Source organism: Serratia sp. LSHTC3, assembly GCF_057197125.1.
On the sequence record NZ_JBXUNP010000007.1, the window covers coordinates 54,929 to 112,599 of the forward strand.

Consider the following 57,671-nt stretch of genomic DNA (forward strand, 5'->3'; position numbering starts at 1 on the left):
GACGGGCGAGCAACGTCAGTGCCGCCAGCTCTTCACCCAGCATCGCCAGCCGCGCCTGCCGCTGCGCCTGTTGGTGACGCAACTGGCCGGCGACCAGGAACAGCGTCAGCAGCAGTGCCGTTAGCTGCAACAGCAGCACGCCCAACCAGAAATAGCCGCGTCGCCGCTCGCGGCGTTGTCGCCAGGGCAGAAAGTTGACCTGATACATCAGCGATCCTCCTCGCGCAGCGCCAGGCCACCGGCCAACGCGAACGCCGAAGGATGCGCAGGCAACGGCGGACGCAGCTGCGTGAAGGCGCTGAGCGGCGACCAGGCAAGGCAACCGGCGGGCAAGGCACCTGCCAGCACGCTGCCGGCATAGATCGGCCGATCGTCGCCCGCCGGCATCTGGGCTTGCAGCACCCGCAGCGCCTGCGCGTCATCGTCGCCCGGCGCCAGACCAAAGGCGAACGCGCCGTCGGCCGGCGCCACCCACAGCCATTCTCGTTCGAGACGGTGCATCAGCCCCGCAGCGGGCGGCACGCCTGCCGCCGTCGCCATCATCCGCAGCGCGCAGGGGGTGATATCGACCGCTTGCGGATGCAGGCCAGCCTGACGCAGACAATGCAGCCACTGCTGCAGCTCCTGCCGCCGCGCGGCGGTCAGCAACAGCGCCGCCTCATCCGCCGGCGCGGTGCGATAGTCGAGCGCCAGCGTCTGGCCGTCGAGCGGAAACTGCTTCACACCGTGGCCGCCGATATAGTCGCTGCGTTCCGGCTCGCGCAGCCGCGCGTCCGGCTGCGCCATGCGTTGCTGCAACACGCGCTGCGCCGGCAGGGCAATGCGTAAGGAAATATGTCGCGGCAGTTGGACGCGCCATTGCCGCAGCGCCCGGATAAGAAATTCGGAAGGTTCCAGACAGCCATCGCGTAAAACCGCCTGCGGCAGCGCCTGCTGCCACCAGTGGCGCAACTGCCAGCCGTTGCGGCGCCGTTGGGCCGCCACCGCCCGCACGCAGTCGATTTGTATATCCAGCCCCACCTGCCATGCTTGAGGGAACATGTTTCGCAAGCCTCCATAACATCAGATGATAAAAGAACATATCCATGTCGCAGGCTTGCCTTTATACTACCGCGCGGTTGTTTATAAACTGCCCAAATGACTTAGAAATGGGAAATCTCAGGTGAAGTTCGTAAAGTATTTACTAATCCTTGCAGTATGTTGCATCGTGCTGGGAGCAGCCTCGATTTTCGGCTTGTACAAATATGTCGAGCCGCAGCTGCCCGACGTCGCAACGCTGAAAGATGTGCGGCTGCAGATACCGATGCAGGTCTACAGCGCCGATGGCGAACTGATCGCCCAATACGGCGAGAAACGCCGCATTCCGCTGAAACTGGATCAAATTCCGCCGGTGATGGTGCACGCATTCATCGCCACCGAAGACAGCCGCTTCTATGATCACCATGGCGTCGATCCGGTCGGCATCTTCCGCGCCGCCTCCATCGCGTTGGTCTCCGGCCACGCTTCGCAGGGGGCCAGTACCATTACCCAACAGCTGGCGCGTAACTTCTTCTTAAGCCCGGAACGCACCCTGATGCGTAAAATCAAGGAAGCCTTCCTGGCGGTGCGCATCGAGCAGATGCTCACCAAGGATGAAATCCTTGAGCTGTATCTGAACAAGATCTATCTGGGTTACCGCGCCTACGGCGTGGGCGCCGCCGCGCAGGTCTATTTCGGCAAAGACGTCAGCCAGCTGACCCTGAGCGAAATGGCGACCATCGCCGGCCTGCCGAAAGCGCCATCCACCTTCAACCCGCTCTATTCGCACGATCGCGCCGTTGCCCGTCGCAACGTGGTGCTGTCGCGCATGCTGGACGAACACTACATCACGCAGGCGCAGTACGATCAGGCGCGCTCCGAAGACCTGGTCGCCAACTACCATGCGCCGGAAATCAGCTTCTCCGCCCCGTATCTCTCCGAGATGGTGCGTCAGGAGATGATCAAGCGCTACGGTGAAAACGCCTATACCGACGGTTATAAGGTTTACACCACCGTGACCAAGCGGCTGCAGCTGGCGGCGCAGGAATCGGTGCGCAATAACGTGTTGGCCTATGACATGCGCCACGGCTATCGCGGCCCGTCAAACGTGCTGTGGAAAGTCGGCGAAGCGGCCTGGGATCGCAAACAGATTGTCGACTCGCTGAAAAACCTGCCGAACTACGGCCCGCTGGCGCCGGCGGTGATCACCGCCGCCAACCCGCAGGAAGCGACGGCGATGCTGGCCGACGGCAGCAGCATTGCCCTGCCGATGGCGACCATGCGCTGGGCGCGCCCATACCGTTCGGACACTCAGCAGGGCCCAACGCCGAAACGCGTCACCGACGTAGTGCAGGCCGGCCAGCAAGTGTGGGTGCGTAAAGTGAACGAAGCCTGGTGGCTGTCGCAGGTGCCGGACGTCAACTCGGCGCTGGTCTCTATCAACCCGAACGACGGCGCGGTGAAAGCGCTGGTTGGCGGCTTCGATTTCAACCAGAGCAAGTTCAACCGCGTCACGCAGGCCCTGCGTCAGGTGGGCTCGAACATCAAACCGTTCCTGTACACCGCCGCGATGGATAAAGGCCTGACGCTGGCCACCATTCTGAATGACTTGCCGATTACCCGTTGGGATGCCGGCGCCGGCACCGACTGGCGGCCGAAGAACTCGCCGCCGACCTACGACGGCCCGATTCGCCTGCGACAGGGGCTGGGGCAATCGAAGAACGTGGTGATGGTGCGCGCGATGCGCGCGATGGGCGTCGATTACGCGGCGGAATATCTGCAGCGCTTCGGCTTCCCGGCGCAGAATATCGTGCATACCGAATCGCTGGCGCTGGGGTCCGCCTCCTTCACCCCGATGCAGCTGGTACGCGGCTACGCGGTGCTGGCGAACGGCGGTTACCTGGTCGATCCGTACTTCATCACCAAAATTGAAGACGATAACGGCAATACGGTGTTCGAAGCCAAACCGAAAGTGGTGTGCGGCAGCTGTAACCTGCCGGTGATCTACGGCGATACCCACCGTTCGGCGGTGCTGTCCGACGACAACATCGAAAACGTCGCCACCTCGCAGGAAGGCAACAACAGCACGGTGCCGATGCCTCAGCTGGAGCAAGTCACCCCGGCTCAGGTACAGCAGGACGGCGACCAACAGTATGCGCCGCACGTCATCAGCACACAGCTGGCCTTCCTGATCCACGACGCGCTGAACAGCAACATCTTCGGCGAACCGGGTTGGATGGGTACCGCCTGGCGCGCCGGCCGCGATCTGAAACGTCATGATATCGGCGGCAAAACCGGTACCACCAACAGTTCCAAGGACGCCTGGTTCTCCGGCTATGGCCCGGATACCGTGACCTCGGTGTGGATCGGTTTCGACGATCACCGCCGCGACCTGGGCCGTTCGACGGTGTCCGGCGCTATCCCGGATCAGATTTCCGGCGGTGAAGGCGGTGCCAAGAGCGCCCAGCCGGCATGGGACGACTTTATGAAAACCGCGCTGGAAGGCATCCCTGAGCAGAAAGTCACGCCGCCGCCGGGCATCATCAGCGTCACCATCGACAAGAGCAGCGGCAAGCTCTCAGGCGGTGGCGGCGGCAGCCGTTCCGAGTACTTCATCGAAGGAACGCAGCCGACGGACTACCCATCGCGCGATACCGGCACCACGTTGACCGATCCGGGCGGCGAAAGCCACGAGCTGTTCTGATCGAAAAGGGCCAGAGAAATCTGGCCCTTTTTTATTCGGCGTGAAGCGTATCAGCGCGACGCGCGCAAAAATGCCTCGGAAAGGAACAGCGCGCTGACGTTGCGCGCCTCGCGGAAATCCGGTTCCGCCAGCAGCGCCATCATGTTGGCGATCGGCCAGCGCACCTGCGGCAAGGGCTCCGGCTCATCCCCTTCCAGGCTCTGCGGATAGAGATCGTGCGCCAGCACGATATTCATTTTGCTGGAAAAGTAGGACGGCGCCATCGTCAGCTTACTGAGAAAATCAAAGCGTTTCGCGCCGTACCCCACCTCTTCCATCAGCTCGCGGTTGGCCGCCTCCAGCACCCCTTCACCGGGATCGATCAGCCCTTTCGGGAACCCCAGCTCATAGGATTCGGTGCCGACCGCATATTCGCGGATCAGCAGCAGGTCATCGCCAATCACCGGCACGATCATCACCGCTTCGCGATCCGAAGGCCGCATGCGCTCATACACCCGCCGAACACCGTTGCTGAATTCCAAATCGACCGACTCGACGTTAAACAAACGCGAACGCGCGACCGTTTCCACTTTCAGAATTTTAGGTTTTTGCAGGTGTTTATCCATGATTGCCTCAAAGAGGTTACCCAGGCGCGGACGGGGCAACCGAAAAAATGATTGGCGTAACGCACGGCTCGTTGGCGCTCAAACGCTGACCAAATTCGATCCTGATCACATTGTGCGTTAAGGGCAAGCTCCGCCGCAACGCGCATGAACAGTAATTTACTTTCTTTTAACAAGCGTAGCCAGCGGCCGGCGATTTTCCGTACTGATTCAGCAAACAGCGCGCAAGAAAATAGGATAATACCGATATCGACGACAGAGGCCGGTTGCTAGTATCACGCAGGCAAGAATCAGTGATAAAATGGCCTTGCGTCATGAAGGAATGAGATCCAGAGCGAGAATCTGTTTGTTCCCTCATTAGTTCTGGGTGCCTCCTGGCGGTTTACTCCGTATAATATTCAGCTTTTCATCAAGTTGGCGAAATTCACGGGTGTGAGATGGGGATTGCATGAGCACAATAGTGTTGATATTGGCCTTAGTGCTTGTCTGCCTGATTGCCGCCGGCCTGTACCTGTGGTTCAAGGCCCGCAACCCGTCGGCGCTGGCGCACGCATTGCCGTTTATCAAGCCTGCCCACCGCAAGCTGACCGACGAAGAGCGCGCCGCGGTCGAGTTCTATCTCAGTCAGCAAAACAAACTGAGCAACAAACTGTTGCCCGGCGGCGGCGCTACGCTGCCCGCGGCCAAGCTGGCGCTCACCCCGCAAAGCGATAACGTATATCCGGTCACGCACGCCATCACCCGCTACGGGCTGGCCAGCGACGATCCCAATAAATGGCGCTATTACCTCGACGCGGAAGAGGTGCATCTGCCGCCGTTTTGGGAACCCTATATCACCGCCGACAACCATGTGGAAGTGATCAGAACCCAGACGCTGCCGCTGGTGATTTCGCTCAACGGGCACTCGCTGAAAGATCACATTCACGACCGGCCGCAGCCGCCGGTGGTGGCCACCACGCCGACCAAAAACGCGTCCATCCGCAAGGAAGAGAGCGAGCATGTCGAGCTGGTCAATATTCGCAAGGAAACGCCGGAAGAGCATGCGCTGAACCGGCCGAACGGCATCCGCGAAGCCGTCATCATCTCCGCCGCACTGCTGCTGCTGTTCTTCAGCCTGATAAGCCCGGTGCTGGTTATCCCCTGGATGATTTTTGTGGCGGTGCTGATGATCGCCTGGGGATGCTGGAACCTGTTCCGCCGTCCGGCGTCGCGTGAGCTGAAAGAGATCCACTGCCTGCGCGGCACGCCGAAGCGCTGGGGCCTGTTCGGCGAGTCCGATCAGGGGCAGATCAGCAACATTTCGCTCGGCATCATCGATCTTATCTACCCACCGCATTGGCAGCCGTACCTGACTCAGGATCTGGGCAAGACCACCGATGTGGACGTCTACCTCAATCGGCAGGTAGTGCGCCAGGGGCGCTTCCTCTCGCTGCATGACGAAGTGAAGAATTTCCCGCTGCAGCAGTGGGGCCGCAACGCGGTGCTGGTCGCCAGCTCGGCGCTGGTACTGCTGTTGCTGTTGATCTATATCCCGCTCAACCTGCCGCTGACCCTCAGCATGGCCTGGCTGCAGGGTGCGCAAAAAGTGGAAGTGACCAGCGTGCAGGCCCTGGAAGCCACGCCGCTGCGCATCGGCGACACGCTGAAAGTGCGCGGCAGCGGCATGTGCTATGTGCCGCCGCCGGCCAACGGTGGCGGCACCGTCAATTTTGCGCCGTTCGACTGCTCCGGCATCTATTGGAACAACGCTGCCCCGCTCCCGCAGCCGGAATCGGAAGTCATAGACAAAGCGACGGCCCTGCTGGCCACGGTCAACAGCCAGCTGCATCCGAGCGGCGCCGATCAGAAGGTCAACCCGCAGCTGGCCAGCGCCATCGAGAAATCCGGCATGATCCTGTTGGATGACTTCTCTGATATCGTTTTGAAAACTCAGGATTTATGTCAGGCAGAAAACGACTGCGTGCGGTTAAAAAACGCCTTGGTCAACCTGGGCAACGCCAAAAACTGGAGCGGCCTGATGAAACGCGCCAGGTCCGGCGCGCTGCAAGGTGTCAACGTTCTGCTGCGCCCGGTGAGCGCCGAGTCGCTGGAAAGCCTGACCAAAGTGGCCACGTCATCGTTCATCTTCAATGAAACGCGCCTGGCCGCCGCGGCGCTCAACAGCCCGCCACCGGGCGGTTTCCTGATCCGCAGCGACGAAGGCCGCCAACTGGTCAGCCACCCGCAATCCTCGGTGCCGCAAAGCGAATACAACGCCCTCGACCAGTGGAATGAGCTGCAGCGCCTTTCCACTCTGCTGTTGCATACCCCGTTCCAGGCCCAGGGGGTGATCACCAGCCTCAGCGTCGATGCCAACGGCACCCGCCACGTGGCGCTGCACAGCGAACCGGACATGATCACCCTGTGGCGTTACCTCGGCACCAGCCTGCTGTTGCTGGCGGTGGTCGTCAGCCTGGGCTATAACGCCTGGCGGCTGGTGCAGCGTCGGCGCATAAATCAACACCGCGTCGCCGATATCCAGCGTTACTACGACAGCTGCTTCAACCCGCAGCTCAATCCGATGTCGATGCGGCCGATGCCCTGAACCTGACGCCGGGGCCTCCGCCCTGTCATCTGCTTATGCTACGCTAACGCTATTATTCTCATCTGCGGACCGCCCGTCGGTTCGCCCGTGGAGTTTTTATGGTTCCCGAGTTTGATTGGCCGCAGATCGATACCGTGCTGCTGGATATGGACGGCACCTTGCTGGATCTGGAATTCGACAGTCACTTTTGGCTCAGCCTGGTGCCGCAAGCGCTGAGCGAAAGGCGCGCCATTCCGTTTGACGAAGCCCGCAATATTATTGAGCGGGAATATCAGGCGGTGCAGCACACCATGAATTGGTATTGCTTCGATTACTGGAGCGAGCGGTTGGATCTGGATATCTACCGCATGACCAGCGAAGTGGGCAGCCGCGCCCGGCTGCGCGAGGACACCGAGCCATTTTTACGGGCGCTGCGCGGCGCCGGCCTGCAAACCATTTTGCTGACCAACGCCCATCCGCACAGCCTGGCGGTGAAAATCGAGCATACCGGTCTGGATCGGCACCTTGATTTATTGTTTTCCACCCACACATTTGGTTATCCGAAAGAAGATCAGCGTCTGTGGCAGGCGGTGCAACAGCACACCGGGTTCAACCCGCAGCGCACGCTGTTCGTCGACGACGGCGAGCCGATCCTCGACGCGGCGCGCACTTTCGGCATTCGTTACTGCCTGGGCGTGCAAAACCCGGACTCCAGCACGGCGGAGAAAAGCTTCCAGCGCCATCCGTCGATGCGCGACTATCGCCTGCTGATACCGGCGCTGGCCAAGGGGGAAGCATGAAGGAAAAAGCGACGCGCGACGACGCGGTCCGGCTGGATAAGTGGCTGTGGGCCGCACGCTTCTACAAGACCCGCGCGCTGGCGCGCGAAATGATCGACGGCGGCAAGGTGCATTACAACGGCCAGCGTGGCAAGCCGAGCAAGATTGTCGAACTTAACGCCGAGCTCAAGCTGCGGCAGGGCAACGAAGAACGTACGGTGATCGTGCTGGCGCTGACCAGCCAACGCCGCGGCGCCGGCGAGGCGCAGCAAATGTATCAGGAAACCGAAGCCAGCATCGCCAACCGCGAAAAAATGGCGCTGGCGCGCAAGATGAACGCGTTGACCATGCCGCATCCGGACCGTCGTCCGGACAAAAAGGAGCGGCGCGACCTGATGAAATTTAAATTTGGTGAGCCGGAATAACCCCTCACCGCAATGAGAGAAGATTATGTCCAACCATGACCAATTGCACCGTTACCTGTTTGAAAACTACGCGGTGCGCGGCGAGCTGGTTACCGTCAGCGAAACCTATCAGCAGATCCTGAATAACCACGACTACCCGGCGCCGGTGCAAAAACTGCTGGGCGAGCTGCTGGTCGCCACCAGTCTGCTGACCGCGACCCTGAAGTTCGACGGCGACATCACCGTTCAGCTGCAAGGCGACGGCCCGCTGAAGCTGGCGGTGATCAACGGCAACAACCGCCAGGAGATGCGCGGCGTTGCGCGCACCCAGGCGCCTATCGCCGACGACAGCACCTTGCATCAGATGATCGGCAACGGCGTCATGGTCATCACCATTTCCCCGACGGAAGGCGAGCGCTATCAGGGCGTCGTCGGCCTGGAAGGTGAAACCCTGGCCGAATGCCTGGAAGCCTACTTCCGCCAGTCCGAACAGCTGCCAACCCGCCTGTTCATCCGCACCGGCGAAGCGGAAGGCAACGCCGCGGCGGCCGGTATGCTGCTGCAGGTGCTGCCGGCGCAGGACGGCAACCTCGATGATTTCGATCATCTGGTGCAACTGACCAACACGGTCAAAAGCGAAGAGCTGTTCGGCCTGCCGGCCAACGAAGTGTTGTACCGCCTGTACCATCAGGAAGAGGTCACCTTGTACGAACCACAGGACGTGCAGTTCCGCTGCACCTGTTCTCGCCAGCGTTGCGCCGACGCGCTGCTGACCCTGCCGACCGACGAAGTGGCGGACATGCTGGAGCAGGACGGCAATATCGACATGCACTGCGACTACTGTGGCAGCCACTATGTCTTTGACCCGGTTGATGTTGCCGCGCTGTATGCGGGTAACACCGGCGAAAGCGACCAGTTGCACTAAGTTACACCCTTTCGGCGGGCGCGCCCGGCGCCCGCCAACGCCCGCCGTTTGCACGTTTGCTTTTTTCCGTGTGCTATCTCTCAGATCGTAACGAAATACCGCCTAAAACGTTAAATATTTGATACCCATCGCGGTTACGCACCGTTAGATCCCTACAATTGCCGCCAGAAATTCTGTGACCAAGGAGTAGTAACATGCGCGTTAAAGGTATAACCCCTCAGGATCTGGCCGCTTACGGCATTCACGACGTTAGCGAAATCGTTCACAACCCGAGCTATGAACTGCTGTTTAAGGAAGAAACAGACCCATCTCTGGAAGGTTTTGAGCGTGGGGTAGTCACCAAGCTGGGTGCCGTCTCCGTCGATACCGGCATCTTCACCGGCCGTTCGCCGAAAGACAAATACATCGTCCGCGACGACATCACCCGCGATACCGTGTGGTGGGCCGATCAGGGCAAAGGCAAGAACGACAACAAACCCCTCAGCCCGGAAGTGTGGGCCGATCTGAAACACCTGGTCACCGAGCAACTGTCCGGCAAGCGCCTGTTCGTGGTGGATACCTTCTGCGGCGCCAACGCCGACTCGCGCCTGAAAGTGCGCTTCATCACCGAGGTGGCCTGGCAGGCGCACTTCGTGAAAAACATGTTTATCCGCCCGAGCGACGAAGAGCTGGCTGACTTCGAACCGGACTTCGTGGTGATGAACGGCGCCAAATGCACCAACCCGAACTGGCAGCAGCAAGGCCTGAACTCGGAGAACTTCGTCGCCTTCAACCTGACCGAGCGCATGCAGCTGATCGGCGGCACCTGGTACGGCGGCGAAATGAAGAAAGGCATGTTCTCGATGATGAACTACCTGCTGCCGCTGAAAGGCATCGCCTCGATGCACTGCTCGGCCAACGTGGGCGAGAAAGGCGACGTGGCGGTGTTCTTCGGCCTGTCCGGCACCGGCAAGACCACCCTCTCCACCGATCCTAAGCGTCAGTTGATCGGCGATGACGAGCACGGCTGGGACGACGACGGCGTGTTCAACTTCGAAGGCGGCTGCTACGCCAAGACCATCAAGCTGTCTGAAGAAGCCGAGCCGGACATCTACCACGCCATCAAACGCGATGCGCTGCTGGAAAACGTTACCGTGCTGGCCGACGGCAGCATCGACTTCAACGACGGTTCGAAAACCGAAAACACCCGCGTTTCTTACCCGATCTATCATATCCAGAACATCGTCAAGCCGGTGTCCAAGGCGGGTCACGCCACCAAGGTGATCTTCCTGACCGCCGACGCTTTCGGCGTGCTGCCGCCGGTATCGCGTCTGACCGCCAACCAGACTCAGTACCACTTCCTGTCCGGCTTCACCGCCAAACTGGCCGGCACCGAGCGCGGCGTAACCGAACCGACGCCAACCTTCTCCGCCTGCTTCGGTGCCGCGTTCCTGTCGCTGCACCCGACGCAGTACGCCGAAGTGCTGGTGAAACGCATGCAGGCCGCCGGTGCCCAGGCTTACCTGGTCAACACCGGCTGGAACGGCACCGGCAAACGCATCTCGATCAAAGATACGCGCGGCATCATCGACGCCATCCTGAGCGGTGAGATCGACAAGGCGGAAACCGTCACTCTGCCGATCTTCGATCTGGCGATGCCGACCGCGCTGCCGGGCGTGAATCCGGAGATCCTCGATCCGCGCAATACCTACGCCAGCCTCGAGCAGTGGCAGGAAAAAGCGCAGGATCTGGCCGAGCGCTTCATCACCAACTTCGACAAATACACCGACACGCCTGCGGGCGCCGCGCTGGTCAGCGCTGGCCCGAAGCTGTAATTCGGTAGCATTACCTCTTCAGCTAAGGCGCGGATCCCGCGCCTTTTTTTATTTTTTCGTGATTGCTTTTTGACCAGTGAGACGAGAAAATAAGTCAATGCAATCATTGATAGCAAAGGAGGTTTAAATGGCGACTATCACCGTCAGAAATCTGGACGACGAAATCAAAGAACTGCTGCGTATTTCAGCGGCGAAAAACGGCCACTCCATGGAAGAGGAAGCGCGCATGATCCTGAAGCAGGCGCTGGTGAAAAAGCCGCCGCGCTATGGGTTAGGAACACGCATGCATCAGTACTTCGCCGAATTCGGCGGCGTTGAGTTGGAGATCCCCCCACGTGATGAGGCCCCTCATCGTATCGTCAACTTTGATGAAGATGATGAAAAATGATTGTGTTGGATACCAACGTCGTTTCGGAATTGCTGCGGCCGGCGCCTCACTACAATGTATTGCGCTGGTTAGATGAGCAGGATACGTATCGGTTCTATTTGAGCGCCATCGTGGTTGCGGAGTTGTATACGGGCATCGCCTGCATGCCTCACGGCAAGAAACAGCTCGAACTGCAAACTAACCTCGGCGACATGCTGCAGGAAGAGTTTTCAGACAGAATCTTACCCTTTGACGTCGGCTGTGCGATGCAGCATGCGGAATTAATGGGCGCCAATCGCCGCCGAGGCATTGGCGTCAGCATGCCCGATACCCAAATCGCCGCCACCTGCCTGCATTATGGCGCCACCCTGGCCACCCGCAATACCAAAGACTTCCTCCACTGCGGCATCGAGTTAATCGATCCGTGGCAGGCGCCGACCGGCCGTCGGTTGCATGAAGATGCGGCGGAATACTACGTGATGAGCAGAAAGTCCTGACGGGGCCGCAGCGGCGCGGCCCACACCAGAGGTCAGGCGTTTTCCCTGGCCGTTTGATGGCCGTTGGTCGACTCTTTTTTCTCCATCGGCAACGGAATATACGCGCGGATCAACAGCCCGCCGCGCTCGCTGGTGCCGATATCCAGTTCGCCGTCATGCGCGTCGATAATGCGCTGCACGATCGCCAGCCCCAGACCGGTGCCGCTGGTGCTGCGCGCGCTGTCACCGCGTACGAACGGCTGCAACAGGTGCTTCAACTCGTCCGGCTTGATGCCCGGACCGTCATCTTCCACCTGGAACCAACCGCGCTGCAGCTCACGGCCGCTGCTGACCTTGATCCAGCCGTTGCCGTAACGCGCCGCGTTCACCACCATATTCACCGCCGCCCGCTTAATCGACAGCGGATGCACATTCATCATCAGCTCGCCCGGCGACAGCGCGGTTTCAATCACCCGCTCATAGCCGCTCTCGGCCGCGACCACTTCGCCTAAAATGGCGTTCAGATCGCTGCTTTCGGTCGGCATTTCCTGCCCGGTGCGCAGATAATCGATGAACTGCTCGATGATGGCGTTGCACTCTTCGATGTCTTTATTGATCGACTCGGCCAGATAGCCGTCTTCGGCGCTCATCATCTCCGTCGCCAGCCGAATGCGCGTCAACGGCGTGCGCAGGTCGTGGCTGACCCCGGCCATCAGCAACGTGCGGTCATCCGCCAGCTGCTTGACGCCCGACGCCATCTGATTGAATGCGCGAGTCACCGACCGCACTTCGGAAGCGCCATACTCGCGCAGCGGCGGCGGAATAATGCCCTTGCCCACCTGCAGCGCCGCATGTTCCAGCTCCACCAGCGGGCGGTTTTGAATACGAATAAACAGCCAGGCGCCGCCGATCGCCAGCAGCATGATCGCCAGCGTATAGCGGAACAGCGGTGAGAAGTCGCCTTGGTGGATTTCCGTCAGCGGCACGCGCACCCAGATATCGGGCTGCAGCCAGGTTTTCAGCCACACCACCGGGGAGTTCTTGTTCACCTCCACCCGCACATCGGTCGGCCCGCCGAGCTGCTGCGCCATCTGCTGGCTGAGGAACTGGTAGTGCTGCGCCCAGCGCAGGCCGCTCTCCTCCGCCGCCGAGTTGGTGTAGAGAGAGATGCCCAGTTCGCGGTAGATCTCACGGCGGAACGCCGGCGGCACTTCCAGCAACGTGCCGTCTTCCAGCTGCAGCCGATCGGTCATCAGCATACGCACTTCGTAGGCCAATACTTTGTTGAACTGCTGCAGGCTGGGCAGGATGGCGAAGTTCAGCACCACCAGATAGGTCGTCACCAGGCTGACGAACAGCAAGGTGACGATCAACAACAGGGTTCGGGCAAACGAGCTACGCGGTGAAAAGCGCAATCGCCTCATGCCTTACTGCCGTCCGGGACGAAGACGTAGCCGAGACCCCACACGGTCTGGATATAACGCGGATGCGCCGGATCTTCTTCAACCATGCGGCGCAGGCGAGAGATCTGCACGTCGATGGAACGCTCCATGGCGCTGTATTCGCGGCCACGCGCCAGGTTCATCAGCTTATCGCGCGACAGCGGTTCACGCGGGTGGCTGACCAGCGCCTTCAGTACCGCGAACTCGCCGCTGGTCAACGGCATCGGTTCGTCTTCGCGGAACATCTCGCGGGTGCCGAGGTTCAGTTTGAATTTGCCGAACGCGATCACCGCTTCTTCCTGCGAAGGCGCGCCCGGCAGTTCGTTCGCCTGACGGCGCAGCACCGCACGGATACGAGCCAACAGCTCACGCGGGTTGAACGGTTTAGGAATGTAGTCGTCGGCGCCGATTTCCAGCCCCACGATGCGATCGACCTCTTCGCCTTTGGCGGTGACCATAATGATTGGCATCGGGTTGCTCTGGCTGCGCAGGCGGCGGCAGATGGACAGGCCGTCTTCGCCCGGCAACATCAGATCGAGCACCATCAAATGGAAGGATTCACGAGTCAGCAAGCGATCCATTTGCTCAGCGTTGGCAACGCTGCGAACCTGGAAGCCCTGCTCGGTTAAATAACGTTCTAAAAGCGCGCGCAGGCGCATGTCATCATCGACAACCAGGATCTTATGATTCTCTTGCATGGTATTACTCCCAAAGGCTTTATTGCCTGACTCGAATATTGTTAGAAAACCTTGCCATTTGAGACAGCGTTTAATGGTATGTATTCTAGACGAAATTGTTACAAAGCTTATTCTTTTCCCCATTTATCAACAATTTTCAGTGAATGTCGACGGGGGTTCGTTAAAATTTCGCCCTTTATCGGCGCAATGTGGGGTGACGGCCCAATTTTGCACAATTTCGCCACCGGCGAACCGACCGGTGGCGTTCAGCTGTCGGGTCAGGAAGTCTGCAGGAAACGCGCCAGCTGCCGGCGCAGCTGCCGGTTCTCTTGCTGTAGGGCGTCAACCCGGTCGAGCAGCGTCAGCGCCATGGCGATCCCCGGCCAGTCCAGATCCAGCTCGGCACGCAGCCTGCGCGCGCGCTGCAGATGGCTCAGCGCCGGATAATCAAACTCCCAGCGCGGCTGCGCCGGCTCCAGCGGCACGATAACGCCCAGGCCGACGATCTCGACCAGCTCGTCCTCTGAAATCTCCACCCTCTGACACAATTCCACCACGGTGAATGTGATCTCTTTTTTCATCATCTGCTTTACTCCCATTCCGCGCGCGGGTTGAACGCCGCCTGTTCAGCCAGTTCCCGCCACAGGGCGCTGGCCTTCTCGTTCGGCTTCGGCGGCATCACCACCTTGAGAATAACGTACAGGTCACCGGGCTCTTTCTTGCCCGCCAACCCTTTGCCTTTGACCCGCAGCCGTTTGCCGCTCTGGCTGCCGGCCGGCACGGTCAGCGCGATTTTGCCGGTCAGCGTCGGCACCTCAATGCTGGCGCCGAGCGCCGCTTCCCACGGAGCGAGCGGCGCCACGATGCTCAGGTTGTGGCCGTCGATCTCGAACAGCGGATGCGGCGCAAGGCGGATGACCAGATACAGGTCGCCGTTCTGGCCGCCGCCCACGCCGGCAACGCCCTGCCCCTTGAGGCGAATGCGCTCGCCGTCGCCCACGCCGGCCGGAATTTTCACGTTCAGCGTCTTGCTGGCTTCGCTTACCTGCCGCCCCAGTTCGTCGTACACCGGCAACTTGTAGGAAATCTCGCGGCTTTGGCCATGCAGCGTTTCCTCGAGGAACAGCGGCACCTCCATCTCCAGATCCTGGCCGCGGAAGCCATGCCCGCCGTGCGAGTGCGAAGCAGAGCGATGCCCGCCCGCCGCCCGCCCGCCGAACATGCTTTCGAAGAAATCGGAGAAGTCTTGCGCGTCGGCGCCGCCGCCGTGCCATGAAGCGCTCTGCTGATAGCCGCCGCGATCGCCGCGCGCCTGGCGGCCAAAGTTCGGATCGTTGCGGTGCAGCCGGATCTGATCGTACTCGGCGCGGCGCTCCTCGTCCTTCAGCACCTCATAGGCTTCGGCCACTTCCTTGAACTTGCTTTCGGCATCGTCTTCAGTGCTCACGTCAGGGTGATATTTACGCGCCAGCCGACGGTAGGCCGTTTTGATGGTTTTCAGATCGGCGTTGGGCTCAACGCCCATCGTGGCGTAGTAATCTTTAAATTCCATGCGGTAATACCTTCAATGTGTTGGGTTGTGCGCCAAAATTCCTTGTCTCTCTCGCCAGATATCCTCCTTTCGTCACATTCCTTTTCCGCTACGCTAAGCATACTCCCGATCGTTAAAAGCTGCGCAAACTGAATAAAAACCGTGCGACAAGGCACAGGCCCGCGCGCCATTTCTAAAGCCCCCCGCATTCACGTACACTGTGGCGGTGGCCCCATAAAGATAAATCACGATGAGAACTCAACTGATAACCCGTGAAGGGTATGACAAGCTCAAACAAGAGCTGGATTACCTCTGGCGCGAAGAACGCCCCGAGGTGACCAAGAAAGTGACCTGGGCCGCCAGCCTGGGCGACAGAAGCGAAAACGCCGACTACCAATACAACAAGAAGCGGCTGCGCGAGATCGATCGCCGCGTCCGCTATCTGACCAAATGCCTGGAGCAGTTGAAGATCGTCGATTATTCACCGCAGCAGGAAGGCAAAGTGTTCTTCGGCGCCTGGGTAGAGGTGGAGAACGAAGACGGCGAAACCAAACGCTTTCGCATCGTCGGTTACGACGAGATTTTCGGCCGCAAGGATTACATCTCCATCGATGCGCCGATGGCGCGCGCCCTGCTGAAAAAAGAGGTCGGGGACGTCGCCACCGTCAATACCCCGCTGGGCGAGGCGCAGTGGTACGTGAACGAGATAAACTACCCGAAGTAAGCTTTCAGCTTTTTCCTAACCGCCGCCAACGCCGCCGTCTGCGCTGTTCTCCATGCCGCGGCCGCGCGGCGGCGGCCCGCTTCGCTGGCATTTTCCCCGATCAATCCGTATAACTGTCCCCTGTTTATTCACCGATCTCAATACAGATACCAGACCTATGAATGACCCACTGAGCCGCATTATTGCAACAGAACTGCAGGCCCGGCCGGAGCAAGTCGACTCCGCCATCCGTCTGCTGGATGAAGGTAATACCGTGCCCTTTATTGCACGCTATCGTAAGGAAGTCACCGGGGGCCTGGACGACACCCAACTGCGCCAGCTGGAAACCCGCCTGGGTTATCTGCGTGAACTGGAAGATCGTCGCCAGACCATCCTGAAGTCGATCGATGAACAGGGCAAACTGACTGAACAATTGGCGGGGGCGATCAACGCCACGCTGAGCAAGACCGAACTCGAAGACCTCTACCTGCCGTACAAACCGAAGCGCCGCACCCGTGGCCAGATCGCCACCGAAGCCGGCCTGGAACCGCTGGCGGATACGCTGTGGCAGGATCCGCAACAGCAGCCGGAACAACTGGCTGAACGCTACGTCGACGCCGACAAGGGCGTGGCGGACGTGAAAGCCGCCCTCGACGGCGCGCGCTATATCCTGATGGAGCGCTTCGCCGAAGACGCCGCGCTGCTGGCCAAGGTGCGCGACTACCTGTGGAAAAACGCCCATCTGGTGTCCAAAGTGGTCGAAGGCAAGGAAGAAGAAGGCGCCAAGTTCCGCGACTATTTTGATCACCACGAACCGATTTCTCAGGTGCCTTCACACCGCGCGCTGGCGATGTTCCGCGGCCGCAACGAAGGCGTGCTGCAGCTGGCGCTGAACGCCGATCCGCAGTTTGAGGAAGCCCCGCGCGAAAGCCAGGCGGAGCTGATCATCATCAATCACCTCAACCTGCGCCTGAACAACGCCCCGGCCGACGCCTGGCGCAAGGCGGTGGTTAACTGGACCTGGCGCATCAAGGTGTTGCTGCACCTGGAAACTGAGCTGATGGGCACGGTGCGCGAGCGCGCGGAAGATGAAGCAATCAACGTTTTCGCCCGCAACATGCATGATCTGCTGATGGCCGCGCCGGCCGGCATGCGCGCCACCATGGGCCTCGATCCGGGCCTGCGCACCGGGGTGAAAGTCGCCGTGGTCGACGCGACCGGCAAACTGGTCGCCACCGACACCGTCTACCCGCACACCGGGCAAGCGGCGAAAGCCGCCGCCATCGTCGCGGCGCTGTGCATCAAACACAACGTGGAGCTGGTGGCCATCGGCAACGGCACCGCTTCACGTGAAACCGAGCGCTTCTATCTCGACCTGCAAAAGCAGTTCGGCGAAGTCCGGGCGCAAAAAGTGATCGTCAGCGAAGCGGGCGCGTCGGTGTATTCCGCGTCTGAACTGGCGGCGCAGGAATTCCCGGATCTCGACGTATCGCTGCGCGGCGCGGTGTCCATCGCTCGCCGCCTGCAGGATCCGCTGGCGGAGCTGGTGAAGATCGACCCGAAATCCATCGGCGTCGGCCAGTATCAGCACGACGTCAGCCAGAGCCAGCTGGCGAAGAAACTGGACTCGGTGGTGGAAGACTGCGTAAACGCCGTCGGCGTCGATCTGAACACCGCGTCGGTGCCGTTGCTGACCCGCGTGGCCGGCCTGACGCGCATGATGGCGCAGAACATCGTCAACTGGCGCGACGAGAACGGCCGCTTCAGCAACCGTGAACAGCTGCTGAAGGTCAGCCGTCTGGGGCCGAAGGCCTTCGAACAGTGCGCCGGCTTCCTGCGTATCAACCACGGCGACAACCCGCTGGATGCTTCTACCGTTCACCCGGAAGCCTATCCGGTGGTGCAACGCATCCTGGCCGCCACCGAGCAGGCGCTGCAGGATCTGATGGGCAACGCCTCCGCAGTGCGCAGCCTGAAAGCGGTTGATTTCACCGACGACAAGTTCGGCGTGCCGACGGTCACCGACATTCTGAAAGAGCTGGAGAAGCCGGGCCGTGACCCGCGTCCGGAATTCAAAACCGCCACCTTCGCCGAAGGCGTGGAAACCCTCAACGATCTGCAGCCGGGCATGATCCTGGAAGGCTCGGTGACCAACGTCACCAACTTCGGCGCCTTCGTGGATATCGGCGTGCATCAGGACGGCCTGGTGCACATCTCCTCGCTGGCGGACAAATTCGTCGAAGATCCGCACACCGTGGTGAAAGCCGGCGACATCGTCAAAGTGAAGGTGATGGAAGTCGATCTGCAGCGTAAACGCATTGCGCTGAGCATGCGCCTGGATGAGCAACCGGGCGAGGGTTCACCGCGTCGCGGCGGCAACGCGCCTGCCCAGACGCGCGACAACGCCAACCGTTCGGCAGGCGGCAACAAGGCCAAACCGCGCAACGCGGCGCCGGCCGGCAACAGCGCCATGGGCGACGCGCTGGCGGCGGCATTCGGCAAGAAACGCTAAGTCGGAACCGACAGGGCGGAGCCTGCTCCGCCCTTTCCGAGAAAGAAAACTTGCGGCATTTTTTTGACCCGTCTCAATAAACCTTCATCTTTTTATTTCCCGTTGCTGCGTGACCGCCCTCCCATTGTTAAAGCGGCAAACATCCCTTCTGCAGCCGTTTATTAACAACGTCGTTAACACGCATTTTTCATTTTGCGAATTGTGAGCGAAACACAAATGGTTACCGCTCGCATTACGGCGGAATAATGTTATTGAATTGCCTTTCATCAGAAATAAATAAGGGAAAAACGCCATCAATATTTGCAAACGAGAAAACTCGGCTACAAATACGCAACTGATTTAACTCACCATTCTCATTTGTCGCCGAGTAAAAGCAGTGGTAAAACGGGGCTTATCAAGACGACACAACCAAAAACTGTCGACGCCATAATAATTGGTTACAATACCCCTACTTTTTGTATTGAACGCGATAATGATAATTACTATTATTTGCGCTCACTTTATTGCATGACCTTATGGATGAATACCGCCGACGGCGTGGCATTTTCGCCGGCAACGTCCAATTATCATCAGCCCGATGTTCATCGGCACCCGGAAGGTTAATCACATGCAGCTTCAACCTAAACACACATATAAGATTGTCGGCTTTTCCGGTGAAATTGCGCCGGCCTACCGCCAGAAACTGTTATCGCTCGGCATGCTGCCCGGCTCTTCGTTCGACGTGGTGCGCGTCGCGCCGCTGGGCGATCCGATAGAAATAAAAACCCGCCGCGTCAGCCTGGTGCTGCGCAGGAAGGATCTGGCGCTGCTGCAGCTCGACGGCCAGTCCTGAACCGGCGCACCTCCATTTGCCGACGCGTCCTTGCGCCGGCGCGGCTCTCCTTGAAGACGACACGCAGAACTATGAAAAAACTCACCATCGGCTTAATCGGTAACCCGAACTCCGGCAAAACCACGCTGTTCAACCAGCTGACCGGCGCACGCCAACGGGTCGGTAACTGGGCGGGCGTGACGGTCGAACGCAAAGAAGGCCATTTCACTACCCCGCAGTCCGACGTGCGGCTGGTCGATTTGCCCGGCACCTACTCCCTGACCACCATTTCAGAGCAAACCTCGCTCGATGAGCAGATCGCCTGCCACTACATTTTGAGCGGCGACGCCGATCTGCTGATCAACGTGGTCGACGCCTCCAACCTGGAGCGCAATCTCTACCTGACGCTGCAGCTGCTGGAGCTGGGCATTCCCTGCATCGTGGCGCTGAACATGCTCGACATCGCCAAAAGCCAGCATATCGATATCGACGTCGCCGCGCTGTCGGCACGCCTCGGCTGCCCGGTAGTGCCGATGATCTCCACCCGCGCCGACGGTATCGGCGTGCTGAAACAGATGATCGACAATCATCGCCTCAACGAACAGCAGGCGCTGGTGAACTACCCGCCGTTGCTGCTGAAAGCGGTCGCCACGCTGAGCGATGCCATGCCGCAAACGCTGCCGGCGGTGCAACGCCGCTGGCTGGCATTGCAGATGCTGGAAGGCGACATCTACAGCCACCGGCTGGCCGGTCCCGCCGTCGCGCTGCTGCCTGCGGCCATTCAGGCGTTGCAACAGCAACAGCAAGAAGACCCGGCGCTGGTGATCGCTGACGCGCGCTACCAGTCTATCGCCACCCTGAGCGACGCGGTCAGCAACTCGCAGCAGGCGATGCCCAACCGCCTGACCGACATGCTGGATAAAGTGATCCTCAACCGCTGGCTGGGCGTACCGATCTTCCTGTTGGTGATGTACCTGATGTTCCTGCTGGCGATCAACATCGGCGGCGCGCTGCAGCCGATCTTCGATATCGGCTCGGCGGCGATCTTCATTCAGGGCATTCAGTGGCTCGGCTACACCCTGCACTTCCCCGACTGGCTGACCGTTTTCCTGGCGCAGGGCGTCGGCGGCGGCATCAACACCGTGCTGCCGCTGGTGCCGCAGATCGGCATGATGTACCTGTTCCTGTCGTTCCTGGAAGACTCCGGCTACATGGCGCGTGCGGCGTTCGTGATGGATCGCCTGATGCAGGCGCTCGGGCTGCCGGGCAAATCCTTTGTGCCGCTGATCGTCGGTTTCGGCTGCAACGTGCCGTCCATCATGGGCGCCCGTACGCTGGACGCCCAACGCGAGCGCCTGATCACCATCATGATGGCGCCGTTCATGTCCTGCGGCGCCCGGCTGGCGATCTTCGCGGTGTTTGCCGCCGCCTTCTTTGGCCAGGACGGCGCAGGGGTGGTGTTCTCGCTGTACATGCTCGGCATCGCGGTGGCGATCCTCACCGGCCTGGTACTCAAATACACCCTCATGCGCGGCGAAGCCTCGCCGTTCGTGATGGAGCTGCCGGTTTACCACGTGCCGCACCTGAAAAGCCTGCTGCTGCAAACCTGGCAGCGGTTGAAAGGGTTCGTGTTGCGCGCCGGTAAGGTGATCGTGGTGGCCAGCATATTCATCGGCGGCCTTAACAGCTTCTCGTTCAGCGGCAAAACGGTCGACAACATCAACGACTCCGCGCTGGCCACGGTTTCCAAGGTGCTGACGCCGTTGCTGCAGCCGATGGGCGTCCACCGCGATAACTGGCAGGCCACCGTCGGCCTGGTGACCGGCGCGATGGCGAAAGAAGTGGTGGTCGGCACGCTGAATACGCTGTATACCGCCGAGCACATCAACAAAGAGGCGTTCGACGCCGCCAACTTCAACCTGCTCGATGAGCTGGGCGGCGCGCTGCAGGAAACCTGGGACGGCCTGAAAAACACCTTCAGCCTGAGCGTGCTGTCCAACCCGATCGAAGCCAGCAAGGGCGACGGCGAGATGGGCGTCGGCTCGATGGGCGTGATGAGCAGCAAATTCGGCTCCGGCATCTCCGCCTACAGCTATCTGATCTTCGTGCTGCTGTATGTGCCCTGCGTCTCGGTGATGGGCGCCATCGCCCGCGAATCGAGCCGCGGCTGGATGACATTCTCCATCCTGTGGGGGCTGAACGTGGCCTACTCGCTGGCGACGCTGTTCTACCAAGCGGCGACCTTCAACCAACACCCGCAGTACAGCCTGACGGCGATCCTGGCGGTGCTGCTGGTGAATCTGCTGGTGCTGTTCGGCCTGCGCCGGGCGCGCAGCCGCGTCACGGTGCGCCTGGGCAACGCCACGCCGGCGGCCTGTTGTCAGGGCGCCAAAGGGAGCTGTCACTGATGGCCGGGCTGCTGCAGGTGCGCGATGCGCTGGCGCTGCGCGGCAGCGCCCAGGCGCAGCAGCTCAGCCAATCGCTGGCGACGCCGCTGCCGCTGGTGCAGGCGATGCTGGATCGTTTGACGGCGATGGGGAAAGTGGAGCGCATCGAACAGGATGACGGCGCCTGTTTGAGCGGCGGCTGCAAAAGCTGCCCGCAGGGCCAGGGGTGCAGCACGGTGTTCTACCGACTGAAAGCCTGAAGATAAGGGGCGCCAATGACGGGCGCCCCATTACCGTTCAAGGCTTATTGTTTGTCTTTGTAAACTTCGGCGATGGCGCTGAATTTACCGTGTTCGCGGCCTGCCAGGATCACGTAGTATTGACCGCCCTTTTCGTCAGCCAGTTTGGACAGCTCTTCCTTGGCGTCCATCGGTGACGTGGTTTCCGCCGTCGTGGTGACGGTGCCGATCTTCTCGTATTTACCCGGGTTCTTATCCAGATCTTCCTTGGTCAGCAGGGTTGCCGCCATGGAGCCGAAAGACACCGAACCCAGCACTGCCGCTGCAATAATCATCTTCAATGATTTCATGACACTAACCTCTCAATGGATAATTTATCTGTTATGAAAGCCGTCAAAAATCCATGCGTAGTACCGCAGGCTGCCGCGACATCCTCAGGCCTCGTTGCTTTCCCTGACGGGGCCCGTTTCCCAGAGACGAAACGCCAAAATGAAAATCGCCGCACGCGGTCTTTTCATTTTGCAGCCAACGCATTGACTCACTAAGTATTGAACAGCTTTGTCTTTTATCCACCCGGCAGCGTTTTTTTTCGCGCTCTATCGTGCGTTTTCCCGCTGCATTCAATGTGCTGCAATAAACGCTTCGATCATCGTCACAAATTCATCGGGATGAGAGATAAACGGCGCATGGGCGGCTTTGGCCACTATCTGCGACGTGGAGTTCGGCCAGGCGGCATCGAGCAGCTCGGCGACCTTGCGCGGCACTAACCCGTCCAGATAGCCGTAAATCCGCAGCAGCGGCAGATTCAACTCCGCCAGCGGCGCGCGCAGATCGGCGGTGCGCAGGATCTCCAGCCCACCGTTCAATACTTCGACGCTCGGCGTCGGCTGGTTGAGCACCACCGCTTTCAGCTGGCGCGCATCCTGACGCGCGCTCTCGGTGCCCAGCGTCTGCAGCGCCAGAAAACGCTCGACGGTGCGCTGGAAATCCAGGCTTAGCTGGTGCTGGAAACCGCTCAGCACGTCCGGACGGATCCCCGGCCACGCATCGCGGGCGGCAAAGCACGGCGAGGAGGCCACGGTGATAAGCCCGCTGACCCGCTGCGGCTGCATCAGCGCCGCCTGGCTGGCCACCAGCCCGCCGAGCGACCAGCCAAGCCACCAGGCCTGCGGCGGGGCGGCCGCCAGCACGATATCCGTCATCTGCTCCAGCGACAGGGCGCCGCCCCCCTGGCTGCGGCCGTATCCCGGCAGATCGACCAGGTGCAGGCGAAAATGCGGCGTCAGTCGCGCCTGGATGCAACTCCACACTTCGGCGTTCAATCCCCAGCCGTGCAGCAGCACAAGATCGCGTTCGCCTTCGCCTATTGTTTGCCAGTACAGCGCTGTCATTGGTTACTGTCCTTTCATGCTTATCCGTGTCGGAGGCCCTATGCTATCAATCCGCAGCCGCTGTTGGCTATGCCGACAGCCGTTGAGCCTGGTGCGTCATGGCATCTGCAGTTGCTGCCTGCGCCATCTGCCGGTCAACCCTCCGTGTTGCCCGCGCTGCGGATTGCCCGCCGGCGAGACGCAAATGCCCTGCGGCCGCTGCCTGCAACGGCCGCCGCCCTGGCAGCGGCTGGTGTTCGTCGGCGACTACGTTGCGCCGCTCAGCCAACTGGTAAAAAGATTCAAGTTCCACCGCGCGCCCGAGCTGGCGCCGACGCTGGCGCGCCTGATGCTGCTGCGGTGGCAGCAGGCGCGAAGAGAGCAGTATCTGAACAGACCCGACCTGATTTTAGCGGTACCCTTGCATGCATCACGCTGCTGGCGCCGTGGCTATAATCAGAGCGATCTGCTGGCCCGGCCGCTGGCGCGCTGGCTGGGCTGCGCCTATCGGCCCGCCGCCTTGCGCCGGGTGCGCAAAACCGCCCTGCAACAGCGGCTGAGCGCCTCTGCCCGCAGACGCAATCTGCAGCGCGCGTTCGCCTGTACCGTGCCGGTCGCCGGCCGGCATATCGCCCTGGTGGATGACGTGGTGACCACCGGCAGCACCGTCGCGGCGATCGCGGCGCTGCTGCGGCGGCAAGGCGCCGCTTCGGTGCAGATATGGTGCGTTTGCCGCACGTTGTAGTGCCACGGCAATGGGCGTATTATAACCGACTATAGAAGTCAACTATTGAGCTAATGCTATGATCCGTATAACAGATGCTGCACAGGAACACTTTGCCAAACTGCTGGCAAATCAAGAAGAAGGCACCCAAATCCGCGTATTCGTGATCAACCCGGGCACGCCGACGGCCGAATGCGGTGTCTCTTATTGCCCGCCGGACGCGGTAGAAGCGACGGATACCGAACTGAAGTTCGACAAACTGTCCGCCTATGTCGATGAGCTGAGCGCGCCGTATCTGGAAGACGCCGAAATCGACTTCGTGACCGACCAGCTGGGTTCTCAGCTGACGCTGAAGGCGCCGAACGCCAAGATGCGCAAGGTCGATGACGACGCACCGCTGATGGAACGCGTGGAATACGTGCTGCAGTCGCAGATCAACCCGCAGCTGGCGGGCCACGGCGGCCGCGTAACGCTGATGGAGATCACCGACGACAACATGGCTATTCTGCAGTTCGGCGGCGGTTGCAACGGCTGTTCGATGGTGGACGTCACGCTGAAAGAAGGCATCGAGAAAGAGCTGCTGCAGAAATTCCCGGAGCTGAAGGGCGTGCGTGACCTGACCGAGCACCAGCGCGGCGAGCACTCTTACTATTGATACCCGGCGTTCGCGCCACGGTAGATAACACAATGCCGGAAGGGGGAACCCGTTCCGGCATTGTCGTTTTCAGCCCACCGACACCTTGCGGCGCCGCTTGTCCAAATCCTTCAGTAAGCGGTTTATGTGCGGGTCGGCAAACATCTCCTCCAGCGTCTGGGTCAGCTTGCGCCGCCAGTTAGGGTACTGATCGCTGGTGCCGGGAATGTTGACCGGATCGGCCATATCCAGCCAGTCTTCCGGCTGCAGGCCGAGCAGAGCGCTGGCGCTGTCGGCGACATAGCGCTGCAGGCCGCGGTTGAGCAGCGGGCTCATGCCGAGCAGCGCCGCCTTCTTGCCCACCTTCTGCGGCACGCAGCCATAGCGATGCAATCCGTCCAGCAACCCCTGTTTGGCGCGTTCCCGATCGGCGAACAGCGCCTGCAGGATCTCCGCATCCGGGTAAAGGCCCAGCCGATTGCCGAGCGTCAGATCGTCGCTTTGCCAATAGCCGCGCAGCGTCGGCAGATCGTGGGTGGTGATGGTCGCCATCGCCTGCACCGGATAGGCCTGCGGCGCGCGGAAATGGTGCTCGCCGTCGCTTTCGAAATAGAGCACTTTGTAGGAGTAGACGCCGCTGTCGCGCAGCTTGCCGACGATCTCCACCGGCACCGTGCCGAGATCCTCGCCGATCACCATGCAACGGTGGCTCTGGCTTTCCAGCGCCAGCACCGCCAGCAGATCGTCCACCGGGTATTTGACATAGGCGCCGCGATCGGCGGTTTCGCCATACGGGATCCACCACAGCCGCAGCAGCGCCATGACGTGATCGATGCGCAGCGCGCCGCAGCTGGTCATGTTGGCGCGCAAAAGATCGATGAACGGCTGATACCCGCGCGCTGCCATCACGTGCGGATCCATCGGCGGCAGGCCCCAGTTTTGCCCCAGCGGCCCCAGAATATCCGGCGGTGCCCCGACCGACGCTCTCAGGCAGTACAGCTCACGGTCACACCAGGTTTCCGCCCCGCCTTCCGCCACCCCGACCGCCAGATCGCGATACAGGCCAATCGGCATCTGCTGCTGCCTGCTCTGGTCAAAACACTGTGCGAACTGCGTGGCCGCCAGCCATTGCAGCCACAGGTAAAAGCGGACCGCGTCCTGATGTTCGGCGCAGAACTGCCGCACCGCATCGCTCTGTCCCTGCCGATAGCGCTCGGGCCAGGCCGGCCAGCCCCACTGGCTGGCGTCTTTGGCCGCCAGATGGGCATGCAGCGCATCAAACGCCGCCTGCTGATACAGGCTGTCGCCCCCCTCAGCCACGAACTGCTCGAACGCCTGACGCTGCGCGTCGTTCGGCTGGCGCGCCTGAAACAGCGGGAACGCCAGCTTCAGCGCCGCCAGCTTCAGCTGCATCACGGCGGTGTAGTCCACCCACTCCGCGGCGCGCGCCTTGGCCAGCTGCTTCTGCGTCGCCGGCTTCTGCCACCAGCGCTGCGCCGCGTCGCTGCGCTGGAAATCCTCCACCGCATTGACGTCGATATACGCCAGATTCAGCCAGCGGCGCGACGAGGGGCTGTAGGGGCTGGCGCTCTCCGGGTTGGCCGGATACAGCGCATGGATCGGATTGAGGCCGACGAAGGCACCGCCGCGTTCCCCCACCTGCTCCACCATCAGGCGCAGATCGCCGAAATCGCCGATGCCCCAGTTGCGATCGGAACGCAGCGTATACAGCTGAACGCAGGCCCCCCACAGCTTCTTGCCGGTCAGCAAGGCGTCCGGCTCGAAGCAGCGTCTCGGCGCGACGATCACTCGGCATGACCACTGCTGCTCGCCCTGGCTCAGCGTCAATTGGTGGTACCCCATCGGCAGATCGCCGGGCAGCGTCAGGGTCTTGCGCGCGCCGACGCGCCCCTGCAGGCATTCGCCGTCTTCACGCTGCAGCGCCCACAGGTACTCGCCTTCACCCGCCGGGGTCAACGCCAGCGGCGCGCCCTGATAGAACACCTTGACCGCCGGTAACGGTGATGCCGCGCCTTCCTGCGCGCCATCGGCCCGATTCATGGCCGCCAACAGCTTGCGCTTGGTCTCCGGTTCAATCGCCTGCCGCTTGCCGTGGGCATTGATAAAATCGGCAGCGATCCCCGCCTGCACTGCCGCCTGATCGATACGCTTGCGATCCATTCGCTCTCCTTAACGTTTGGCTTGCCAGATACGCTGCTGATAATCGCGGATCGAGCGATCCGAGCTGAACATGCCGACGCGCGCGGTGTTAAGGATAGTCCGCCGCGTCCATTCGTCCCGATCGCGATACAGCTCGTCGACCCGGCGCTGCGCCTGGCAGTACGAGGCAAAGTCCGCCAGCACCAGGTAGGGATCGCCGCCTTCCAGCAGGCTGTGCAGCATCATGTCGAACGCATGCTTGTCGCCGTGGCTGAAGGCACCGCTCGCCAGCTCGTCCAGAATCGCCTTCAGGTGCTTGTCTTTCTTGCGGTAGCTGAGCGGATCGTAACCCTTCGCCACTATCGCCTTCACCTGCTCCACGGTATTGCCGAAGATAAAGATATTGTCTTCGCCCACCTGCTCGGCGATTTCGACGTTGGCGCCGTCCAGCGTGCCGACCGTCAGCGCGCCGTTCAACGCCAGCTTCATGTTGCCGGTGCCGGAAGCCTCTTTGCCGGCGGTGGAGATCTGTTCGGAGATATCCGCCGCCGGGATCATCAATTCGGCTACCGACACACGGTAGTCAGGGATGAACGCCACTTTCAGGCGATCCTTCACCAGCGGATCGTTGTTGATCTTCTCGGCCGCCTGGTTAATGGCATAGATGATGTTCTTCGCCAGGTAGTAACCCGGCGCCGCCTTGGCGCCGAACAGGAACACGCGCGGCACGATGTCCAGGTTCGGGTTGTCGCGCAGCTGGCGATACAGCGACAGGATATGCAGCAGGTTCAGGTGCTGGCGTTTGTACTCGTGCAGGCGTTTGATCTGCACGTCGAAGATCGCGTCCGGGTCGAGCGTCAACCCCATCACGCCGTGCACGTACTGGGCCAGCGCCACCTTGTTGTCGCGTTTGATCTGCTGATAACGCTGGCGGAACGCCGCGTCGTCAGCGAATTTCTCCAGCCCGCGCAGCGCGTCGAGATCGTTCGCCCACTCCACCTTCAGCGTCTCATCGATCAGGCCCGACAGCGCCGGGTTGCACTGTTTCAGCCAGCGGCGCGGCGTGATGCCGTTGGTGACGTTATGGAATTTATTCGGCCATAGCTGGTGGTATTCCGGGAACAGATCTTTCACCACCAGATCCGAATGCAGCTGCGCCACGCCGTTGACCGCAAAGCCGCTGACCACGCACAGGTTGGCCATGCGCACCTGCTTGTCATGGTGTACAGCCAGCTTGGCCCACACCGCCTCGTCGCCCGGCCAGTGCTTATCCACCAGCTTTTTGAACCTGGCGTTGATCTGTTTGATGATGGAGAAATGGCGCGGCAGCAGGTTGCGCACCAATTTCTCATCCCAGCACTCCAACGCTTCCGGCATCAGGGTGTGGTTGGTATAGGCGAAGGTGTTGCTGGTGATCGCCCAGGCCGCCTCCCACTCCAACTGGTGCTCGTCCAGCAGAATGCGCAGCATTTCCGGAATGGCGATGGTCGGGTGGGTGTCGTTCAGCTGGATCACTTCATACTTCGGCAGTTCTTCAATCTTGCGGCCGGCCTGATGGTGCTTGCGTAAAATATCCGCCACCGAGCAGGCGCACTGGAAATACTGCTGCATCAGGCGCAGGCGTTTGCCGGCTTGATGGTTGTCGTTCGGGTAGAGCACCTTGGTCAGCTTGTCGGCTTCTACGCCCTGCTTCTCAGCCTGCAGGAACTTGCCGTCGTTGAAATCGCTCAGGTTGAACGGATGCTGATGAGTCGCCTGCCACAGACGCAGCGGCTGCGCCACGCCGTTGCGATACCCCAGAACCGGCAGATCCCAGGCTTCGCCGCGCAGGGTGAAGGCCGGGCGCCACAGTTCGCGGCCGTCGGCCTGCTTTTCCAGCTTGCCGCCGATGCCCACGTCCACCGCCAGCGCGGCGTTGTGGCGGAACCACGGGTAGCTCTCGCGCTGCCAGTTATCCGGCGCCTCTTGCTGCTGCCCATCGCGGAACGACTGGCGGAACAGCCCATACTGATAATTCAGCCCATAGCCGGTGGCCGGTTGTTCCACCGTCGCCATCGAGTCGAGGAAACAGGCCGCCAGCCGCCCCAACCCGCCGTTGCCCAGCGCCGGATCGGTTTCCTGTTCCAGCAGGTCCGCCAGCTTGATGTTCTGCTCGGCCAGCGCCTGCTCGACGGTGTCGTACCAGCCCAGGTTGATCAGGTTGTTCGCCGTCAGCCGACCGATCAGAAACTCCATCGAGATGTAGTTCACGTGACGCAGCGGTTTGGCGCTTTTGCGCGGCGCCGGCTGTGCGGCCAGTTGCTCGGCCAGCGCCGCACTGACGGCTTCCCACCATTGATGTTGCGTCATTTGCTGCGCGGAACTGAGGCCGAACCGTTGCCACTGACGGGCGAGCGCCGCCAGAAAAGCATCCTTCTTGAGCGTAGGCTGTGACATAAGGAAAACTCTCTATCCAGTAAGTGGGTCAAATTGCCGCTATCGTGCCGGTGAGAAAGCCTGACGGCATCATCCCGCCTGGGGATTAGCTGGGGAGGAGGATTGGGGCGTAGCTGGAATTGTGATCTCAGGCACTTTTTGACTCCCTTGCAACGATGCAAAAAAGCCCGCCAACGCGTGCGGCGAGCACTGAGAACGTTAACCCTGACGTTAGCACAAGTATTCGCGCTGCTGAAGTTTTGTCCATGGCCGGAAATGCGATCCGCCACCGTATCGCCGTACTCCGACGCCAAACGTAAAAAAGTGTGATCGATAGCAACTTAACTCCAAGCCGATGCGGAAGCTTGTTGCAATACGTTTAGGGTTGGCAGAAGTTAGGGGGAGCTATTAATTACGAACCATAAAATAATTAGCGCCACTCCAATCCCGGCGGGAACCGCGATTTATACCCTGGAATACTATGCTGATCCCATCAAAACTGAGCCGCCCGGTACGGCTGCAAAATACCGTGATCCGCGATCGCCTGCTGGCCAAACTGGCCAGCGCGGGCAACTATCGTCTGACACTGGTCAATTGCCCGGCGGGATACGGGAAAACCACGCTGATCGCCCAATGGGCGGCCGGCAAGGCCGATCTGGGCTGGTATTCCCTGGATGAGAGCGACAACCAGCCGGAGCGTTTCGCCAGCTACCTGATCGCGGCGCTGCAGCAGGCCAGCGGCGGCCGCTGCGTCAAGAGCGAGGCGCTGAGCCAGAAGCACCAGTACGCCAGCCTGTCTGCGCTGTTCGCCCAGCTGTTTATCGAGCTGGCCGACTGGCATCAACCGCTGTACCTGGTGATCGACGACTATCACCTGATCACCAACGACGCCATTCACGAAGCCATGCGCTTTTTCCTGCGCCATCAGCCGGAAAACCTGACGCTGATCCTGCTCTCGCGCACTCTGCCGCCGCTCGGCATCGCCAACCTGCGGGTGCGCGATCAGCTGCTGGAAATGGGCACGCAGCAGCTGGCGTTCACCCATCAGGAAGCCAAACAGTTCTTCGATTGCCGCCTGGCGGCGCCGATGGAACAGCAGGACAGCAGCCGCCTGTGCGACGAAGTCGAAGGCTGGGCCACCGCGCTGCAGCTGATCGCGCTGTCGGCCCGCCAATCCGCCTCATCGGCTCAGCTGTCGGCCAAGCGGCTGGCGGGGCTGAACGCCAGCCATCTGTCCGACTATCTGGTGGACGAAGTGCTGGATCACGTCGATGCCGATGCGCGCGCCTTCCTGCTGCGCTGTTCGGTGCTGCGCTCAATGAACGATGCGCTGATCGTGCGGCTGACCGGCGAAGACAACGGCCAGCAACGGCTGGAGGAGCTGGAGCGCCAGGGGCTGTTTATCCACCGCATGGACGACACCGGCGAATGGTTCAACTTCCACCCGCTGTTCGCCTCTTTCCTGCGCCAGCGTTGCCAGTGGGAACTGGCGCTGGAGCTGCCGGGGTTGCACCGCGCCGCCGCCGAAGGCTGGCTGGCGCTGGGGTATCCGGCGGAGGCCATTCACCACGCGCTGGCGGCCAGCGACGTCAGCATGCTACGCGATATCCTGCTGCAACACGCCTGGTCGCTGTTCCACCACAGCGAACTGGCCTTGCTGGAGGAGTGCCTCAACGCGCTGCCTTATGAGCGCCTGATCCAAAACCCCAAGCTGGCGTTGCTGCAGGCCTGGCTGGCGCAGAGCCAGCACCGCTACAGTGAGGTCAACACCCTGCTGGAGCGCGCCGAGCGCACCATGCGCGAGCAGAAAATCGAGATAGACCAAACGCTGCACGCCGAGTTTGACGCCTTGCGCGCCCAGGTGGCGATCAACGCCGGCAAACCGGAAGAAGCCGAGCGGCTGGCGAGCGAAGCGTTGAAATTCCTGCCGCTGTCGAGCTATTACAGTCGCATCGTCGCCACCTCGGTGACCGGCGAAGTGCACCACTGCAAGGGCGAACTGGCGCGCGCGCTGCCGATGATGCAGCAGACCGAGCAGATGGCGCGTCGTCATCAGGCCAACCATTACGCGCTCTGGGCGCTGCTGCAGCAGAGCGAAATCCTTATCGCCCAAGGCTTCCTGCAGGCCGCTTACGAAACCCAGGACAAGGCGTTCGAACTGATCCGCGAGCAGCACCTGGAACAGCTGCCGATGCACGAGTTCCTGCTGCGCATCCGCGCCCAGATCCTGTGGTCATGGTCGCGGCTGGACGAAGCGGAAGACGCGGCGCGCGCCGGGCTGAAAATCCTGGCTAACTACCAACCGCAGCAGCAGTTGCAGTGCATCGCCATGCTGGCCAAATGCTCGCTGGCGCGCGGCGATCTGGACAACGCCAACACCCACCTGCAGCGCTGCGAAACCCTGCTGCACGGCGCGCACTATCATCGCGACTGGCTGACCAACACCGACAAATCGCGGGTGATCCACTGGCAGATGACCGGCGACACCGCCGCCGCCGCCCAGTGGCTGCGCCACACCGAAAAACCCGGCATGGCGGACAACCACTTCACGCAGGGCCAATGGCGCAACATCGCGCGGGTGCAGCTCCTGCTCGGCCAGTATGAAGAGGCCGGCGTGGTGCTGGATGAACTGAACGAAAATGCCCGTCGCCTGCGGCTGGTGAGCGATCTCAACCGCAACCTGCTGCTCAGCAACCAGCTCTACTGGCTGCAAGAGCGCAAGGGCGAAGCGCAGCAGGCGCTGATCGAAGCGCTGTCGCTGGCCAACCGCACCGGCTTTATCAGCCACTTCGTCATCGAAGGCGAAGCGATGGCGCAGCAGCTGCGCCAGCTGATCCAGCTCAACACGCTGCCGGAGCTGGAACAGCATCGCGCCCAGCGCATCCTGCGCGACATCAACCAGCATCATCGGCACAAGTTCGCGCATTTCGACGAGAACTTCGTCGATAAGCTGCTGACCCATCCGCAGGTGCCGGAACTGATCCGCACCAGCCCGCTGACCCAACGCGAATGGCAGGTGCTGGGGCTGATCTATTCCGGTTACAGCAACGACCAGATCGCCGGTGAGTTGGATGTGGCGGCCACCACCATCAAGACGCACATCCGCAACCTGTATCAGAAACTGGGCGTGGCTCATCGCCAGGAGGCGGTGCAGCAGGCGCAGCAACTGCTGAAAATGATGGGGTACGGCGCGTAAAAACCCTGATATCCCTCTGGTCTTAAACGCCGCAGAGTTGGTTACAATAGCGGCGTCCCCCTATTACGAGGCAGTCAGCAGTATGGAACAGTTCGAAGCGATCAACGTTGAGCAGGCGTACACCCGCTGGAAAGAGGGCAGCGCCGCCCTGGTCGACATCCGCGATCCGCAAAGTTTTGAAGCCGGGCATACGCCGGGCGCTTTTCACCTCACCAACGCCACCCTGTCGGCCTTTATGCAGCAAAACGACTTCGAGCGGCCGGTGATGGTGATGTGCTACCACGGCAACAGCAGCCGCAGCGCGGCGCAGTACCTGCTGCACCAGGGGTTCGACGCGGTCTACAGCATCGACGGCGGCTTCGAAGCCTGGGCCCGCCAGTATCCGCAAGACGTGGAAACCTCTGCCTGATCCCCGCCGCCCGCCGTGCGTCGGCGGGCTTCCCCTTGGTTTTTGTGCGCGTTTTCGCGGGTTTTTCGCAGATCCGTTTGCCAGCGCTCAGGATTTCGACGTTATAATCGGCCGTCAGGGTCGCCGGCGAGCAAGCCGCGGCCAAAATCATTCACTTACGACGGAAGAGCAATGGTTAGAGTAATCGCCATATCCAACCCGCGCCTGGCGCTGGCCTTTGTCGACTATATGGCGACCCAGGGCATCCGACTTGAGCTGCGCAACAGCGGCGAGGCGGCGGAAATCTGGCTGGCCGACGACGGTCACCTCGAGCAGGTGCAACACGAGCTGCAGCAGTTTCTGGCCGATCCGCTCAACCGCCGTTATCAGGCCGCCAGCTGGCAGACCGGCCATACCGACGCCGGCCTGCATTATCAGAGCGAATCCTACCTGCACACCCTGCGCAGCAAGGCCGGGCCGCTGACGCTCGGCGTGATGGTGCTGTGCATCGCGGTCTATATTCTGATGCAGGCGCTGGGCGACGATACCGTGATGTACTGGCTCTCCTGGCCGCAGGACAGCAGCCAATACACCCAGCTGTGGCGCTGGGTCAGCCATGCGTTCCTGCATTTCTCCCTGCTGCATATCCTGTTTAACCTGATGTGGTGGTGGTATCTCGGCGGCCAGATGGAAAAACGCCTCGGCGCCGGCAAGCTGTTCGTGCTGGCGGTGGTGTCGGCCTTCTTCAGCGGCTGGGCGCAATCGTTGTTCAGCGGCGCGCTGTTCGGCGGGCTGTCGGGCGTGGTTTATGCGCTGATGGGCTATGTGTGGCTGTCGGGCGAACGGGCGCCGGAGCGCGGCCTGATGCTGCCGCGCGGCCTGATGGTGTTCTCGGTGCTGTGGCTGGTGGCCGGATATTTCGATATTTTAGGAATGTCGATCGCCAACGCGGCACACATAGCCGGTTTAGTGTTAGGGTTATTGATGGCATTTTGGGATACGCGTCATCGCGCACACAACGAACAATAACAGCCGGGAGCTATGCCCCAATGGGCATAGCGGGCGTTTTAGGGGATTATCGTGAAGCAAACACAGCGTCATGACGCAATTATCGAGCTGGTGCGCCTGCAGGGTTACGTCAGCACGGAAGAGCTGGTCGAACATTTTGACGTCAGCCCGCAAACGATTCGCCGCGATTTGAATGACCTGGCAGACCAGAACAAGATCCAGCGTCACCACGGCGGCGCGGCGCTGCCTTCCAGCTCGGTCAACGCTGCCTATAACGATCGCAAGGTGATGTGGTCGGAAGAGAAGGCCCGCATCGCGCAGCGCGTCGCCAGCCAGATCCCGGACGGCGCCACGCTGTTCATCGATATCGGCACCACGCCGGAGGCGGTGGCCCATGCGCTGATGAACCACAAGAACCTGCGCGTGGTCACCAACAACCTTAACGTCGCCACCCTGCTGACCGCCAAGGAAGACTTCCGCCTGATCCTGGCCGGCGGCGAAGTGCGTACCCGCGACGGCGGCATCATGGGCGAAGCCACGCTGGACTTCATCTCCCAATTCCGTCTCGATTACGGCATTCTCGGCATCAGCGGCATCGATATGGACGGCTCGCTGCTCGAATTCGACTATCACGAAGTGCGCACCAAACGCGCGATTATCGAAAATTCCCGCTGCGTGATGCTGGTGACCGACCATTCCAAATTCGGCCGCAACGCCATGGTCAACCTGGGCAACATGAACCTGATCGACTACCTGTTTACCGACCAACTGCCGCCGCCGAGCGTGATGAAAATCATCGAACAGTACGACGTGCAGCTGGAGTTGTGCTGATCCGGCCTTAACCTGCGGGGCGCGCCGCCGCCCCGTTTCATCCCTTCAGACTCCCCTCACCGACAGCCGTTTGCGCGCCCGCGCCATATCCATACTATTTATGTGACTATCATCACCAAACTGTTACCTCTATCACGCCTAAATGTTTTTGTTTGGTTAACTCTTGGCTTGCTTGTTGGTTTTTGATTACAATCATGAGCGAAAACGAACATGAAAGAGCTATTTCGAACATCTGGAGGAAGATGACGTGGAAACCAAAGACTTGATCGTTATCGGTGGCGGCATCAACGGTGCCGGCATCGCGGCGGATGCTGCCGGGCGCGGGCTGTCGGTACTGCTACTGGAAGCGCAAGACTTGGCCTGTGCTACGTCTTCCGCCAGTTCCAAACTGATCCACGGTGGCCTGCGCTACCTGGAACACTACGAATTCCGTCTGGTGAGCGAAGCGCTGGCCGAACGTGAAGTGCTGCTGAAACTGGCGCCACACATCGCGTTCCCGATGCGTTTCCGCCTGCCGCACCAGCCGCACCTGCGTCCGGCCTGGATGATCCGCATCGGCCTGTTCCTGTACGATCACCTGGGCAAACGCACCAGCCTGCCGGGCAGCAAGGGGTTGCGCTTTGGACCAGAGTCGGTGCTGAAGCCTGAACTGAAGCGCGGTTTCGAATATTCCGACTGCTGGGTCGACGATGCTCGCCTGGTGGTGCTGAACGCGCAGGAAGTGGAAAAACGCGGCGGCGAAGTGCGCACCCGCACCAAAGTGACCCGCGCATGGCGTGAAAACGGCCTGTGGATGGTGGAAGCGGTCGATATCGACAGCGGCAAAACCTTCACCTGGCGCGCCAAAGGCCTGGTGAACGCCACCGGCCCGTGGGTGAAAAACTTCTTCGACGACGGCCTGAAGCTGAAATCGCCTTACGGCATCCGCCTGATCAAAGGCAGCCACATCGTGGTGCCGCGCGTGCACGATCAGCCGCAGTCTTACATTCTGCAGAACGAAGACCACCGCATCGTGTTCGTGATCCCGTGGAATGACGAGTTCTCCATCATCGGCACCACCGACGTGGAGTACAAAGGCGATCCGAAAGACGTGAAGATCGACGAGAACGAAATCGCTTATCTGCTGAAAGTGTACAACGATCACTTCAAGAAGCAGCTGGGCCGCGACGACATCGTCTGGACTTACTCCGGCGTGCGTCCGCTGTGCGACGACGAATCCGATTCACCGCAGGCGATCACCCGCGATTACACGCTGGACGTGCACGATGAGCAGGGCAAAGCGCCGCTGCTGTCGGTGTTCGGCGGCAAGCTGACCACCTACCGCAAGCTGGCCGAACATGCGATGGAAAAACTGGCCCACTACTACCCAGGCTGCGGCCCGGCGTGGACCAAAAACGCCACGCTGCCGGGCGGTGACATCGACGGCGATCGCGACGGCTACGCGGCCAAACTGCGCCGAGCGCACGGCTGGCTGCCGGAAGCCCTGGCGCGCCGCTATGCCCGCACCTACGGCAGCCAGAGCGAGCTGATCCTGGCCGGCGCCAACGGCCTCGCCGATCTGGGCGAAGATTTCGGCCACGGTCTGTATGAAGCCGAGCTGCGCTACCTGACCGAGAAAGAGTGGGTCGTAGAGCTGGACGACGCCATCTGGCGCCGCACCAAGCTGGGCATGTGGCTGGACGAAGCGCAGCAGGCGCGAGTGAAAGCCTGGCTGGCGGAACACGCGAAAACGAAAGCGCTGTCTCTGGCTTCCTGAGCCGCAGCGTAACGAAAAAGGGCCGGTTATCCGGCCCTTTGCTTTTTTCCTCTCTCGCTTTACAGTTTCACCGGCTTAATGTGCCAAATTTCATCCGCGTATTCCTGAATGGTGCGATCGGATGAGAAGTAGCCCATATTGGCGATATTCAGCACCGCGCGCCGCGTCCACTCGTCCTGATTGAGATAGACCTCGTCCACCTTGTCCTGCGTGTCCACATAGCTGCGGTAATCCGCCAACAGCTGATAGTGATCGCCGAGGTTGACCAGCGAGTCGAACAAATTGCCATAGCGTTTCGGCTCTTCCGGGCTGAACACCCCGGTGGCGATCTGCGTCAGCGCCTGATGCAGCTCCGGATCCTGCTCATAGTACTGGCGCGGGTTGTAACCGTTGCGGCGCAGTTCCTCAACCTGCTCGGCGGTATTGCCGAAAATAAAGATATTCTCCTCCCCCACGTGCTCACGCATCTCGACGTTGGCGCCGTCCAGCGTGCCGATGGTCAGCGCGCCGTTCAGCGCGAACTTCATGTTGCTGGTGCCCGAGGCCTCGGTGCCCGCCAGCGAGATCTGTTCCGACAGATCCGCCGCCGGGATAATGATCTGCGCCAGGCTGACGCCGTAGTTCGGGATGAACACCACCTTCAGTTGGGTATGCACGCGCGGATCGTTGTTGATCACTTTGGCCACATCGTTGATCAGGCGGATGATCTGCTTGGCGGCATAGTAGGCTGAGGCCGCCTTGCCGGCGAAGATCACCACCCGCGGCACGCGCTCGATGTCAGGGTCAGCCAGCAAACGGTTATACAGCGTGATGACGTGCAGCACGTTGAGCAGCTGCCGTTTGTACTCGTGGATGCGCTTGATTTGCACATCGAACAACGCATCCGGGTTGACCACCACGTTGAGCGTTTTGGCAATGTACAGCGCCAGCCGCTCCTTGTTCTGCCGTTTGGCGCGCTGCACCGCCTGCAGGAAGCTCGGGTAATCGACGTTGGCCTTGATCTCGCTCAGTTGGCTGAGATCGGTGCGCCAGGTTTGACCGATGCAGTCGTCCAGCACCGCCGCCAGCGGCGGGTTGGCCAGCGCCAGCCAACGGCGCGGCGTCACCCCGTTGGTTTTGTTGCAGAAACGGGTCGGGAATAGCCGGGCGAAGTCGGCGAACAGCGACTGCACCATCAGTTCGGAATGCAGGGCGGAAACGCCGTTGACCTTGTGGCTGGCCACCACCGCCAGCCACGCCATGCGCACCCGACGGCCGTTGGTTTCGTCGATGATCGAGACCCGCGCCAGCAGATCGTTGTCGCCCGGCGCCACTTCCTGCACCATCTTGAGGAAGTGATCGTTGATTTCGAAAATCAGCTGCAGATGGCGCGGCAAGATGCGGCCGAGCATGTCCACCGGCCAGGTCTCCAGCGCCTCGCTCATCAGCGTGTGGTTAGTGTAGGAGAATACCTGCTCCACCACTTCCCAGGCGTCGAGCCACTTGAACTTGTGCTCGTCGATCAGCCGGTGCATCAGCTCCGGAATCGACAACACCGGGTGAGTGTCGTTGAGGTGAATGGCGATCTTGTCCGCCAGGTTGTCGAAGGTTTTGTGCATCAGCCAATGGCGATTGAGAATATCCTGCACCGTGGCCGACACCAGGAAATACTCCTGCCGCAGCCGCAGCTCGCGCCCGGACGAGGTCGAATCGTCCGGATAAAGCACGCGCGACACGTTCTCCGAATGGTTTTTATCTTCCACCGCCGCGAAGTAATCGCCCTGGTTGAACTTGCCGAGGTTGATCTCGTTACTGGCCTGCGCGCCCCACAACCGCAGCGTGTTGGTGGCGTCGGTGTCGAAACCGGGGATCACCTGATCGTAGGCGATGGCCACGATTTCTTCGGTCTCCAGCCAGCGGGCCTTGGCCCCCTCCTGCTGCACGCGGCCGCCGAAGCGCACCTTGTAGCGGGTGTTATGGCGCGGAAACTCCCACGGATTGCCGTACTCCAGCCAGTAGTCCGGCGATTCCATCTGTTGGCCGTTGACGATGTTCTGCTTGAACATGCCGTACTCATAGCGAATGCCGTAGCCGCGCCCCGGCAGCGCCAGCGTCGCCAGCGAGTCAAGGAAGCAGGCCGCCAGCCGGCCCAGGCCGCCGTTACCGAGCCCGGGGTCGTTTTCTTCCTCCAGCAGCTCCGCCAGGTTCAGCCCCATCTCGTTCAACGCGTTGTCGATATCCTGATAGATGCCCATCGACAGCAGCGCGTTTGACAGGGTGCGGCCGATCAGGAACTCCATCGACAGGTAATACACCTGCCGCACGTCTTGAGACAGCTGGGCGCGGTTGGAACGCAGCCAGCGCTCCACCATGCGATCGCGTACCGCGAACAGCACGGCGTTCAGCCAATCGTGCCGGTTGGCGATGGCCGGATCCTTGCCGACGATAAACATCAGCTTATAGGCGATGGAGTGTTTCAGCGCTTCCACACTGACCGTAGGTGAGGTGTAACTAAACGGTGAAGTCATGGCTTTTTAATCCCTTGTAGGGAGCCCCGCCATTCGCCGCGGAATAGCGGGCTCCGCTGAACATGGACGCGGCACGCCGCGCCCCGACAATCTACCCTTACGGCTGCCCGCCGCGCGCCAACCCGAAACGCGAAACGCGGGCTACAAACGTTGATAAAGCGATAAATACTCTTTCGCCGCCACCGGCCAGCCGAAGTCCACGCTCATGGCGTGGCGCTGAACGTGGCGCCAGTGTTTCGGCCGGCTCCACAGCACCATGGCGCGGCGGATGGCGTTGCCCAGCGCGACAGCGTCGCAATCGTCGAACACGAATCCGCTGGCGGTGCCGTCGGCCAGGTTCTCCAGCGCGCAGTCCACCACCGTGTCCGCCAGCCCGCCGGTACGGCGCACCAGCGGCAGCGTGCCGTATTTCAGGCCGTAGAGCTGGGTCAGGCCGCAGGGCTCGAAGCGGCTCGGCACCAAAATGACGTCGGCGCCGCCGATGATGCGGTGGGAGAAGGATTCGTGATAACCGATCTGCACGCCGACCTGTTCAGGGTAGTCGGCGGCGGCGGCCAGAAACGCCTGTTGCAGCACCGCATCGCCGGCGCCCAGCAGCGCCAGCTGCCCGCCCTGCGCCAGCAGTTCAGGCAACGCCTGCAGCACCAGATCGAGGCCTTTCTGGCTGGTCAATCGGCTCACTACCGCGAACACCGGCAGTGATTCGTCCACCTTCAGCCCCATGGCCTTTTGCAGATGCAGCTTGTTTTTGACCTTGCTTTTCAGATCGTCGGCGTCATAGCGGGCGCTCAGCCGCGGGTCGTGGGCCGGATCCCAAATCTTGTCGTCCACCCCGTTGAGGATGCCGCTCAGCCTGCCCTGCCGCTGCCGCTCCTGCAGCAGCCCCTCCATGCCGTAGCCGAACTCCGGCCGGGTGATCTCACGCGCATAGGTCGGGCTGACGGCGGTCACGTGGTCGGCATAAAACAGCCCGGCCTTGAGGAACGACATCTGGCCGTAGAACTCCAGGCCATAGACGTTGTAGAACGACGCCGGCAGCCACAGCTCGGTCACGTGATGGGCGGAGAACAGCCCTTGATAGGCCAGGTTATGCACCGTGAACACCGAACGCGCCGGGTGGCCGTTGGCGGCCAGATAGGCGCAGCTAAGACCGGCGTGCCAGTCGTGAGCATGCACCAGCTGCGGGCGCCAGTAGCGATCCAGCCCCTTGGCCAGCTCGCAGGCCATCCAGCCCAGCAGCGCAAAGCGGCGGTGGTTGTCGGGGTAGGCATACATGGACTGATCGTGGTACGGGCTGCCCGGCCGGTCATACAGCCAGGGCGCATCGATGAGATAGATGCCCACACCATGGTAGGTGCCGTAACGCAGGCCAACCCGGCCGGCGAACGAGTCGATTTCCGCCACCAGCACGGTGTCGGGTATGCCGTTGCGTACGTCAGGAAAAGCGGGCAATAGCACCCGAACATCGGCGCCTTCGGCGATTTGCGCCGCCGGCAGCGCGCCAACCACGTCTGCGAGTCCGCCCGTTTTCAGCAGGGGGAACATTTCAGAACATACGTGTAAGACCTGCATTATCACTCCTGAAAGTCGGCCGAAGGCCTCTGGATAAGAAATAAAGCAGGCTTGCCGCTGTTATGTGTGCCGCGTTGCGCAAGCCATCGAACCGTTCATCGGGCGGCAGGCTATCGTTCTGCCCCCCACGTTAACTCACAATTTTGACAACATTTCGCGCGTCACCAGCACGATGCCGCCTTCCGAGCGATAGAAACGCTTGCTGTCCTCATCGGCGTTTTCCCCGATCACCATGCCCTCCGGAATGTGGCAGGCGCGGTCGATGATGCAGCGCCGCAGGCGGCAGGAACGGCCGACGTTCACGTCCGGCAACAATACGGTAGAGTCGATGGTGCAGAACGAGTTCACTCGCACGCGCGGGAACAGCACCGAATGCACCACCACCGATCCGGACACGATGCAACCGCCGGACACCAGCGAGTTCATGGTCATACCGTGGCTGCCGGAGCGATCCTGCACAAACTTGGCCGGCGGCAGCGGCTCCATGTGGGTGCGGATCGGCCAGGCGCGGTCGTACATGTCCAGCTCCGGCGTCACCGACGCCAGATCGAGATTGGCGCGCCAATAGGCGTCCAGCGTGCCCACGTCGCGCCAGTACGGCGGCAGATCGGGGTTGGACGTCACGCAGGACAAGGTAAACGGATGCGCCCACGCCGCCTGCTGCGCGGTGATTTTCGGGATCAGATCCTTGCCGAAATCGTGGCTGGAGCCGGGGGTCGACATATCCTCTTCCAGCAGTTGGAACAGATAGGCGGCATTAAAAATATAGATGCCCATGCTGGCCAGCGACATATCCGGATTGCCCGGCATCGCCGGCGGATCGGCGGGCTTTTCCAGAAACTCGATGATACGGTCGCTTTCATCCACCTTCATCACGCCGAATTCGCCGGCTTCGCTGCGCGGCACCGGCAGGCAGGCCACGGTGCACTGAGCGCCTTTCTCGACGTGATCGATCAGCATGCGTGAGTAATCCATCTTGTAGATGTGATCGCCCGCCAGGATCACCACGTATTCGGCCTCGTAGCGGCGGATGATATCCAGGTTCTGGTACACCGCGTCGGCGGTGCCCTTGTACCAATGCTCGGTGCTGAGGCGCTGCTGGGCCGGCAGCAGATCGACGAACTCGTTCATCTCCTCGTTGAGGAACGACCAGCCGCGCTGAATGTGCTGCACCAGCGTGTGCGACTGGTATTGGGTGATCACGCCGATGCGGCGGATGCCGGAGTTCAGGCAGTTCGACAAGGCGAAATCGATGATGCGGAATTTGCCGCCAAAGTGGACGGCGGGCTTGGCGCGGGTGGAGGTCAAATCTTTCAAACGTGAGCCGCGGCCGCCGGCCAGGATCAGCGCTACGGATTTAATCGGCAACTGGCGCGCCAACATCAGGGGGTCTTTATTTTCAAACCTAACCATAGCGGACTCCTTTTATTATTTCCGTACCAGAACGCAAAGCGAGCGCGCGGCCTGGTGCCAGGCGGGCAATACCGCCCGTGAGTCTTCCTGAGTGAACGGGGCGACAACCTGCCAATCGCCTTCCGGCAATCTCATCTCCGTCGTTTGCGGCGTGGCGTTGACCAGCAACAGCCAGCGCTGCGACAGCAGGATCTGCATGAGCAGCTCGCCCCGCTCCCACTGCTGCGCGTCGAGCGGCTGGCCTTGCGCGTTCAGCCACTGCACGCTGCCGTCGTCCTGCTGCCACCAGCGGTCCTGCTGCAGCGCGGGGATCTGGCGGCGCAGCGCGATCAGCGCCGCGACGTAATCGGTCAGCGCGTCATCCGCCGTGGCCCAATCGAGCCAGGTGGTGGCGTTGTCCTGACAATAGGCATTGTTGTTCCCCTGCTGGCTGTGTCCCTGTTCATCGCCGGCCAGCAGCATCGGCGTGCCCTGGGACAGCAATAGCGTGGCGAGCATCGCCCGCTGGCTGGCCCTGCGGCGTTGCACAATGGCGTCGTCGGCGACCAGGCCTTCCACGCCGTGGTTGTTGCTGAAATTGCGATCGCTGCCGTCGCGGTTGCCCTCACCGTTCGGCTGATTGTGTTTCTCGTTGAAGCTGACCACGTCTTGCAGGGTAAAGCCGTCATGCGCGGTCAGCATGTTGACGGTGGCGTAAGGCGCCCGCCCGCGCTGGTTGTACAGATCGCTGGAAGCGGCAAAACGCCGGGCGAACTGGCCGAGCGACACGCCGCTCTGCAGCCAAAAACGGCGCATGTCGTCGCGGTAATGATCGTTCCATTCGGCGAAGCGGCCGGGAAATGCCCCCACCTGATAGCCGCCGGGGCCAACGTCCCAGGGTTCGGCGATCAGCTTGCAGCGCGACAGCAGATCGTCCGCCAGCATCGCCTGGAACAGCGGCGCATCGCGATCGAACCCCGGCGTGCGGCCCAGCACGCTGCCCAGATCGAAGCGGAAGCCGTCGACGTGGCACTCCCGCACCCAAAAATGCAGGCAATCCATCACCCAGGCTACGCCCTGCGGCTGATCGAGCCGCAGCGTGTTGCCGCAGCCGGTGTCGTTGACGTAGTCCCCTTCGGGCGTCAGCCAGTAGTAACTCAGATTATCGATGCCGCTCAGCGACAACATCGGCCCATCCCTGTCCAGCTCGGCGCTGTGGTTGAACACCACGTCAAGGATCACCTCAATGCCGGCTTGGTGCAGCGCCTTGACCGCATCGCGAAATTCGTTGAGCGGCGTGGCATCGGTGCTCAGGCTGGCGTAGCGGTTGTCCGGCGCATAGGGCGCCAGCACGTTATAGCCCCAGTAGTTGATCAGCCCCAGCCGCTGCAGGCGCGGCTCGGAGGTATGCTGTTGCACCGGCAGCAATTCCAGCGCGGTGATGCCGAGGCGTTTGAAGTGGGCGATCATCGCCGGGTGCCCCAGCGCGGCGAAACTGCCGCGCAGCGCCGGCGGGATCTGCGGGTGCAACAGCGTCAGGCCGCGCACGTGCGCTTCGTAAATCACCGTCTGCCCCCAGGGCGTGGCGGGCGGGCGATCGTCCTGCCAGTCATACTGTTCGTCCACCACCACGCACTTCGGCATCAGCTCGGCGCTGTCGTGCGGGTCCGGCTGCTCGTAACCGCCGTGCAGGTGCGGGTGGTCCGCCACCGGCCCTTCCACCGCGCGCGCGGCCGGATCGAGCGCCAGCTTGTTGGGGTTGAAGCGCTGCCCGTTCGCCGGATCAAACGGGCCGTAGACCCGGTAGCCGTAACGTTGCCCCGGCCTGCCGCCCGGCAAATAGCCATGCCAGATATCGCCGCTGCGCGCCGGCAGCGGCAGGCGCACTTCGCGCTGTTGGCCGTCGAACAGGCACAGCTCCACCCGCTCGGCATGCGCCGAATACAGGGTAAAATTGATGCCTTCGCCGTCGTAATGCGCGCCCAGCGGCGCGGCGAGGCCAGCCGTCAGCTCGGTCATGGCGCCTCCCGCAGCAGATAAATGGTCGACAATGGCGGCAACGTCACGCTGATAGAGAAATCGCGGCCATGGCTGCCGACCATTTCGGAAGAGACCCGCCCCTGATTGCCGGCGTTGCTGCCGTGATAGTGGTGCGAATCGGTATTGAGGATCTCGCGATAGTCACCGGCGCGGGAAATGCCGATGCGGTAGCGATAGCGCGGCACCGGGGTAAAGTTGCTGATGGCGATCAGCTCATTGCCCTGCGAGTCGTAGCGCGCAAAGGCGAACACCGAGTTGTCGTGATCGTCAACCACCAGCCACTCGAAGCCATCCGGGAAGTAGTCGCGCTCGTACAGCGGCGCCTGCTGCCGGTAGCAGTGGTTCAGATCGCGCACCAGCCGCTGCACGCCGTTATGCCAGTTATCCAGCCCTTCCAATAAATGCCAGTCGAGGCTGGTATCGAAATTCCACTCGCGCCCCTGCGCAAATTCGCAGCCCATAAACAGCAGTTTTTTGCCCGGATGCGCCCACATAAAGCCGTAATAGGCGCGCAGGTTGGCGAACTTTTGCCAGGCATCGCCCGGCATACGGTCTAGGATCGATTTTTTGCCGTGCACCACTTCATCGTGCGAGATAGGCAATACAAAGTTCTCGGTATAGGCGTACAGCATACCGAAGGTCATCTGGTTGTGGTGATACTTGCGGTGCACCGGATCGCACTTCATATAATTGAGCGTGTCGTGCATCCAGCCGAGGTTCCATTTGTAATGGAACCCCAGGCCGTTGGCGTCCGGCGGCAGGGTGACGCCGGGATAGTCGGTGGACTCCTCCGCCAGCGTCACCGCGCCCGGCTGCGCCTGGCCGATAGTCTGGTTGGTATAACGCAGGAAGGCGATGGCCTCCAGATTCTCGTTGCCGCCGTAGTAATTCGGCACCCACTCGCCGTCGGCGCGGCTGTAATCGCGATAGATCATCGACGCCACCGCATCGACCCGCAGCGCGTCGATGCCGAAACGCTCCAGCCAATACAGCGCGTTGCCCGCCAGGTAGTTGCGTACCTCGTGACGACCGTAGTTGTAGATCAGCGTATTCCAGTCCTGATGGTAGCCCTCGCGCGGATCGGCGTACTCGTACAGCGCAGTGCCGTCGAAATTCGCCAGGCCGTAGGCGTCGCTCGGGAAGTGCCCAGGCACCCAGTCGAGGATCACGTTGATGCCCGCCTCATGCGCCGCCGCCACAAACGCCCTGAAGTCGGCCGGCGTGCCGAAGCGCCGGGTCGGCGCATACAGCCCCAGCGGCTGATAGCCCCAGCTGCCGTCGAACGGGTGCTCGTTGATCGGCAGCAGCTCGATATGGGTGAATCCCATGTCCTTCACATAATCGATCAGCTGCACCGCCAGCTCGCCGTAGCTGAGCCAGAAGTGGTTGTCAGTGTGGCGGCGCCATGAGCCGAGATGCACCTCGTAGATGGCGATCGGCTGGTCAAAATCGTTGGCGCGGCGGCGCGCCGGCGTCGACGGCACCACCTCCGGCAGCGGCGCCACCAGCGAGGCGGTATCCGGGCGCATCTGCGCCTCGAAGGCGTAAGGATCGGCTTTCAACTGAGTATTGCCGTAGCAATCGACGATTTCATATTTGTACAGCTGGCCGGCCTGCACGCCGGGCAAGAACAGCTCCCAGATGCCGTTTTCACGCCGCAGACGCATCGGGTGGCGGCGGCCGTCCCAGAAGTTGAATTCCCCCACCACCGAAACACGCTGGGCGTTGGGCGCCCAGACCGCAAAGCTGACGCCGTCGATGCCATCCAGCGTGACGAGGTGGGCGCCCAGCCGTTCATAGGGGCGCAAATGCGTACCCTCAGCCAATAGCCAACTGTCGATATCCTGCAGCAGCGGGCCGAATCGATAAGGATCGTCGACGATCTGTTGATGATCGCGCCAGCTGACCTGCAGCTGATAGCGGAAAGGATTTTTGCGCCGCGGCACCACCGCGCTGAAGAAACCGCGCGGATCGTCGCAGTTCAGCTGCACCAGCCGCCGGCCGGTTTGCTGTTCCACCAGCCAGACTGCGCCGGCGTCCGGCAGCAGCGCGCGCACCTGCAGACCGTTATCGGTCGCATGCATGCCAAGCAGAGCGAAGGGATCGGCGTAATGGCCGGCGATGATCTGATCAATCACGTCACGATCGGGAAGTACAGGCATAGTCTTCTTCCTTAGATTAACAGCATGATCTAAGCACGGCTTGTTGATTATTCCTTGGCCGTTTTGGTCATCATGCAATGCATTCGGACTCTAAAGCGTGATTGCGGTCGGTTATTGACCAATCTTTACTCTGCCGACCTGAATTTCGCTCTTTATGCTTATTTTTTGAAATATTTCAGTCATGGTGAAAAATTGTCCACCCATGCGTTAAGCATAGCCAATGTCTGTTAAAAACTGCTCAGCATTGCTCAGGAAAATTATTCATTAAGAAAACTGCCAGCCTGGCGGCGTTTGCATGCGGCGGCTGACGAGGAGATAGGCGGGATCCCGCCCATTGAAACGAGGCTGGCGATGACGCTGCCCGACGCGGTGCGCGGCGAACAAAAAAGCGGAAAATAAGGCATTAGGGGGCTGAAAGCAGCCAGCCCCCTGGAAGTGCGGGTTTACAGCAGGATACGCAGCATGCGGCGCAGCGGCTCGGCCGCGCCCCACAGCAGTTGGTCGCCTACGGTGAACGCCGACAGGTACTCCGGCCCCATATTCAGCTTGCGCAGACGGCCGACCGGCGTATTCAGCGTACCGGTCACCGCCGCCGGCGTCAGTTCGCGCATGGTTAGTTCGCGGTCGTTCGGGATCACGCGCACCCAGTCGTTGTGCGTCGCCAGCATCTGCTCGATTTCCGGCAGCGACACGTCTTTTTTCAGCTTCAGAGTGAACGCCTGGCTGTGGCAGCGCAGCGCGCCGACGCGCACGCACAGACCGTCGACCGGGATCACGCTGCCGGTGTTGAGGATCTTGTTGGTCTCCGCCTGGCCTTTCCACTCTTCGCGGCTCTGGCCGTTGTCGAGCTGCTTGTCGATCCACGGGATCAGGCTGCCGGCCAGCGGCACGCCGAAGTTATCGGTCGGCAGTTTGCCGCTGCGGGTGGCCTCGGTCACCTTGCGTTCGATATCCAGAATGGCGGAGGCCGGGTTCTGCAGCTCTTTCGCCACGTCGGCGTGCAGCATGCCCATTTGGGTCAGCAGTTCGCGCATGTGGCGCGCGCCGCCGCCGGAGGCCGCCTGGTAGGTGGCGACCGACGCCCACTCCACCAGATCGTTGGCGAACAGGCCGCCGAGCGACATCAGCATCAGGCTGACGGTGCAGTTGCCGCCGACGAAGGTTTTGATGCCTTTGTCCAGGCCCTGCTGAATCACCGCGTGGTTGACCGGATCCAGGATGATGATGGCGTCGTCCTGCATGCGCAGCGACGAGGCCGCGTCGATCCAGTAACCCTGCCAACCGCTGGCGCGCAGCTTAGGATAGACTTCGTTGGTATAATCGCCGCCCTGACAGGTAATAATGATATCGAGCGCGCTCAGCGCGTCGATGTCATACGCATCCTGCAGCGTGCCCTGCTGGCCGCCAAAGGCCGGCGCGGCGGAACCGTGCTGCGAGGTGGAGAAAAAGACCGGGCGAATGGCGTCGAAATCGCGCTCTTCCGTCATGCGTTGCATGAGAACCGAGCCGACCATTCCGCGCCAACCGATGAAACCAACGTTTTTCATAATATCTGTGTCCCGCCCGGATAAGGGCTTATTAGGTGATAACGAGTTGTGTGCAATATCTCCTCACCTTACAAAATGTCGGCGCGGGCGCAAAGTGAATTTATTCGATGGCTGGGGATTTCTCAGCAATCCTTCTTATAGGCAAGGACGCGGCCGTAAAGGCCGAGGCGTTTTCCCGATCACGAGGTCACCATGACAGAGATGATTTCCGCTACGGTATTGCTGTTTTTAATTATGGATCCGCTGGGCAACCTGCCGATTTTCATGTCGGTGCTCAAGCATCTGGAGCCGCGCCGCCGCCGGGTGGTGCTGATCCGCGAACTGCTGATCGCCCTGCTGCTGATGCTGATCTTTCTGTTCGCCGGCGAGAAAATTCTGGCGTTCCTCAACCTGCGCACCGAAACCGTCTCCATTTCCGGCGGCATCATCCTGTTTCTGATCGCCATCAAGATGATTTTCCCCACGCAGGAGGGGAACAGCTCCGGGCTGTCCGCCGGCGAGGAGCCATTCCTGGTGCCGCTGGCGATCCCGCTGGTGGCCGGGCCATCAATTCTGGCGGCGCTGATGCTGCTGTCGCACCAATACCCGCATCAGCTGCCGCATTTGGTGGCGGCGCTGCTGATCGCCTGGGGCCTCTCTGCGGCCATTTTGCTGATGTCGAACCTGTTCCTGCGCCTGCTGGGCAGCAAAGGCGTCAGCGCGCTGGAGCGGTTGATGGGGCTGATTCTGGTGATGCTGTCGACCCAGATGTTCCTGGACGGCGTGCGGGCTTACATGAAGCTGTAGGCGCCTGGCGGCGCCGACAACGGTCCGCGCTCAGCGGGCGGTAACGCGGCGAATATAGGCGAGCGTATCGGCAACCACGCCGTCCAACGGCTGGTTGATGTCGATCGCTTGCACATCCGGCTCCTGCTCGCCCGGCTCTTCCAGCGTGGCGAACTGGGAAATCAACATCTGCGGCTTGAAGAAATGGCCCTTGCGTTGCTTCAGACGCTCCTCGATCACTGACTGGTCGCCTTTCAGATACAGGAAATGCAGGTTGAGATTGCCGTCGCGCAGGCGATCGCGATAGCTTTTCTTCAGCGCCGAGCACACCAGCAGCGACACGTCGTTGGTGCGCTGCATGGCGAAGATGGCGTCGTTCAGGGCCGCCAGCCACGGCGCGCGATCGTTGTCGTCCAACGCATGCCCGGAGGACATTTTGATGATGTTGGCGCGCGGGTGCAGGTAATCGCCGTCCAGCATGGCGGCGTTGGCCTGGTGAGCGACAGCGCTGGCCACGGCGGATTTGCCGCTGCCGGAAACGCCCATCAAAACAAATACGTGATTCTGCGGATTGCTCATTGTGTCATGCCCTTATGGGAACTGGCGCGAGCGCGCCAAATGCGTCCCGACTGATAAAGATACTTTGGAACGCCGACGCCCCGCAGGGCGCCGGATAAAGATTATACGACCGTCGCCAGCAGCAGACAGCCCACCAGGCCGCACACCGAGATAATGGTTTCCAGCACCGACCAGGATTTGATGGTTTCCATGATGCTCAGGTTGAAGTACTCCTTGAACAGCCAGAAGCCCGGATCGTTGACGTGCGAGAAGATGACGCTGCCGGAACCGACCGCAATCACCATCAGCTCAGGGCTGACGCCGGTGGTGGCGATCAGCGGTGCCACAATGCCGCCGGCGGTGATCGCCGCCACGGTGGCGGAACCCAGCGCCAGACGCAGCGCAGCGGCGATCGACCAGGCCATCAGGATCGGCGAAACGTTGCTGCCTTCCATCAGGCCGGCGATGTACTTCTCAACGCCGCTGTCCACCAGCACCTGCTTGAAGGCGCCGCCGCCGCCAATGATCAACAGCATCATGGCGATGATTTTAATCGAGTCGGTGATGGTGCCCATCACTTCATCCATGGTACGGCCACGGTTCAGGCCGAAGGTGAAGATGGCGATCAGCACGGCGATCAGGGTGGCCATCACCGGGTCGCCGAAGAACTCGGCGAAGCGCAGCAGGCTGTGGCCCTTCGGCAGCACCATTTCAGCGACCGCGCGCAGCGCCATCAGGATCACCGGCACCAGCGACGTGGCGACGCTGACGCCAAAGCTTGGCATCTCCGCGTCGGTAAAGGTTTTCGGGTTGTACAGGCCTTCCGGCACCGGCTTGTCGATGCCTTTCAGGAAGCGGGCATAGACCGGGCCGGCCAGGATCACCGTCGGGATCGCCAGCAGCGTGCCGTACAGCAGGGTTTTACCCATGTCGGCATGGAAGATGGTGGCGATGGCGGTCGGGCCTGGGTGCGGCGGCAGGAAGCCGTGGGTCACCGACAGCGCGGCGGCCATCGGCACGCCGACGTACAGCAGCGGGATACGCGCGGAGGCGGCGATGGTGAACACCAGCGGCAGCAGCAGCACGAAGCCCACTTCGTAGAACAGCGCGAAGCCGACGGTGAAGCCGGTCAGCACCACCGCCCATTGAATGTGTTTTCTGCCGAACTTGTCGATCAGCGTGGTGGCGATGCGCTGTGCGCCGCCGCAGTCCGCCAGCAGTTTGCCGAGCATGGCACCGAAGCCCATGATCAGCGCCAGGCTGCCCAACGTGCCGCCCACGCCGGCCTTGATGGAGCCGATGACCTTATCGACCGGCATACCCTGCGCGATCCCGACCGCCAAAGCAACCAGAACCAGAGAGATAAAGCCGTTCAGCTTGAAGCGGATCATCAGCAGCAGCAGCAGCGCTACGCCGCCTGCAACAATCACTAATGGCATAGTTTTTCTCCAACCTTTTATCGCGACTCTCTTTACAATAGGCGTAAAGCGGGCGGTTGTTTTATTTTTAGGCTCTTTCCCGGTGTTTAAGAAGAGCTGTAGGTGTTGTTGAGTCAGAGGTTCAGTCTTGCAGCAAGATGACCGCGCACTCGTTGTTACCGGTATCATGATACCGGTAACAACATAAGCGCCGGAACCGGGTAACCGGCTAAAATTCGCGTTCTGGGACAGAGATCAAACTTATGCCGGCAACGAGCGGCGGGCTTACAGGCGGGGTAACCAGCGCGCCTCAGGGCGCGCTGTAAAAAGAAAGAGTGTTAAAACAGAACGTTAAAATGGCTCAGATGCTGCCGCCGGGGATCACGGTGAAACCGACGTCCACCATGCGCGGGCACACCGTTTCGCCGCGCAGCCGGGCCAGCAAGCGCTCGGCGCCGATCTGGCCCATGCGTTCGCGCGGCGTCAGCACGCTGGCCAGCTTCGGCACCATCACCTGGCCGATGTCATGGCCGTGGAAGCCGGCGATCGCCATGTCCTGCGGGATCGACAGCCCCTGCCGCTGGCATTCGAAGGCCGCACCGATCGCCAGGTCATCGTTGGTGCAGAAGATACTGTCGATCTGCGGGTAGTCACGCTGCGCCTGGCGCAACAGCTCGCCGCCGGCGGAATAAGAGGAAGAACGCGCGGTCATGATGCTGTACGGCTCCAGGCCGGATTCACGCATCGCCTGCTCATACCCCTGCTGCTTGATGATGGTACGCTCATCCTGACGGGCGCCGAAATAGACCACGTGACGGTGGCCGTGCGCGATGATCTGCTGGGTCATCTGGCGCGCCGCCTCGAAGTTGTTGAAGCCCACCGCCAGATCGATGCACGGCGAGACGCAGTCCATCAGCTCCACCACCGGAATGCCCGCCACCTCGATCATCTTCAGGGTACGCGGCGTATGGTGGCGCTCAGACAGGATCAGACCGTCGATATTGTAAGACAGCAGCGAGGTCAGACGCTCTTCTTCACGTTCCGGCAGGTAGCCATAGTGCGCCAGCATGGTCTGGTAGTTGTGCGCGTCGGTCACGCTTTCGATGCCGCGCAGCACTTCGGCGAACACCTGGTTGGTCAGCGACGGCAACAGCACGCCAATCGCCCGGCTGGTGGCGTTGGAGAGGATATCCGGCGCGCGGTTGGGGATGTAGCCCAGCTCATCCAGCGCGACGGCAATTTTTTGCTGCAGGGCGGCGGAAACCTGGTCGGGATTGCGCAGATAACGGCTCACCGTCATCTTGGTCACGCCCACCTTGTCCGCCACATCCTGGAGTACCGGCCGTTTTTTCTTCATTATCAATGAACTGACTAACCGTGAATGGGCAGTCATTTTAGCAAAAAAAACGGCGGGCCGATATTGTCGGTTATGCGACAGCCAACGCAAAAAGGGCTCACACCGTGAGCCCTTCATACGCTGGCAAAGGGGGAAAAAGCGTGTTTTTTCCCCCTTTATGATGATTAGCCGAAAATCAATAAATTGATTTTCCTTGTTTTTATATGCTGGCGGCGTCAAGTCAGGCAACATCGTCAGACGTGTCATTAACCTCAAGGGCTCACACCGTGAGCCCTTGAAATTTACCGCTTAATCACACCGGCGGCAGATCGAACAGCAGGATTTCGCTCTCTTCGTCGGCCTGGATCGTCAGCGCCGATTCATCCCACACCGCGAACGCGTCGCTGATGCCGGCGGTCTGGCCGTTGACCGAGACCTTGCCGCGCACCACCTGGATCCAAACGCGACGGCCGGCGGCAATCGGGCATTCCCCCTGCTCGCCCTTATTCAGCGCCCAACGCGACAGCGTCATATCCTGGAACACCTTCAGCGAGCCGTCACGCGCATCCGGCGACAGCACCAGCTGACGGCCCTGCGGCGCGTCGAACATGCGCTGCTCATAGCGCGGCTCCAGCCCGACCTGATCCGGGATGATCCAAATCTGGTACAGGTGCAACGGACGATCCTGATTAGCGTTGTACTCAGAGTGACGCACCCCGGTGCCCGCACTCATGATCTGGAATTCACCGGCCTGGATCTGCTCCTTGTTGCCCATGCTGTCCTGATGTTCCACCGTACCGCTCAGCACGTAGGTCAGGATTTCCATGTCTTTATGCGGGTGAGTACCGAAACCCTGCCCTGCGTCGATCACATCTTCGTTGATCACTCGCAGCGCCGAGAACCCCATAAAGTTCGGATCGTAGTAATCGGCAAATGAGAAGGTGTGCCAGCTATCCAGCCAGCCATGATTGGCGTGGCCGCGGTCTTCCGCTTTACGTACATAAATCATTTTCAACTCTCCTCAATGTTTTTTTACAGTCTAGTCCTGCCAGCAGAATAAGAAAGCGTAAAAAACTCATGCCTCTGTTCAAAAATTTCGATGGAATGAAACAGCGGATGGGCAGCGGATTTGTTGAAAGCGGAACCGGCTGAAAAAGGGCAAAAAAAAAGCCAGCACCCGAGCTGGCTAAGTAAACACTGGAAGCAATGTGAGCAATGTCGTGCCTTCGCAGCGAGAGTATCAAGGATTGATGCCCTCCCCGGAACGCATCGCAATAATAATCATTATCATTCGCACCTGTAAAGCGTTTTTTTTGACCCGTTGAAATAATATTGACTCAAGGCAGTAAACGGATAAATTCAGAGGTTATTCAACCGGTAAGCAAAAGGAGCAGCGAGATGAGCGAGATCGTGATACGCCACGTGGAAACATCGGATGCTCAGGCTCTGCATCATCTTTATTCTCAGACGCCCGTCTACCGCGATACGCTGCAGCTCCCGCTACCGTCCGTCGAGTCCTGGCAGAAACGCCTCGCCAACCCCGAACCGGGCACGCATAACCTGGCAGCCTTCGTTGACGGGCAGCTTGTCGGTCAGTTAGCCGTGATGCTGAATCAGCGCGTTCGCCGCCGCCACGTGGCCACCTTCGGCATCGGCGTCGATCCGCGCTACCACGGTAAAGGCGTCGGCAGCCGCCTGATGCAAGCGATGATCGACCTGTGCGACAACTGGGCGGCCATCGAGCGCATCGAACTGACGGTGTTTACCGACAACCCGGCGGCCATCGCGCTGTATCGCAAGTTCGGTTTTGAGATTGAAGGCACCAGCCGCGCTTTCGCCATTCGCGACGGCGTGCTGGTCGATGCCTACCATATGGCGCGTTTTCGCTCCGGGCAGCCGCGCGGCGATGCGTGATCTCATCCCCCCGCAGGGGTCGCTGCGCCGGCCCCTGAATATCAACCGCCGAACCTTTTTACACGCGCTGGCCGGCCTGACCGCCGCCGGCATGTTCTCCCCCTTCACCCCATTAGGTGCCGCTATGCCAACTTCCGCCGCCGGGCGCCCTGGCGCCCGCAACCTGATTACCGATGTGCCCGGCCTGAAGGTCGGTGTGGCGCAGGACAGCCGGGTGCGCACCGGCGCGACGGTGATACTGCCGGACAGCCCGGCGATTGCCGCCGTGGACGTGCGCGGCGGCGGCCCCGCCACCCGGGAAACCGACGCGCTGGGTGAAGACAATTTGGTACAGACCGTCGATGCGTTGACGTTCAGCGGCGGTTCGGTATACGGCCTGGCGGCGGCGGACGGCGTCGCGGCCTGGCTCGGGCTACAAGGCAGAGGCTATGCGCTGCGGCCGGCTCCCGGCGTGCCGGTCTCACCTATCGTGCCCACCGCCTGCCTGTACGACCTTGCCAACGGCGGCGATAAAAACTGGCAGCTCACGCCGCCGTATCGCCAGCTGGGCATCGACGCGGTCGGCAAGGCTGGATTGGACTTTCCACTGGGCACCGTCGGCGCCGGCTACGGCGCCATGACCGGCATGGGCAAGCTGAAAGGCGGGCTCGGTTCGGCATCGATCGTTGCCGCCAGCGGCGCTACCGTCGGTGCACTGGTGGCGGTCAACAGCCTGGGAGCGGTGGTAGCGCCCGGCACCCGCGCCTTCTGGGCGACGCCCTATGAAATTGACGGTGAATTCGGCAACGGCGGCGCGGCGGCGCTGGCGCAACTGCGCGCGCAGGGCGAAGACTGGATGGTGCAAGAGCCGCAAGGCGGCAGAAAGAACACCACCCTGGCCTGCATCGCCACCGATCTGGCGCTGACGCGTGTGGAGTTGAAACGGGTGGCCATCATGGCGCAAGACGGCATGGCGCGCGCTATTCGCCCGCTGCACAGCCCGTTTGACGGCGACGTGGTGTTCGCCCTGTCCACCGGGCAGCGCGAGGTACAGGGCAGCCGCGAACTGGCGGTGCTGCAGATCGGCGCGCTGGCGGCGGACACCCTCGCTCGGGCGATCGCCCGGGGCGTATACGCCGCCACGCCGTGGCCGGGCAGCCAGGTCACAACCTGGCAAACGCTCGGCGGCTAACGCGCCGCCATCAAAAAAGGGGGCCGGTGGCGCCCCTCGATCTTTATTGCCCCCCACCGCCTAAATACCGGCGGTTTCCCGAATATAACGGCGCGCCTTCACCGCATACTCGAACGGGTTGGCCAGCGCCGGATCCTGCTCGGCCTCCACCACCATCCACCCTTTGTAACCGCGCTCGTCCAGCAGCTTGAACACCGGCCTGAAGTCGATCACGCCATCACCCGGCACGGTGAAGGTGCCCTTCTTCACGCCGTCGAGGAAGCTCAGCTTGTTGGCCTTCACTTCCGCCACCACCTCATCGCGCACGTCCTTCAGGTGGACATGGTTGATCCGCGGCAGATACTTCTCCAGGATCGCCATCATCGCCTGTTGGCTGCCTTCCGAATAGTAGGCGTGGCCGGTATCGAACAGCAGGTAAACGTCGTCGTTGACCATGCTCATGTAGCGATCGATTTCGGCCGTGGTCTGAATGCCGGTGCCCATGTGGTGGTGCAGGCACACCTGCATGCCTTTATCGGCGGCGATCTTCGCCAACTCGTTGTAACCGTCGGCCACGCGCTGCCACTCTTCATCGCTGAAGTACGGCTTCTCTTCGAACACGCCTTTGGTGGTGCCCTGAATGCTCTTGCTCTGCTCTGAGCAGCCAATCACCCTGGCGCCCATGGCATGCAGGAAATTCATGTGGTTGATAAATTCATCAATGGTTTTGTCTTTCTGGCCGTCAGCGAAAAAGGTGCTGAACCAGGCGTTGCAGATCTGGATGCCGCGAATATCCAGCATCGGTTTCAGCACCGCCGGATCGCGCGGGTATTTGCTGCCCACTTCGCTGCCGGTGAAACCGGCCAGCGCCATTTCACTGACGCATTGCTGGAAGGTGTTCTCCTTGCCCAGATCGGGCATGTCGTCGTTGGTCCAGCCGATCGGCGCAATGGCCAATTTCACGTTGTCTTTATTCATGGTTTGCCTCGGTCCTTGCAGGGCCGCCGGTACAAACGCCGCCGGCGAGCCGAATCAGATTATTTGCCCAACAGCTCTCTTTCGATGCGTTCTCTGGTCGCCACCGCCTGGCTCGGCATCTTTTCCGGGTAACCGAACAGCGAGGTGCAGATGATCGATTCGCCGCCGACCTTGAAGCTGCGGTTGGCAAATTCCATGTCGCGCAGCGTCTGGAACAGGGCGTCGAAATTCACCTCGCCTTCGCCGATGCCGACGTGCTGGTGCACCGCGGCGTCAACGCCCGGCGGGTTGACGATATAGCGGCAGTGCTTGGTGTGGTTCATGGTGTCGGCGATCAGCACGTGGGACAGATCGTCCCCGGCGTACTGCAGCATCCCGGCTACGTCACCCTGCCCCTTGTCGTAGTAGAAGGTGTGCGGCACGCTGTAGAGATATTTGACGTGGTCGCTGCGCAGCGACTTCACCAGATCGGCGGTTTCGTTGCTCAGCTCGCAGAAGTCCCACGGGTGCGACTGGATCTCCATACGAATACCCTCGCGCTCAACGATCGGCAGCAGCTCCTCCATCGAGCGATACCACAGCTCCTCGCAGATCTCCGGTTCGTTGGGATTGCCGGCCAGTTCGGTGTTGATCACCTGCACGCCCATTTCCACCGCAATTTCGATCATCCGCCGCCAGTTTTTGACCGCCGCCTGGCGGCGATCTTCCCCCGGACCGGACCAGCGATACACCACGATAAATGAGGAGATCTCCACGCCGGTCGCTTTTAGGGCGTTTTTATACTCCGCCATGATTTCGCGGCTGGCCTTCGGATGTTTGTAAAACGGGTTGATCTGCGGGTGCGGCGACTGCTCGATGTATTTGTAGCCCCAGTCCGCCACCTGCTGAACCATTTTGGTGACGCCCAAATCCCGGATAACGTCGACATCAAAAGCGATCTTCATGGTCACTCCTCTGCAATCGTGGTTACGCGCTGCGAGCGGTTATTTACCGTAAAACGCCGGGCGCGCCGGCAGGGTCACCGGCACGATCTCGCCGCTGAGCTGGGCCGCCACGCAGGCGTCGGCGGTTACCGCGGCGGCGTAGCCGTCCCAGGCGGAAGGCCCGGTCAACTTGCCCGCGGCTACGTCGTTGATGAAGCCCTGCAGCTCGACGTCATAGGCATCGATAAAGCGATCCTTCCAGTCGGTCAGGATTTCGGTCGACAGGCGGGCGCCGCTGCGCATCTGCACCGAGGACGGTTCCGGCAGTTTGGCGATGCCGGTTTCCCCCACCACTTCGCACTGAATGTCGTAGCCGTACTGGCAGTTGACGAAGATTTCGACGTCGATGCGCGTCCCTTTGGCGGTTTCAAACAGCACAATTTGCGGATCTTTCAGGTGCGGGAACGCCTTCGGGCTCTTGCGTGGGAACACCACCTGCACCGACACATAGTCGTCGTCGAGCAGCCAGCGCAGCACGTCGATTTCGTGGATCAGGGTGTCGGTGATCGCCATATCGGTGGTGTAGGCCTCGCCGACCGTCGGGTTGCGGTGCGCGCAGTGCAGCATCAGCGGCTCGCCGATCTGGCCGCTGGTCAGTACCTGTTTCAGCGCGCGATAGCCCTGATCATAGGGGCGCATGAAGCCGACCTGCACCAGCCGTTTGCCGTGCTTCGCTTCGGCGTCGACAATGTTTTTGCAACCCTGCGCGGTCACCGCCAGCGGCTTCTCGCAGAATACCGGTTTGCCGGCGGCGATGGCCGCCAGCACGAACTCTTCATGACTCGGCCCCCAGGAGGTGACCAGCACCGCCTGCACGTCGGCGGCTTTGATCAGATCGTGGCCGTTGTCATACACCCGCGCATCCAGCTGCAGATCGCTCACCACCTTGGCGGCGTTGTCGCGGTTGATGTCGT

47 protein-coding genes (2 of these 47 running past the window's edge) are annotated in these 57,671 nt (G+C 61.1%); 23 read left to right on the plus strand and 24 right to left on the minus strand.

Annotated features, from left to right (window positions below; genetic code table 11):
- Both AC2CGI_RS21620 and pilM read right to left on the minus strand, forming a co-directional pair.
- A protein-coding gene (locus AC2CGI_RS21620; protein WP_015379301.1) for a PilN domain-containing protein crosses the window boundary here: on the minus strand, positions 1-208 show its 5' portion. 332 nt of this gene lie to the left of the window's left edge; only the first 208 of its 540 coding nucleotides appear in the window; its start codon is at positions 206-208; the stop codon falls past the left edge of the window.
- Positions 208-1,041 (minus strand): pilus assembly protein PilM, encoded by an 834-nt coding sequence (pilM, locus tag AC2CGI_RS21625; protein WP_015379302.1) that lies wholly within the window; start codon positions 1,039-1,041, stop codon positions 208-210. Before pilM ends, AC2CGI_RS21620 begins: the two co-directional genes overlap by 1 nt.
- A 121-nt stretch (positions 1,042-1,162) precedes the next feature.
- On the opposite strand from pilM, the gene mrcA reads away from it, so the two are divergent.
- Positions 1,163-3,721, plus strand: coding sequence for a peptidoglycan glycosyltransferase/peptidoglycan DD-transpeptidase MrcA (gene mrcA, locus AC2CGI_RS21630; protein WP_031300057.1), 2,559 nt, complete (start codon positions 1,163-1,165; stop codon positions 3,719-3,721).
- A gap of 50 nt (positions 3,722-3,771) precedes the next feature.
- Here mrcA and nudE read toward each other — a convergent pair whose 3' ends face one another.
- Positions 3,772-4,326, minus strand: a complete 555-nt coding sequence (gene nudE, locus AC2CGI_RS21635) for an ADP compounds hydrolase NudE (protein WP_015379304.1) — start codon at positions 4,324-4,326, stop codon at positions 3,772-3,774.
- 445 nt (positions 4,327-4,771) lie between these two features.
- Here nudE and AC2CGI_RS21640 point away from each other — a divergent pair, with 445 nt between their 5' ends.
- The 7 genes from AC2CGI_RS21640 to AC2CGI_RS21670 all read left to right on the plus strand — a co-directional run bounded on the left by AC2CGI_RS21640 (position 4,772) and on the right by AC2CGI_RS21670 (position 11,672).
- A complete protein-coding gene (locus tag AC2CGI_RS21640; RefSeq protein ID WP_076741272.1) occupies positions 4,772-6,907 on the plus strand; it encodes an intracellular growth attenuator family protein in 2,136 nt (711 codons plus the stop codon).
- A 98-nt stretch (positions 6,908-7,005) separates the two neighbouring features.
- Complete coding sequence (gene yrfG, locus AC2CGI_RS21645; protein ID WP_004930298.1) at positions 7,006-7,686, plus strand: GMP/IMP nucleotidase; 681 nt, start codon at positions 7,006-7,008, stop codon at positions 7,684-7,686.
- A complete protein-coding gene (gene hslR / locus AC2CGI_RS21650; protein WP_015379306.1) occupies positions 7,683-8,090 on the plus strand; it encodes a ribosome-associated heat shock protein Hsp15 in 408 nt (135 codons plus the stop codon). Before yrfG ends, hslR begins: the two co-directional genes overlap by 4 nt.
- A gap of 25 nt (positions 8,091-8,115) precedes the next feature.
- Positions 8,116-8,994, plus strand: coding sequence for an Hsp33 family molecular chaperone HslO (gene hslO / locus AC2CGI_RS21655; RefSeq protein WP_015379307.1), 879 nt, complete (start codon positions 8,116-8,118; stop codon positions 8,992-8,994).
- A 194-nt stretch (positions 8,995-9,188) separates the two neighbouring features.
- A complete protein-coding gene (pckA, locus tag AC2CGI_RS21660) occupies positions 9,189-10,808 on the plus strand; it encodes a phosphoenolpyruvate carboxykinase (ATP) (protein ID WP_015379308.1) in 1,620 nt (539 codons plus the stop codon).
- Between the two features lie 127 nt (positions 10,809-10,935).
- The gene (locus AC2CGI_RS21665; RefSeq protein ID WP_015379309.1) at positions 10,936-11,196 is read left to right on the plus strand and encodes a FitA-like ribbon-helix-helix domain-containing protein; all 261 of its coding nucleotides are present in this window, start codon (positions 10,936-10,938) and stop codon (positions 11,194-11,196) included.
- Positions 11,193-11,672, plus strand: coding sequence for a type II toxin-antitoxin system VapC family toxin (locus tag AC2CGI_RS21670; RefSeq protein ID WP_076741273.1), 480 nt, complete (start codon positions 11,193-11,195; stop codon positions 11,670-11,672). The genes AC2CGI_RS21665 and AC2CGI_RS21670 overlap by 4 nt, the downstream gene beginning before the upstream one ends.
- Before the next feature lie 32 nt (positions 11,673-11,704).
- On the opposite strand, the gene envZ is transcribed toward AC2CGI_RS21670, so the two are convergent.
- The 4 genes from envZ to cbpA all read right to left on the minus strand — a co-directional run bounded on the left by envZ (position 11,705) and on the right by cbpA (position 15,322).
- The gene (gene envZ / locus AC2CGI_RS21675) at positions 11,705-13,075 is read right to left on the minus strand and encodes a two-component system sensor histidine kinase EnvZ (protein ID WP_031300055.1); all 1,371 of its coding nucleotides are present in this window, start codon (positions 13,073-13,075) and stop codon (positions 11,705-11,707) included.
- Positions 13,072-13,791, minus strand: coding sequence for an osmolarity response regulator transcription factor OmpR (gene ompR, locus AC2CGI_RS21680; RefSeq protein ID WP_004709363.1), 720 nt, complete (start codon positions 13,789-13,791; stop codon positions 13,072-13,074). Before ompR ends, envZ begins: the two co-directional genes overlap by 4 nt.
- Positions 13,792-14,048: 257 nt before the next feature.
- Entirely contained in the window at positions 14,049-14,354 is a 306-nt protein-coding gene (locus AC2CGI_RS21685; protein WP_004930739.1) for a chaperone modulator CbpM, read from the minus strand.
- Between the two features lie 5 nt (positions 14,355-14,359).
- On the minus strand, positions 14,360-15,322 hold the full coding sequence (cbpA, locus tag AC2CGI_RS21690) for a curved DNA-binding protein (RefSeq protein WP_004930742.1): 963 nt from the start codon (positions 15,320-15,322) through the stop codon (positions 14,360-14,362).
- Between the two features lie 229 nt (positions 15,323-15,551).
- Between cbpA and greB the strand changes: the two genes are divergently transcribed.
- The 5 genes from greB (at position 15,552) to AC2CGI_RS21715 (ending at position 21,974) form a co-directional block, all read left to right on the plus strand.
- A complete protein-coding gene (gene greB, locus AC2CGI_RS21695) occupies positions 15,552-16,025 on the plus strand; it encodes a transcription elongation factor GreB (RefSeq protein WP_004930745.1) in 474 nt (157 codons plus the stop codon).
- 157 nt (positions 16,026-16,182) lie between these two features.
- A complete protein-coding gene (locus AC2CGI_RS21700) occupies positions 16,183-18,516 on the plus strand; it encodes a Tex family protein (protein ID WP_076741274.1) in 2,334 nt (777 codons plus the stop codon).
- A 607-nt stretch (positions 18,517-19,123) separates the two neighbouring features.
- Positions 19,124-19,348 (plus strand): ferrous iron transporter A, encoded by a 225-nt coding sequence (feoA, locus tag AC2CGI_RS21705; protein WP_004930752.1) that lies wholly within the window; start codon positions 19,124-19,126, stop codon positions 19,346-19,348.
- A gap of 71 nt (positions 19,349-19,419) precedes the next feature.
- Positions 19,420-21,735, plus strand: a complete 2,316-nt coding sequence (gene feoB / locus AC2CGI_RS21710; RefSeq protein ID WP_004930755.1) for a Fe(2+) transporter permease subunit FeoB — start codon at positions 19,420-19,422, stop codon at positions 21,733-21,735.
- A complete protein-coding gene (locus AC2CGI_RS21715) occupies positions 21,735-21,974 on the plus strand; it encodes a FeoC-like transcriptional regulator (RefSeq protein ID WP_004930758.1) in 240 nt (79 codons plus the stop codon). The genes feoB and AC2CGI_RS21715 overlap by 1 nt, the downstream gene beginning before the upstream one ends.
- 44 nt (positions 21,975-22,018) lie before the next feature.
- Here AC2CGI_RS21715 and AC2CGI_RS21720 read toward each other — a convergent pair whose 3' ends face one another.
- Both AC2CGI_RS21720 and bioH read right to left on the minus strand, forming a co-directional pair.
- Positions 22,019-22,303, minus strand: a complete 285-nt coding sequence (locus AC2CGI_RS21720) for a YdgH/BhsA/McbA-like domain containing protein (protein ID WP_004930765.1) — start codon at positions 22,301-22,303, stop codon at positions 22,019-22,021.
- A 270-nt stretch (positions 22,304-22,573) separates the two neighbouring features.
- Positions 22,574-23,344 carry a pimeloyl-ACP methyl ester esterase BioH gene (bioH, locus tag AC2CGI_RS21725; RefSeq protein WP_076741275.1) on the minus strand — a complete coding sequence of 257 codons (771 nt, stop codon included), beginning with the start codon at positions 23,342-23,344 and terminating at the stop codon, positions 22,574-22,576.
- Positions 23,345-23,384: 40 nt separating this feature from the next.
- Here bioH and gntX point away from each other — a divergent pair, with 40 nt between their 5' ends.
- Both gntX and nfuA read left to right on the plus strand, forming a co-directional pair.
- Positions 23,385-24,068 (plus strand): DNA utilization protein GntX, encoded by a 684-nt coding sequence (gene gntX / locus AC2CGI_RS21730; RefSeq protein WP_033645623.1) that lies wholly within the window; start codon positions 23,385-23,387, stop codon positions 24,066-24,068.
- A 58-nt stretch (positions 24,069-24,126) separates the two neighbouring features.
- Positions 24,127-24,702, plus strand: coding sequence for a Fe-S biogenesis protein NfuA (gene nfuA, locus AC2CGI_RS21735; protein ID WP_004930777.1), 576 nt, complete (start codon positions 24,127-24,129; stop codon positions 24,700-24,702).
- Positions 24,703-24,771: 69 nt separating this feature from the next.
- Here the strand turns inward: nfuA and malQ are convergent, their stop codons facing one another.
- Together malQ and malP are read right to left on the minus strand one after the other, a co-directional pair.
- Positions 24,772-26,862: a 4-alpha-glucanotransferase gene (malQ, locus tag AC2CGI_RS21740; protein ID WP_076741276.1), complete on the minus strand. Its 2,091-nt coding sequence runs from the start codon at positions 26,860-26,862 to the stop codon at positions 24,772-24,774.
- A 9-nt stretch (positions 26,863-26,871) separates the two neighbouring features.
- Complete coding sequence (gene malP / locus AC2CGI_RS21745) at positions 26,872-29,277, minus strand: maltodextrin phosphorylase (RefSeq protein WP_076741277.1); 2,406 nt, start codon at positions 29,275-29,277, stop codon at positions 26,872-26,874.
- 460 nt (positions 29,278-29,737) lie between these two features.
- On the opposite strand from malP, the gene malT reads away from it, so the two are divergent.
- From malT to glpD, 5 genes are all read left to right on the plus strand, one after another.
- Positions 29,738-32,452: an HTH-type transcriptional regulator MalT gene (gene malT, locus AC2CGI_RS21750; RefSeq protein WP_049240504.1), complete on the plus strand. Its 2,715-nt coding sequence runs from the start codon at positions 29,738-29,740 to the stop codon at positions 32,450-32,452.
- A gap of 82 nt (positions 32,453-32,534) precedes the next feature.
- The gene (gene glpE, locus AC2CGI_RS21755; RefSeq protein ID WP_004930790.1) at positions 32,535-32,861 is read left to right on the plus strand and encodes a thiosulfate sulfurtransferase GlpE; all 327 of its coding nucleotides are present in this window, start codon (positions 32,535-32,537) and stop codon (positions 32,859-32,861) included.
- A 171-nt stretch (positions 32,862-33,032) separates the two neighbouring features.
- Entirely contained in the window at positions 33,033-33,869 is an 837-nt protein-coding gene (glpG, locus tag AC2CGI_RS21760) for a rhomboid family intramembrane serine protease GlpG (protein ID WP_015379321.1), read from the plus strand.
- A 51-nt stretch (positions 33,870-33,920) separates the two neighbouring features.
- Positions 33,921-34,679 (plus strand): DeoR/GlpR family transcriptional regulator, encoded by a 759-nt coding sequence (locus tag AC2CGI_RS21765; RefSeq protein WP_004930797.1) that lies wholly within the window; start codon positions 33,921-33,923, stop codon positions 34,677-34,679.
- 247 nt (positions 34,680-34,926) lie between these two features.
- Positions 34,927-36,435, plus strand: coding sequence for a glycerol-3-phosphate dehydrogenase (gene glpD, locus AC2CGI_RS21770; RefSeq protein ID WP_004930801.1), 1,509 nt, complete (start codon positions 34,927-34,929; stop codon positions 36,433-36,435).
- Between the two features lie 59 nt (positions 36,436-36,494).
- Here the strand turns inward: glpD and glgP are convergent, their stop codons facing one another.
- From glgP to asd, 6 genes are all read right to left on the minus strand, one after another.
- Complete coding sequence (gene glgP, locus AC2CGI_RS21775) at positions 36,495-38,942, minus strand: glycogen phosphorylase (protein ID WP_031300290.1); 2,448 nt, start codon at positions 38,940-38,942, stop codon at positions 36,495-36,497.
- A gap of 141 nt (positions 38,943-39,083) precedes the next feature.
- A complete protein-coding gene (gene glgA / locus AC2CGI_RS21780; protein ID WP_004930807.1) occupies positions 39,084-40,514 on the minus strand; it encodes a glycogen synthase GlgA in 1,431 nt (476 codons plus the stop codon).
- Positions 40,515-40,649: 135 nt separating this feature from the next.
- Positions 40,650-41,927: a glucose-1-phosphate adenylyltransferase gene (gene glgC / locus AC2CGI_RS21785; protein ID WP_004930810.1), complete on the minus strand. Its 1,278-nt coding sequence runs from the start codon at positions 41,925-41,927 to the stop codon at positions 40,650-40,652.
- 15 nt (positions 41,928-41,942) lie between these two features.
- Positions 41,943-43,925, minus strand: a complete 1,983-nt coding sequence (gene glgX / locus AC2CGI_RS21790) for a glycogen debranching protein GlgX (protein ID WP_021505182.1) — start codon at positions 43,923-43,925, stop codon at positions 41,943-41,945.
- Positions 43,922-46,108: a 1,4-alpha-glucan branching enzyme gene (gene glgB / locus AC2CGI_RS21795; RefSeq protein ID WP_075684686.1), complete on the minus strand. Its 2,187-nt coding sequence runs from the start codon at positions 46,106-46,108 to the stop codon at positions 43,922-43,924. Before glgB ends, glgX begins: the two co-directional genes overlap by 4 nt.
- 443 nt (positions 46,109-46,551) lie before the next feature.
- Positions 46,552-47,655, minus strand: coding sequence for an aspartate-semialdehyde dehydrogenase (gene asd, locus AC2CGI_RS21800; protein WP_015379325.1), 1,104 nt, complete (start codon positions 47,653-47,655; stop codon positions 46,552-46,554).
- Between the two features lie 192 nt (positions 47,656-47,847).
- Here asd and AC2CGI_RS21805 point away from each other — a divergent pair, with 192 nt between their 5' ends.
- Entirely contained in the window at positions 47,848-48,441 is a 594-nt protein-coding gene (locus tag AC2CGI_RS21805; RefSeq protein ID WP_004930825.1) for a YhgN family NAAT transporter, read from the plus strand.
- Positions 48,442-48,471: 30 nt separating this feature from the next.
- Here AC2CGI_RS21805 and gntK read toward each other — a convergent pair whose 3' ends face one another.
- From gntK to AC2CGI_RS21825, 4 genes are all read right to left on the minus strand, one after another.
- Complete coding sequence (gntK, locus tag AC2CGI_RS21810; protein ID WP_015379326.1) at positions 48,472-48,999, minus strand: gluconokinase; 528 nt, start codon at positions 48,997-48,999, stop codon at positions 48,472-48,474.
- A 101-nt stretch (positions 49,000-49,100) separates the two neighbouring features.
- Positions 49,101-50,417, minus strand: coding sequence for a gluconate transporter (gene gntT / locus AC2CGI_RS21815; protein WP_004930830.1), 1,317 nt, complete (start codon positions 50,415-50,417; stop codon positions 49,101-49,103).
- A 340-nt stretch (positions 50,418-50,757) separates the two neighbouring features.
- Positions 50,758-51,753 carry a gluconate operon transcriptional repressor GntR gene (gene gntR / locus AC2CGI_RS21820; protein WP_004930833.1) on the minus strand — a complete coding sequence of 332 codons (996 nt, stop codon included), beginning with the start codon at positions 51,751-51,753 and terminating at the stop codon, positions 50,758-50,760.
- A gap of 292 nt (positions 51,754-52,045) precedes the next feature.
- Entirely contained in the window at positions 52,046-52,741 is a 696-nt protein-coding gene (locus AC2CGI_RS21825) for a pirin family protein (RefSeq protein WP_004930835.1), read from the minus strand.
- Positions 52,742-53,130: 389 nt separating this feature from the next.
- On the opposite strand from AC2CGI_RS21825, the gene AC2CGI_RS21830 reads away from it, so the two are divergent.
- Positions 53,131-53,646, plus strand: coding sequence for a GNAT family N-acetyltransferase (locus tag AC2CGI_RS21830; RefSeq protein WP_015379327.1), 516 nt, complete (start codon positions 53,131-53,133; stop codon positions 53,644-53,646).
- Complete coding sequence (locus tag AC2CGI_RS21835; RefSeq protein ID WP_075684684.1) at positions 53,639-54,817, plus strand: P1 family peptidase; 1,179 nt, start codon at positions 53,639-53,641, stop codon at positions 54,815-54,817. The genes AC2CGI_RS21830 and AC2CGI_RS21835 overlap by 8 nt, the downstream gene beginning before the upstream one ends.
- Before the next feature lie 60 nt (positions 54,818-54,877).
- Here the strand turns inward: AC2CGI_RS21835 and iolE are convergent, their stop codons facing one another.
- The 3 genes in view from iolE to iolG are tightly spaced (at most 59 nt apart) and all read right to left on the minus strand, a layout consistent with a single transcriptional unit that may run on beyond the window.
- On the minus strand, positions 54,878-55,774 hold the full coding sequence (gene iolE, locus AC2CGI_RS21840) for a myo-inosose-2 dehydratase (protein ID WP_015379329.1): 897 nt from the start codon (positions 55,772-55,774) through the stop codon (positions 54,878-54,880).
- Between the two features lie 59 nt (positions 55,775-55,833).
- Entirely contained in the window at positions 55,834-56,718 is an 885-nt protein-coding gene (locus tag AC2CGI_RS21845; RefSeq protein ID WP_004930845.1) for a sugar phosphate isomerase/epimerase family protein, read from the minus strand.
- A gap of 39 nt (positions 56,719-56,757) precedes the next feature.
- A protein-coding gene (gene iolG / locus AC2CGI_RS21850) for a bifunctional inositol 2-dehydrogenase/D-chiro-inositol 1-dehydrogenase (RefSeq protein ID WP_004930848.1) crosses the window boundary here: on the minus strand, positions 56,758-57,671 show its 3' portion. It continues 100 nt past the right edge of the window; 914 of the gene's 1,014 nt are visible here — the last part of the coding sequence; the start codon falls outside the window, past its right edge; it ends in the stop codon at positions 56,758-56,760.

Bases quoted from the DNA above. Each gene is read 5' to 3' on its own strand.
- bioH (WP_076741275.1), bottom strand. From the start codon at position 23,344: ATGACAGCGCTGTACTGGCAAACAATAGGCGAAGGCGAACGCGATCTT.
- AC2CGI_RS21715 (WP_004930758.1), top strand. From the start codon at position 21,735: ATGGCCGGGCTGCTGCAGGTGCGCGATGCGCTGGCGCTGCGCGGCAGC.
- gntK (WP_015379326.1), bottom strand. From the start codon at position 48,999: ATGAGCAATCCGCAGAATCACGTATTTGTTTTGATGGGCGTTTCCGGC.
- AC2CGI_RS21720 (WP_004930765.1), bottom strand. From the start codon at position 22,303: ATGAAATCATTGAAGATGATTATTGCAGCGGCAGTGCTGGGTTCGGTG.
- nudE (WP_015379304.1), bottom strand. From the start codon at position 4,326: ATGGATAAACACCTGCAAAAACCTAAAATTCTGAAAGTGGAAACGGTC.
- pckA (WP_015379308.1), top strand. From the start codon at position 9,189: ATGCGCGTTAAAGGTATAACCCCTCAGGATCTGGCCGCTTACGGCATT.
- hslR (WP_015379306.1), top strand. From the start codon at position 7,683: ATGAAGGAAAAAGCGACGCGCGACGACGCGGTCCGGCTGGATAAGTGG.
- AC2CGI_RS21665 (WP_015379309.1), top strand. From the start codon at position 10,936: ATGGCGACTATCACCGTCAGAAATCTGGACGACGAAATCAAAGAACTG.
- AC2CGI_RS21805 (WP_004930825.1), top strand. From the start codon at position 47,848: ATGACAGAGATGATTTCCGCTACGGTATTGCTGTTTTTAATTATGGAT.
- feoB (WP_004930755.1), top strand. From the start codon at position 19,420: ATGAAAAAACTCACCATCGGCTTAATCGGTAACCCGAACTCCGGCAAA.
- AC2CGI_RS21825 (WP_004930835.1), bottom strand. From the start codon at position 52,741: ATGATTTATGTACGTAAAGCGGAAGACCGCGGCCACGCCAATCATGGC.
- iolE (WP_015379329.1), bottom strand. From the start codon at position 55,774: ATGAATAAAGACAACGTGAAATTGGCCATTGCGCCGATCGGCTGGACC.
- feoA (WP_004930752.1), top strand. From the start codon at position 19,124: ATGCAGCTTCAACCTAAACACACATATAAGATTGTCGGCTTTTCCGGT.
- AC2CGI_RS21830 (WP_015379327.1), top strand. From the start codon at position 53,131: ATGAGCGAGATCGTGATACGCCACGTGGAAACATCGGATGCTCAGGCT.
- cbpA (WP_004930742.1), bottom strand. From the start codon at position 15,322: ATGGAATTTAAAGATTACTACGCCACGATGGGCGTTGAGCCCAACGCC.
- envZ (WP_031300055.1), bottom strand. From the start codon at position 13,075: ATGAGGCGATTGCGCTTTTCACCGCGTAGCTCGTTTGCCCGAACCCTG.
- glgA (WP_004930807.1), bottom strand. From the start codon at position 40,514: ATGCAGGTCTTACACGTATGTTCTGAAATGTTCCCCCTGCTGAAAACG.
- AC2CGI_RS21835 (WP_075684684.1), top strand. From the start codon at position 53,639: ATGCGTGATCTCATCCCCCCGCAGGGGTCGCTGCGCCGGCCCCTGAAT.
- glpG (WP_015379321.1), top strand. From the start codon at position 33,033: ATGGTTAGAGTAATCGCCATATCCAACCCGCGCCTGGCGCTGGCCTTT.
- ompR (WP_004709363.1), bottom strand. From the start codon at position 13,791: ATGCAAGAGAATCATAAGATCCTGGTTGTCGATGATGACATGCGCCTG.
- nfuA (WP_004930777.1), top strand. From the start codon at position 24,127: ATGATCCGTATAACAGATGCTGCACAGGAACACTTTGCCAAACTGCTG.
- gntR (WP_004930833.1), bottom strand. From the start codon at position 51,753: ATGAAGAAAAAACGGCCGGTACTCCAGGATGTGGCGGACAAGGTGGGC.
- glgB (WP_075684686.1), bottom strand. From the start codon at position 46,108: ATGCCTGTACTTCCCGATCGTGACGTGATTGATCAGATCATCGCCGGC.
- AC2CGI_RS21685 (WP_004930739.1), bottom strand. From the start codon at position 14,354: ATGATGAAAAAAGAGATCACATTCACCGTGGTGGAATTGTGTCAGAGG.
- greB (WP_004930745.1), top strand. From the start codon at position 15,552: ATGAGAACTCAACTGATAACCCGTGAAGGGTATGACAAGCTCAAACAA.
- pilM (WP_015379302.1), bottom strand. From the start codon at position 1,041: ATGTTCCCTCAAGCATGGCAGGTGGGGCTGGATATACAAATCGACTGC.
- gntT (WP_004930830.1), bottom strand. From the start codon at position 50,417: ATGCCATTAGTGATTGTTGCAGGCGGCGTAGCGCTGCTGCTGCTGCTG.
- hslO (WP_015379307.1), top strand. From the start codon at position 8,116: ATGTCCAACCATGACCAATTGCACCGTTACCTGTTTGAAAACTACGCG.
- AC2CGI_RS21670 (WP_076741273.1), top strand. From the start codon at position 11,193: ATGATTGTGTTGGATACCAACGTCGTTTCGGAATTGCTGCGGCCGGCG.
- glgC (WP_004930810.1), bottom strand. From the start codon at position 41,927: ATGGTTAGGTTTGAAAATAAAGACCCCCTGATGTTGGCGCGCCAGTTG.
- malP (WP_076741277.1), bottom strand. From the start codon at position 29,277: ATGTCACAGCCTACGCTCAAGAAGGATGCTTTTCTGGCGGCGCTCGCC.
- AC2CGI_RS21845 (WP_004930845.1), bottom strand. From the start codon at position 56,718: ATGAAGATCGCTTTTGATGTCGACGTTATCCGGGATTTGGGCGTCACC.
- glgP (WP_031300290.1), bottom strand. From the start codon at position 38,942: ATGACTTCACCGTTTAGTTACACCTCACCTACGGTCAGTGTGGAAGCG.
- malQ (WP_076741276.1), bottom strand. From the start codon at position 26,862: ATGGATCGCAAGCGTATCGATCAGGCGGCAGTGCAGGCGGGGATCGCT.
- glpE (WP_004930790.1), top strand. From the start codon at position 32,535: ATGGAACAGTTCGAAGCGATCAACGTTGAGCAGGCGTACACCCGCTGG.
- AC2CGI_RS21700 (WP_076741274.1), top strand. From the start codon at position 16,183: ATGAATGACCCACTGAGCCGCATTATTGCAACAGAACTGCAGGCCCGG.
- gntX (WP_033645623.1), top strand. From the start codon at position 23,385: ATGCTATCAATCCGCAGCCGCTGTTGGCTATGCCGACAGCCGTTGAGC.
- malT (WP_049240504.1), top strand. From the start codon at position 29,738: ATGCTGATCCCATCAAAACTGAGCCGCCCGGTACGGCTGCAAAATACC.
- yrfG (WP_004930298.1), top strand. From the start codon at position 7,006: ATGGTTCCCGAGTTTGATTGGCCGCAGATCGATACCGTGCTGCTGGAT.
- asd (WP_015379325.1), bottom strand. From the start codon at position 47,655: ATGAAAAACGTTGGTTTCATCGGTTGGCGCGGAATGGTCGGCTCGGTT.
- glgX (WP_021505182.1), bottom strand. From the start codon at position 43,925: ATGACCGAGCTGACGGCTGGCCTCGCCGCGCCGCTGGGCGCGCATTAC.
- AC2CGI_RS21640 (WP_076741272.1), top strand. From the start codon at position 4,772: ATGAGCACAATAGTGTTGATATTGGCCTTAGTGCTTGTCTGCCTGATT.